Origin of the sequence: Streptosporangium fragile (assembly GCF_039534445.1) — a bacterium.
GTDB classification, from domain to species: Bacteria; Actinomycetota; Actinomycetes; order Streptosporangiales; family Streptosporangiaceae; genus Streptosporangium; species Streptosporangium fragile.
Map to the genome: position 1 here is coordinate 1 of NZ_BAAAVI010000049.1, position 57,671 is coordinate 57,671.

The 57,671-nt window shown below is 71.2% G+C and carries 47 protein-coding genes (1 of these 47 running past the window's edge); 25 read left to right on the forward strand and 22 right to left on the reverse strand.

Features of this window, described 5'->3' with window-relative positions:
- Nucleotides 1-40: 40 nt before the first annotated feature.
- A complete protein-coding gene (locus tag ABD841_RS27720; RefSeq protein ID WP_344977962.1) occupies nt 41-1,447 on the reverse strand; it encodes a flavin monoamine oxidase family protein in 1,407 nt (468 codons plus the stop codon).
- Between the two features lie 44 nt (nt 1,448-1,491).
- Between ABD841_RS27720 and ABD841_RS27725 the strand changes: the two genes are divergently transcribed.
- The gene (locus tag ABD841_RS27725) at nt 1,492-2,484 is read left to right on the forward strand and encodes a hypothetical protein (protein ID WP_344977964.1); all 993 of its coding nucleotides are present in this window, start codon (nt 1,492-1,494) and stop codon (nt 2,482-2,484) included.
- On the opposite strand, the gene ABD841_RS27730 is transcribed toward ABD841_RS27725, so the two are convergent.
- Together ABD841_RS27730 and ABD841_RS27735 are read right to left on the reverse strand one after the other, a co-directional pair.
- On the reverse strand, nt 2,454-3,422 hold the full coding sequence (locus ABD841_RS27730) for an aldose epimerase family protein (protein ID WP_344977966.1): 969 nt from the start codon (nt 3,420-3,422) through the stop codon (nt 2,454-2,456). The genes ABD841_RS27725 and ABD841_RS27730 overlap by 31 nt on opposite strands.
- Nucleotides 3,419-4,390, reverse strand: coding sequence for a LacI family DNA-binding transcriptional regulator (locus ABD841_RS27735; protein WP_344977968.1), 972 nt, complete (start codon nt 4,388-4,390; stop codon nt 3,419-3,421). The genes ABD841_RS27730 and ABD841_RS27735 overlap by 4 nt, the downstream gene beginning before the upstream one ends.
- Nucleotides 4,391-4,636: 246 nt before the next feature.
- On the opposite strand from ABD841_RS27735, the gene ABD841_RS27740 reads away from it, so the two are divergent.
- The 8 genes from ABD841_RS27740 (at nt 4,637) to ABD841_RS27775 (ending at nt 14,449) form a co-directional block, all read left to right on the forward strand.
- Nucleotides 4,637-5,551 (forward strand): carbohydrate ABC transporter permease, encoded by a 915-nt coding sequence (locus tag ABD841_RS27740; RefSeq protein ID WP_344977970.1) that lies wholly within the window; start codon nt 4,637-4,639, stop codon nt 5,549-5,551.
- Nucleotides 5,548-6,429, forward strand: coding sequence for a carbohydrate ABC transporter permease (locus tag ABD841_RS27745; protein ID WP_344977972.1), 882 nt, complete (start codon nt 5,548-5,550; stop codon nt 6,427-6,429). The genes ABD841_RS27740 and ABD841_RS27745 overlap by 4 nt, the downstream gene beginning before the upstream one ends.
- 52 nt (nt 6,430-6,481) lie before the next feature.
- Nucleotides 6,482-7,366 (forward strand): NAD-dependent epimerase/dehydratase family protein, encoded by an 885-nt coding sequence (locus tag ABD841_RS27750; RefSeq protein WP_344977974.1) that lies wholly within the window; start codon nt 6,482-6,484, stop codon nt 7,364-7,366.
- Nucleotides 7,366-8,238: a 5-dehydro-4-deoxyglucarate dehydratase gene (locus ABD841_RS27755; protein WP_344977976.1), complete on the forward strand. Its 873-nt coding sequence runs from the start codon at nt 7,366-7,368 to the stop codon at nt 8,236-8,238. The genes ABD841_RS27750 and ABD841_RS27755 overlap by 1 nt, the downstream gene beginning before the upstream one ends.
- 17 nt (nt 8,239-8,255) lie before the next feature.
- Nucleotides 8,256-9,308, forward strand: coding sequence for a mandelate racemase/muconate lactonizing enzyme family protein (locus ABD841_RS27760; RefSeq protein WP_425582051.1), 1,053 nt, complete (start codon nt 8,256-8,258; stop codon nt 9,306-9,308).
- Entirely contained in the window at nt 9,308-11,338 is a 2,031-nt protein-coding gene (locus tag ABD841_RS27765) for a DUF6807 family protein (protein ID WP_344977980.1), read from the forward strand. The genes ABD841_RS27760 and ABD841_RS27765 overlap by 1 nt, the downstream gene beginning before the upstream one ends.
- Nucleotides 11,339-11,708: 370 nt before the next feature.
- The gene (locus tag ABD841_RS27770) at nt 11,709-13,028 is read left to right on the forward strand and encodes an ABC transporter substrate-binding protein (protein ID WP_344977982.1); all 1,320 of its coding nucleotides are present in this window, start codon (nt 11,709-11,711) and stop codon (nt 13,026-13,028) included.
- Between the two features lie 125 nt (nt 13,029-13,153).
- Nucleotides 13,154-14,449 carry a pectate lyase family protein gene (locus tag ABD841_RS27775; protein WP_344977984.1) on the forward strand — a complete coding sequence of 432 codons (1,296 nt, stop codon included), beginning with the start codon at nt 13,154-13,156 and terminating at the stop codon, nt 14,447-14,449.
- A gap of 85 nt (nt 14,450-14,534) precedes the next feature.
- On the opposite strand, the gene ABD841_RS27780 is transcribed toward ABD841_RS27775, so the two are convergent.
- The 3 genes from ABD841_RS27780 to ABD841_RS27790 all read right to left on the reverse strand — a co-directional run bounded on the left by ABD841_RS27780 (nt 14,535) and on the right by ABD841_RS27790 (nt 17,212).
- Nucleotides 14,535-16,082, reverse strand: a complete 1,548-nt coding sequence (locus tag ABD841_RS27780) for an MFS transporter (RefSeq protein WP_344977986.1) — start codon at nt 16,080-16,082, stop codon at nt 14,535-14,537.
- Nucleotides 16,079-16,765, reverse strand: a complete 687-nt coding sequence (locus tag ABD841_RS27785) for a TetR/AcrR family transcriptional regulator (protein WP_344977988.1) — start codon at nt 16,763-16,765, stop codon at nt 16,079-16,081. Before ABD841_RS27785 ends, ABD841_RS27780 begins: the two co-directional genes overlap by 4 nt.
- Before the next feature lie 159 nt (nt 16,766-16,924).
- Nucleotides 16,925-17,212, reverse strand: a complete 288-nt coding sequence (locus ABD841_RS27790) for a hypothetical protein (RefSeq protein WP_344977990.1) — start codon at nt 17,210-17,212, stop codon at nt 16,925-16,927.
- A 53-nt stretch (nt 17,213-17,265) separates the two neighbouring features.
- On the opposite strand from ABD841_RS27790, the gene ABD841_RS27795 reads away from it, so the two are divergent.
- The 5 genes from ABD841_RS27795 (at nt 17,266) to ABD841_RS27815 (ending at nt 25,114) form a co-directional block, all read left to right on the forward strand.
- Nucleotides 17,266-17,487: a hypothetical protein gene (locus tag ABD841_RS27795; protein WP_425582052.1), complete on the forward strand. Its 222-nt coding sequence runs from the start codon at nt 17,266-17,268 to the stop codon at nt 17,485-17,487.
- Between the two features lie 471 nt (nt 17,488-17,958).
- A complete protein-coding gene (locus ABD841_RS27800; protein WP_344977992.1) occupies nt 17,959-18,789 on the forward strand; it encodes a hypothetical protein in 831 nt (276 codons plus the stop codon).
- Nucleotides 18,779-23,482, forward strand: coding sequence for a DNRLRE domain-containing protein (locus tag ABD841_RS27805; RefSeq protein ID WP_344978055.1), 4,704 nt, complete (start codon nt 18,779-18,781; stop codon nt 23,480-23,482). Before ABD841_RS27800 ends, ABD841_RS27805 begins: the two co-directional genes overlap by 11 nt.
- A 99-nt stretch (nt 23,483-23,581) precedes the next feature.
- Complete coding sequence (locus ABD841_RS27810) at nt 23,582-24,670, forward strand: DUF6461 domain-containing protein (RefSeq protein ID WP_344977994.1); 1,089 nt, start codon at nt 23,582-23,584, stop codon at nt 24,668-24,670.
- 291 nt (nt 24,671-24,961) lie between these two features.
- Entirely contained in the window at nt 24,962-25,114 is a 153-nt protein-coding gene (locus tag ABD841_RS27815) for a hypothetical protein (RefSeq protein WP_344977996.1), read from the forward strand.
- 547 nt (nt 25,115-25,661) lie between these two features.
- Here ABD841_RS27815 and ABD841_RS27820 read toward each other — a convergent pair.
- The 6 genes from ABD841_RS27820 to ABD841_RS27845 all read right to left on the reverse strand — a co-directional run bounded on the left by ABD841_RS27820 (nt 25,662) and on the right by ABD841_RS27845 (nt 33,829).
- Nucleotides 25,662-27,116, reverse strand: a complete 1,455-nt coding sequence (locus ABD841_RS27820; RefSeq protein WP_344977998.1) for an aldehyde dehydrogenase (NADP(+)) — start codon at nt 27,114-27,116, stop codon at nt 25,662-25,664.
- A 262-nt stretch (nt 27,117-27,378) separates the two neighbouring features.
- Nucleotides 27,379-28,974 carry an acyl-CoA synthetase gene (locus ABD841_RS27825; RefSeq protein ID WP_344978000.1) on the reverse strand — a complete coding sequence of 532 codons (1,596 nt, stop codon included), beginning with the start codon at nt 28,972-28,974 and terminating at the stop codon, nt 27,379-27,381.
- A gap of 18 nt (nt 28,975-28,992) precedes the next feature.
- Nucleotides 28,993-30,147 carry a thiolase domain-containing protein gene (locus ABD841_RS27830; RefSeq protein ID WP_344978002.1) on the reverse strand — a complete coding sequence of 385 codons (1,155 nt, stop codon included), beginning with the start codon at nt 30,145-30,147 and terminating at the stop codon, nt 28,993-28,995.
- Between the two features lie 181 nt (nt 30,148-30,328).
- On the reverse strand, nt 30,329-31,348 hold the full coding sequence (locus ABD841_RS27835) for a thiolase domain-containing protein (RefSeq protein ID WP_344978004.1): 1,020 nt from the start codon (nt 31,346-31,348) through the stop codon (nt 30,329-30,331).
- A complete protein-coding gene (locus ABD841_RS27840) occupies nt 31,349-32,251 on the reverse strand; it encodes a Zn-ribbon domain-containing OB-fold protein (RefSeq protein ID WP_344978006.1) in 903 nt (300 codons plus the stop codon). It abuts the gene before it with no gap.
- 27 nt (nt 32,252-32,278) lie between these two features.
- Complete coding sequence (locus ABD841_RS27845) at nt 32,279-33,829, reverse strand: acyl-CoA synthetase (protein ID WP_344978008.1); 1,551 nt, start codon at nt 33,827-33,829, stop codon at nt 32,279-32,281.
- Nucleotides 33,830-34,070: 241 nt separating this feature from the next.
- Between ABD841_RS27845 and ABD841_RS27850 the strand changes: the two genes are divergently transcribed.
- From ABD841_RS27850 to ABD841_RS27885, 8 genes are all read left to right on the forward strand, one after another.
- A complete protein-coding gene (locus tag ABD841_RS27850) occupies nt 34,071-34,886 on the forward strand; it encodes a crotonase/enoyl-CoA hydratase family protein (protein ID WP_344978010.1) in 816 nt (271 codons plus the stop codon).
- A gap of 395 nt (nt 34,887-35,281) precedes the next feature.
- Nucleotides 35,282-36,403 carry an FAD-dependent monooxygenase gene (locus tag ABD841_RS27855; RefSeq protein WP_344978012.1) on the forward strand — a complete coding sequence of 374 codons (1,122 nt, stop codon included), beginning with the start codon at nt 35,282-35,284 and terminating at the stop codon, nt 36,401-36,403.
- Nucleotides 36,400-37,137 carry a YoaK family protein gene (locus ABD841_RS27860; protein ID WP_344978014.1) on the forward strand — a complete coding sequence of 246 codons (738 nt, stop codon included), beginning with the start codon at nt 36,400-36,402 and terminating at the stop codon, nt 37,135-37,137. The genes ABD841_RS27855 and ABD841_RS27860 overlap by 4 nt, the downstream gene beginning before the upstream one ends.
- A complete protein-coding gene (locus ABD841_RS27865; RefSeq protein ID WP_344978016.1) occupies nt 37,124-37,924 on the forward strand; it encodes an alpha/beta fold hydrolase in 801 nt (266 codons plus the stop codon). The genes ABD841_RS27860 and ABD841_RS27865 overlap by 14 nt, the downstream gene beginning before the upstream one ends.
- A gap of 136 nt (nt 37,925-38,060) precedes the next feature.
- Complete coding sequence (locus ABD841_RS27870; RefSeq protein WP_344978018.1) at nt 38,061-39,788, forward strand: gamma-glutamyltransferase family protein; 1,728 nt, start codon at nt 38,061-38,063, stop codon at nt 39,786-39,788.
- 76 nt (nt 39,789-39,864) lie between these two features.
- Nucleotides 39,865-40,584 carry a GntR family transcriptional regulator gene (locus ABD841_RS27875; RefSeq protein WP_344978020.1) on the forward strand — a complete coding sequence of 240 codons (720 nt, stop codon included), beginning with the start codon at nt 39,865-39,867 and terminating at the stop codon, nt 40,582-40,584.
- Nucleotides 40,585-40,697: 113 nt separating this feature from the next.
- Nucleotides 40,698-41,096 (forward strand): hypothetical protein, encoded by a 399-nt coding sequence (locus ABD841_RS27880; RefSeq protein WP_344978022.1) that lies wholly within the window; start codon nt 40,698-40,700, stop codon nt 41,094-41,096.
- A gap of 10 nt (nt 41,097-41,106) precedes the next feature.
- Nucleotides 41,107-42,549, forward strand: a complete 1,443-nt coding sequence (locus tag ABD841_RS27885; protein WP_344978024.1) for an APC family permease — start codon at nt 41,107-41,109, stop codon at nt 42,547-42,549.
- A gap of 50 nt (nt 42,550-42,599) precedes the next feature.
- Here the strand turns inward: ABD841_RS27885 and ABD841_RS27890 are convergent, their stop codons facing one another.
- Complete coding sequence (locus tag ABD841_RS27890; protein WP_344978026.1) at nt 42,600-43,238, reverse strand: YitT family protein; 639 nt, start codon at nt 43,236-43,238, stop codon at nt 42,600-42,602.
- The gene (gene hisC, locus ABD841_RS27895; protein ID WP_344978028.1) at nt 43,235-44,338 is read right to left on the reverse strand and encodes a histidinol-phosphate transaminase; all 1,104 of its coding nucleotides are present in this window, start codon (nt 44,336-44,338) and stop codon (nt 43,235-43,237) included. The genes ABD841_RS27890 and hisC overlap by 4 nt, the downstream gene beginning before the upstream one ends.
- A 50-nt stretch (nt 44,339-44,388) precedes the next feature.
- Here hisC and ABD841_RS27900 point away from each other — a divergent pair, with 50 nt between their 5' ends.
- Nucleotides 44,389-44,883 (forward strand): Lrp/AsnC family transcriptional regulator, encoded by a 495-nt coding sequence (locus ABD841_RS27900; protein WP_344978030.1) that lies wholly within the window; start codon nt 44,389-44,391, stop codon nt 44,881-44,883.
- Between the two features lie 173 nt (nt 44,884-45,056).
- On the opposite strand, the gene ABD841_RS27905 is transcribed toward ABD841_RS27900, so the two are convergent.
- From ABD841_RS27905 to pgfA (ABD841_RS27925), 5 genes are all read right to left on the reverse strand, one after another.
- Complete coding sequence (locus tag ABD841_RS27905; RefSeq protein WP_344978031.1) at nt 45,057-46,172, reverse strand: NAD(P)H-dependent flavin oxidoreductase; 1,116 nt, start codon at nt 46,170-46,172, stop codon at nt 45,057-45,059.
- 95 nt (nt 46,173-46,267) lie between these two features.
- Nucleotides 46,268-46,999, reverse strand: coding sequence for a decaprenylphospho-beta-D-erythro-pentofuranosid-2-ulose 2-reductase (gene dprE2 / locus ABD841_RS27910; protein ID WP_344978033.1), 732 nt, complete (start codon nt 46,997-46,999; stop codon nt 46,268-46,270).
- A gap of 128 nt (nt 47,000-47,127) precedes the next feature.
- Nucleotides 47,128-48,453 (reverse strand): FAD-binding protein, encoded by a 1,326-nt coding sequence (dprE1, locus tag ABD841_RS27915; protein ID WP_344978035.1) that lies wholly within the window; start codon nt 48,451-48,453, stop codon nt 47,128-47,130.
- Nucleotides 48,450-49,379 (reverse strand): decaprenyl-phosphate phosphoribosyltransferase, encoded by a 930-nt coding sequence (locus ABD841_RS27920; RefSeq protein WP_344978037.1) that lies wholly within the window; start codon nt 49,377-49,379, stop codon nt 48,450-48,452. Before ABD841_RS27920 ends, dprE1 begins: the two co-directional genes overlap by 4 nt.
- Nucleotides 49,380-50,300 (reverse strand): cell envelope lipid trafficking protein PgfA, encoded by a 921-nt coding sequence (gene pgfA, locus ABD841_RS27925; RefSeq protein ID WP_344978039.1) that lies wholly within the window; start codon nt 50,298-50,300, stop codon nt 49,380-49,382. It lies immediately after the preceding gene.
- A gap of 147 nt (nt 50,301-50,447) precedes the next feature.
- On the opposite strand from pgfA (ABD841_RS27925), the gene ABD841_RS27930 reads away from it, so the two are divergent.
- Complete coding sequence (locus ABD841_RS27930) at nt 50,448-51,656, forward strand: acyltransferase family protein (RefSeq protein WP_344978041.1); 1,209 nt, start codon at nt 50,448-50,450, stop codon at nt 51,654-51,656.
- Between the two features lie 8 nt (nt 51,657-51,664).
- Here ABD841_RS27930 and ABD841_RS27935 read toward each other — a convergent pair whose 3' ends face one another.
- Nucleotides 51,665-53,620 (reverse strand): hypothetical protein, encoded by a 1,956-nt coding sequence (locus tag ABD841_RS27935; RefSeq protein ID WP_344978043.1) that lies wholly within the window; start codon nt 53,618-53,620, stop codon nt 51,665-51,667.
- Between the two features lie 110 nt (nt 53,621-53,730).
- Between ABD841_RS27935 and ABD841_RS27940 the strand changes: the two genes are divergently transcribed.
- The gene (locus ABD841_RS27940) at nt 53,731-54,474 is read left to right on the forward strand and encodes a class I SAM-dependent methyltransferase (protein ID WP_344978045.1); all 744 of its coding nucleotides are present in this window, start codon (nt 53,731-53,733) and stop codon (nt 54,472-54,474) included.
- A 27-nt stretch (nt 54,475-54,501) separates the two neighbouring features.
- Here ABD841_RS27940 and pgfA (ABD841_RS27945) read toward each other — a convergent pair whose 3' ends face one another.
- Both pgfA (ABD841_RS27945) and ABD841_RS27950 read right to left on the reverse strand, forming a co-directional pair.
- Nucleotides 54,502-55,698, reverse strand: coding sequence for a cell envelope lipid trafficking protein PgfA (gene pgfA / locus ABD841_RS27945; protein WP_344978047.1), 1,197 nt, complete (start codon nt 55,696-55,698; stop codon nt 54,502-54,504).
- On the reverse strand, nt 55,695-57,671 hold the final stretch of the coding sequence (locus tag ABD841_RS27950; protein ID WP_344978049.1) for an alpha-(1->3)-arabinofuranosyltransferase domain-containing protein. Its footprint extends 2,178 nt past the window's final position; only the last 1,977 of its 4,155 coding nucleotides appear in the window; its start codon lies off the right edge, out of view; the stop codon is at nt 55,695-55,697. Before ABD841_RS27950 ends, pgfA (ABD841_RS27945) begins: the two co-directional genes overlap by 4 nt.

Genomic DNA, 57,671 nt, shown 5'->3' on the forward strand with positions numbered 1-57,671 from the left:
AGCGCGGGCGCCGCGCCCGGCCGGGAACCGTCCCGCGCGGCTACGCGCCGCTGCCGCTGCGCTGGTCGTGACCCGCCCCGCCGTCACGGGCCCCCTCGCCGTCACGGGCCCCCTCGCCGCCGCTGCCGCAGGGGGACGCTCCGGCGGGGCCGCCCGGCAGGCCGCCGCAGCGATCGTGCCGTTTCCCGCCGCCCCGGGAACCGCCCGGCAGGGCGAGCGCCACCTCCTCGGCGGCCCTGCGCCCGCTGACCAGCGCCCCCTGGACGAGACCCCGCAGGCCGGGCGGGGCCGAGGCCTCCCCGGCGAAGAAGACGGTCCCGCCGAGCCCGGCGGCCCACGCGGCCGACGCGTCGTCGGCGCCCCGGACCGGCACGCTGTAGGCGCCGCGGGCCCAGGGGTCGCGCCCCCAGTCCAGGACGAGCACGTCGTCCACGGCTCCCAGGCGGGGACGGAGGATCCGCAGCAGATCCGCCTCCCAGCCCGGCCTGCGGGCCTGGCCGGCCGAGGGGCCCTTGACGTGGCCGGTCGCGAGACGCGAACCGGCCCGGACGGTCCACAGGCCGCCCGGCGGGTCGGTCAGGAGCAGCGACGCGGAGCGCGACGCCGGCCCGGCGGTGACCAGGACGACCACGACGGCGTCGCACGAGGCCAGCACGGCGGCGGCGGCGGTCTTGCTCCGCGGCAGGGGCGGGTCGAAGACGAGGCCGCTCCCGGTGACCGCCGACGGGGCGGCGGTGACCACGGCGGCGCGCCCGCGAACCGGCCCGGCGGGGGTCGCGACCTCCACCCCGGCCGGGCCCCAGCGCACCCGCTCGGCCGGGGAGCCCGTACGGATCGGGAGCCCCTCGGCCAGCGCGCGGACCACGCCGTCGAAGCCGGCGACGACGACGCGCTCGCCGCCCCGTCCCCGGCCGTGGTAGGTCGCGGCCAGGGCCGCCAGATCGAGCAGGGCCGGGTCCTCCCCCACCACCTGCTCCAGCCAGCACCGGGCGAGCGCGCGGGCCTGCGGGGCGAGACCCGCCAGCGCCTGCCCGACCGTGCCCGAGAGCGGGCGGGTGGCGTACAGGCCGTCCTCGACGGCCCACGGCAGGGGCCGTACCCGCGCGGCGAGGGCGGCGGGATCCCAGTGCGCGCCCCCGGAGACGACGACGAACTCGGCGCCCGTCTCCATGGGCGCGGTGGCGATTCCGGCCCGGCGAAGCAGGTCGTCGAAGACGTCGCACCCCACCGGGTGCACGACCTGGGCGCCCAACTCGACCAGGGCGGGGTGCACGGTCCGGGCACCCGGCTCGACCGGGCCGGCCCGGAACGTGCGCACCCTGCCGCCGACGGCGTCGCGGGCCTCCAGCACCACAACGCCGATCCCGCGCGCCATGAGTTCCCGGGCGCAGGCGAGCCCGGCGACGCCGGCCCCGATGACCACCACGTCGGCCGCTCCGGCCGTCATCGTGCCCCCCAACCCGACCCCCGACCTGTCCCGAGGAGACGACCGTGGCCTCCACGAACCCCACCCCGACGACGCGGCTGGCCGCCGCGTTCGGCGACCTGGCCGTGCGGCTGGGCGTCCGCGACGATTCCGCCGCCACTGCGGCCGAGCTGCTGCGGATCACCGGGGAGCCGCGCCGGCACTCCATTCTCACCGACTCCGCCGTGCCGGTTGAGGTTTCCGTGAAACTCGACGAGCGGGGCGTACCCTCCCTGCGCTGCGTCGTCGACATGGTCGAGCACCGGGCGGACGACTGGGGGCACTCCCTGGCGCACGCCCGCTCCGTCACCGGCTGCGCCACCGGGGAGCACGACGCCTGCCTGGCGGACTTGTTCCGGGCGCACCTGACCGGCGCGCCGGCCGGCCTGCCGGCCCCGCTGATGCTTGGCCTGGGCCACGGCCCCGGGGGGAGCAGGCGCGGAACGGTCTACTTCAGGACGAGCTGGCTCGGCCCGGACGAGCTCACCGCCCGGTTCCCGCTGCGGATGAAGACGCTCGGCGCGGCCGACCGCCACCACGGCTCCCGGCTCCCCGCGGGCGTGGAGGTCCTGGGCTACGACCTGGCGGGCGGCGAGCTGACGGCCTGGAAGAGCTACCGGTGGCTCCCCGTGGAGCCGGGTCGCGACCTCGCCGAGCGCGCCGGGACGCACCCGGACCTGGTGCCCGCCCGGAGGGTGCACGACCGTTTCGTCTCGGCGTCCCGGCCGCGTTCCCCCGACAGGTCGCTCTTCCTGCAGCTCACGCACGGTCCGGCCGGGACGCGGCAGAAGGTGTTCTTCTTCTCCTCGGCGTGGGGCTGGGACGACCCGGAAGGGCTCGCGGCGCTCCTGGGACTGCTGCACCGGGAGTTCGACCATGACCTCGGCCCGCTCCTGCGGCTGCGTGAGGCGACGGCGGCCCACGGGATCGGGGTCAGGCTGGGCATGATCGCGCTGGGCGGCGACCCGCGGCGCCCCTCCCTCACGTTCTACTTCTGGCCGGTCTCCGGGAACCGGTAGACGGTGGTGGAGGCGAACTCCTCGCCGGGGCGCAGCACCGTGGAGGGGAAGTGCTCCCGGTTGGGCGAGTCGGGGAAGTGCTGGGTCTCCAGGCACAGGCCGGCGTGCTTGCCGTAGGCGGTGGCGACGCCGTCCAGGAGGTTGCCGGTGTAGAACTGCACGCCCGGCTCGGTGGTGGTGACCCGCATGGTCAGGCCGCCGGCCGGGTCGGTGACCTCGATGTCGCCGCGCAGGACGTAGCAGTGGTCGTAGCCGCCGCCGAGCCGGGGGTCGGCGATCCGCTCGCGGATCTCGCGCGGTGTGGTGAAGTCGAACGGGGTGCCGGCGACCGGGGCGAGCTCGCCGGTCGGGATCCGGGTGGCGTCGACCGGCAGGTAGCGGTCGGCGTCGATGCGGACCACATGGGCGAGGACGTCCCCGCCTCCGGCGAGGTTGAAGTAGGAGTGGTTGGTGAGATTGAGCACGGTCGGCGCGTCGGTGGTCGCCCGGTAGTCGAGCCGGAGGGCGTCGCCGGTCAGCGTGTAGGTGAGCCGGACGGTGAGCGTGCCGGGGTAGCCCTCCTCACCGTCGGGGCTGACGTACTCCAGGGTCACGGCCGTGTCGGAGGCGTCGGCGACCTGCCAGACCCGCTTGTCGAACCCGGTGACGCCGCCGTGCAGGCTGTTGGGACCGTTGTTGACGGGCAGCCGGTAGGTGACGCCGTCGAGGGTGAACCGCCCGCCCGCGATGCGGTTGCCGTAGCGGCCGACGACCGCGCCGAAGTAGCGGCTGCGCGTCAGGTAGTCGTCCAGGTCCGGGTAGCCGAGGACGACGTCGACGCCGGAGACCTCCAGCGACTGCAGGATGGCCCCGTAGCTGAGGATCGCGGCGCGCATCCGCCCGTTCGCCAGTACGTGCCGCTCGACCTTCTCGCCCGACGGGGCGGTTCCGAAGTTCACTGTCGCACCTCTCCGGTGGATTCGCGGACGACCAGGCTGGTCTCCAGGGTGGCCAGGGTGGGGGTGGCGCTGTCACCGACCGACTGCAGCAGCAGGTCCACGGCCATCCGCCCGGCGGCGGCGGTGGGCATGGCCACGGTGGTCAGTTTGGGGCGGTTCAGCCGGCCGGACACGATGTCGTCGACGCCGACCACGCTGACGTCGTCGGGCACGCGTACGCCGCGCTCGTACAGCCCTTCGATGAGGCCGATGGCGACCAGGTCGTTGTAGGCGAGCACGCCGGTCGCGCCGGAGGCGATCACGTCGGCGGCGACGGCGAGACCGCCCTGCTCGGTGGGGGCGTTGGGGCCGAGGATGACCAGGTCGACGCCCTCCATCGCGGTCGCCGCGGCGCGCATCTCGCCGCTGGTCCACGAGCCGCTCGGGCCGGAGACCAGCGCGATCCTGCGGTGACCGAGCCCGGTCATGTGCTCGATCGCCAGCCGGGCGCCGTGGCCCACGTCCATCAGTATGGTCGGCATGCCCTTGACCCGGCGGTTGACCACCACGAACGGCACGTCGGCGTGGAGGCGCTCGATGGCCCGGTTGGACAGCCGCGGGCTGCACAGCAGGACCCCGTCGACCTGCTTGGTGAGGGTCTGGATCAGCTCCTCCTCGACCTGCGGGTCCTCGTCGGTATCGGCGACGAACACGTGGTAGTCGCGCGCTCTGGCGTGCGCCTGGGCCGCCTTGATCAGCGGCGGGAAGAACGGGTTGGCGATGTCGGCGACGATCAGGCCGATATTGTGGGTCCTGCCGGTGGTCAGCGCCCGCGCGGCGCGGTTCGGCCGGTAGCCGAGGTCCTCGGCGACGGCGAGCACGCGGTTGCGCGTCTCGGGGTTCACCAGGTGCGGCGCCGAGAACGTGCGGGAAACCGTCGAGACATGCACCCCCGACGCCTGCGCCACGTCTCTGATCGTCGCTGCCACTGTGCTCCTTCATCAGGTCCTGCAGAAGATTAGTGCAAGCGGTTGCAGACCTGTCAATGCCGGTCTGACGGGATTCCCACGGCGCGGTACGAGCGGTTGCGGCGCCGTGAAAACGGCGAATACCGATGAATCCGCAGACCGCGACCGGTTTACCAAATTGAGCCCTTGACGTTGCAGTGAGATGTCCGCAATGTTTCATGCAACCGGTTGCAGCCCGTGACGCCGACTCGGAAGGAGTTGCCGGCGATGGCAATCACTACGGCGGATCTGCGGATACGCCGACGTCCAGGCCGCGCCGCCAGGACCCCCTACCTGCTGATCGCCCCCGCGGTGATCGCGATGCTGGGCTTCCTCGTCTACCCGATGGCCAGCGTCCTGTACTACAGCCTGCAGCACTACAACGTCACCAAACCCTGGGACAACGGCTTCGCCGGGCTGGAGAACTTCCGCACGCTGCTGTTCGAGGACCCGCTGTTCTGGCAGAGCCTCGGCTTCAGCGTCCAGTGGGTCGGCGTGGAGGTCTCCCTCCAGCTGGTGTTCGGCCTGGCACTGGCGCTGATCGTGAACGAGACCTTCGTCGGCCGTGGCCTGGCGCGGGCGATGGTCTTCTCCCCCTGGGCGGTGTCCGGGGTGCTGACCACCGGCATCTGGGTGCTGCTCTACAACCCGACGACCGGTGTCTCGCGCTACCTCGCCGACCTGGGGCTCATGCAGTACGGCGCCGCGCCGCTGGCCAACCCCGACACGGTCTTCTGGGCGGCCGTGCTCGCCGAGCTCTGGCGCGGCGTCCCGTTCTTCGCGATCCTGCTCCTGGCCGACCTGCAGAGCATCCCCAAGGAGCTCTACGAGGCGGCCTCGGTGGACGGCGCCACGCGCCGGCGGCGCTTCATCCACATCACGCTGCCCCACCTGAAGGACGCGATCATCCTGTCCACGCTGCTGCGCTGCGTGTGGGAGTTCAACAACGTCGACCTGCTCTACACGCTGACCGGCGGCGGCCCGGCGCACGCGACGACCACGCTGCCGCTGTACGTGGCGGCCAAGGCCGCGCAGTCGCACGACTTCGGGTACGGCTCGGCGCTGACCACCGCCGCCTTCCTGATCCTGACCTTCTTCTCGATCGCCTACCTGCGGCTGAGCAAGTTCGGAGCGAACAAATGACACTCCAGACGGCCGAGAGGCCACGCCTGGCCCCGCCCGCGCAACTGCCGCGGACCGGGCGGGGGGAGAAAGGGCGGGTCAGCCGCTGGCAGATCTGGGTCCCGCTCGCGCTCTACCTGCTGTTCACGCTGATCCCCTTCTACTGGATGCTGGTGTTCGCCTTCCGGCCCCGGGGCTCCACGTCGCTGCTGCCGTGGCCGATCACGTTCGAGAACTTCGAGACGGTCTGGAACGACCTCAGTTTCGCCCTGTTCTTCCAGAACAGCCTGATGGTCGGCATCGCCTCGCTGATCATGACCACGGTGATCGCGCTGGCGGGCGGCTACGCCCTGGCCCGCTACGAGTTCCGGGGCAAGCGGCTGTTCATGATCGGGATGCTCTGCACCCAGTTCATCCCCGGCGCGATGATGCTGATCCCGCTGTTCGAGATCTTCCGCACCATCGGACTGGTCAACTCGCTGTGGAGCCTGGTGATCGCCGAGACGGTCTTCCAGCTCCCGCTCTCCCTCATCCTGATCAGCGGCTTCATCAAGAACGTCCCGGTGGAACTGGAGCAGGCCGCCTGGGTGGACGGGTGCAGCAGGCTGCGGGGCTTCTTCGCCGTGGTGCTGCCGCTGCTGCGCCCGGCACTGGTCGCGGTCGGTTCGTTCGCCTTCATCCACAGCTGGAACAACTTCCTGTTCGCGCTGATGTTCGTCAGCGAGCAGGAGAAGTTCACCGTGCCGGTCGGCCTCGCCTACACGCTGGGCGAGTTCAGCGTGGACTTCGGCGCTCTGGCAGCCGGAGGCGTCGTGGCCGCCGTGCCGGTGGTGCTGGTCTTCGCCGTCATCCAGCGCTACCTGGTCCAGGGCCTGTCGGCGGGGGCCGTGAAGGGATGACGGACCCCGGATCGAACCGGACCGAACACGGACAAGGAGTGCTGAACGAGCAATGACACGAACTCTCGTCACCGGGAGCGCCGGGCGACTGGGCCGCAGCGTGGTCACCGCGCTGGCCGACGCCGGGCACGAGGTGATCGGCGTGGACACCGCACCGGGCACCCCCGCGGAGGCCGCCGAGGTGCTTCCCGCCGACCTGACCGACCTGGGCGAGTCCTTCGAGGTGATGTCGCGGTTCCGCCCGGACGCCGTGGTGCACCTGGCCGCGATCGCCACGCCGTTCAGCCGCACCGACGCGTTCACCTACCGGGTCAACACCCAGCTGGCGTTCAACGTGTGCGAGGCGGCCACCGGGATCGGGACGGAGCGGATCGTGGTGGCCAGCAGCCCCACGGTCATCGGGTACGGCACCCCCGGCTGGGCCCCCTCCTACCTGCCCATCGACGAGGACCACCCGGTCGCTCCGTGGAACACCTACAGCCTGTCCAAGCTGGTCTGCGAGCAGGTGATGGCCATGTTCGCGCGCACCTCGAAGGCGAAGCTGGCGGCCGTGCGGCCCTGCTTCGTCGTCGCCCCCGAGGAGTGGGCGGGCGCGCCCACCCAGTCGGGGCACACGATCGCCGAGCGGCTGGACCGGCCGGAGATCGCCGGGGTGTCGCTGTTCAACTACATCGACGCCCGTGACGCCGCCGACCTGGTGCTGACCCTGCTGAGCAAACTCCCCGAGCTGCCCAACGGCGAGGTGTTCTTCGCGGGCGCGGCCGACGCCCTGGCCCGTGAACCCCTCGCCGAGCTTCTCCCCCGGATCAACCCCGCCACCGCGGGACTCGCCGCCGGACTGACCGGTTCGGCGCCCGCCTTCTCCTCGGCCAAGGCAGGACGGCTGCTCGGCTGGGAGGCGAAGCGGAGTTGGCGCACAGAGATTGGAACCGTGTGATGGACCTCAGTGGAGTGCTGTTCTTCCCGGTCACCCCGTTCCGCGCCGACGGGACGCTCGCCGGGGACGTGCTGGCCGAGCACCTGCGGCGCGGGCTGGAGCACGGGCCGGGCGGGGTCTTCGCGGCCTGCGGGACCGGCGAGTTCTCCGCGCTGTCGGAGGCCGAGCACGCCGAGGCGGTGCGGATCGCGGTCGAGACGGTGAACGGCCGGGTGCCCGTGCTCGCGGGGGCGGGCGGGCCGATCGGCGCGGCGCTGGCCCAGGCCCGCGCGGCCGGGGAGGCCGGCGCCGACGGGCTGCTGTTGATGCCGCCCTACCTGGCGGGCGGCCCGCGCGAGGGGTACGCGGCCTACGTCTCGGCCGTCGCCGAGGTGCTGCCCACGATCGTCTACCAGCGTGGTTCGGTCGTCCTGGAGCCTGACCAGGCGGTCGAGCTGGCACGCGTGCCCGGGGTGGTGGGGATCAAGGACGGGGTCGGCGACATCGACCGCATGCAGCGCACGGTGCTGGCGGTGCGCGCGGAGCAGCCGGACTTCCTGTTCTTCAACGGCCTGCCGACGGCCGAGCTGACCATGCCCGCCTACCGGGGCATCGGCGTGGAGCTGTACTCCAGCGCGGTCTTCTGCTTCGCCCCCGAGATCGCCACCGCCTACCTGAACGGCGACGAGCGGCTGATCGAGGAGTTCTACGCCCCGCTGGTCCGGCTGCGCGGCAAGGTGCCCGGCTACGCGGTCTCCCTGATCAAGGCCGGGGTGCGGCAGCGCGGCCTGGACGTCGGCGGGGTCCGCCCGCCGCTGGTGGACCCTTCCCCGGAGGACGAGGAAGAGCTCGCCCGCCTCATCAAGACCGGCCTGGCGCTGGTCGAGCGGTGAACGGGGGGCGGCCGGTGATCACCGCGCTGGAGACGACGCTGCGGACCGTGGCGCTGCCGCGGCCGTGGGGGGCCGACGTGCCCGCCAACCACGTCGTGATCGTCGAGCTGACCCTGGCCGACGGACGGACGGGAACCGGGTTCTCGTGGACCCCGCAGATCGGGGCCCGAGCCGTGCAGGCCCTGCTGGACGGCGAGATCCGCGAGGCCGTCGTCGGCATGGAGCCGCACCCGGAGGTCGTCTGGGACCGGCTCTGGCGGCACCTGCGCGAGGCGGGCGGCGGCGGGCTGACCACGATCGCGATGGCCGGGGTGGACCTGGCGCTGTGGGACCTGCGCTGCGGCGAGGCCGGGCTGGTCGACACGCTCGGCCGGCGCCGCGACAGCGTGCCGGTGTACGGCAGCGGCGTGAACCTGCACTACTCGATGGAGGAGCTCGTCGCGCAGGCGGGCCGGTGGCGGGCCGCGGGCTACCCGGCGGTCAAGGTCAAGGTGGGCCGTGACGCGCTGGAGGAGGACGTGGCACGGGTCGCCGCGGTGCGCGAGGTGATCGGCCCGGACACGCTGCTCATGGTGGACGCCAACCAGCGCTGGGACCTGCCCGGGGCGCAGCGGGCCATCGCGGCGCTGGCGGAGTTCGGGCTGCACTGGGTGGAGGAGCCGCTGCCCGCCGACGACGTGCCGGGCCACGCCCGGCTGCGCGCCGTCACCGGGGTGCCGATCGCCGTCGGGGAAAGCGTCTACTCCGGCTACGGCTTCCGGGACCTGCTGACCGCCGGGGCCTGCGACATCCTCCAGCCGAACGTGGTGCGGGTCGGCGGGATCACCCCGCTGCTCCGGATCGCCGAGCTGGCCAGGACGTTCAGTGTGCCGGTCTATCCGCACCTGTTACCGGAGATCTCCGGGCAGCTCGCCCTGACCCTGCCGTTGCCGTGCATGGCCGAGGAGGTCGAGGACGCGTCCTTCGCGGCACTCGGCCTGATCTCCGAGCCGTACCCGGTCTCGGTGAAGGCGGGCGAGCTGCGCGCCGGGGACCACCGCGGTCTGGGACTTCGATGGGAGACGGCGTGATGGAACCGGTTCGCGTGGTGCTGGCCGGGGCGCACGGGCACGGCTGGTGGCATCTGGCCAACCTGCGACGGCTCTCGGCCGCCGGGCTGGTCGAGCTGGCCGGGGTGTGCGACGTGCGGCCGGTCGACGGCCTGCCCGCCGGGGTGGAGTTCTCCGATGACGGCGACCTGGCGGGGCTGATCAAGCGGGTCCGCGCCGAGGTGACGATCCTGTGCACGCCCATCCACACCCATGCGGACCTGGCGGAGCAGGCGCTGCACGCCGGATCGCACATCCTGCTGGAGAAGCCGCCCGCCGCCACGTACGCCGACTACGAGCGGATCGCCGCCACCGTCCGGGAGACCGGGCTCGCCTGTCAGGTGGGGTTCCAGAGCCTGGGCTCGGCGGCGGTCCCGGCGATCCGGAAGATGGTCGCCGACGGGGCGATCGGCAAGGTCACCGGGATCGGGGCCGCGGGGGCGTGGGAGCGTCCCTACTCCTACTACAGCCGGGTGCCCTGGGCCGGACGGCGCGAGATCGGCGGCGTGCCCGTGGTCGACGGCGTGCTGACGAACCCGCTCGCGCACGCGACGGCCACCGCGCTGGCCGTCTCCGGCGCCGAGGTCGCGGACGTCGAGGTCGAGCTCTACCGGGCCAACGAGATCGAGGCGGACGACACCTCGTGCGCGCGGATGCGCATGGACGACGGGACGACGGTGACGGTCGCGGTCTCCCTGTGCGCGGACCGGCGGCACGAGCCGTACCTGATCGTGCACGGCGAGACCGGGCGGATCCGGCTGACCTACACCGAAGACCGGGTCGAGTTCGACGGGACCTCCGTGGTCCACCCCAGGACCGACCTGCTGGAGAACCTCGTCGCCCACCTCCGCCGGGGAACCGGCCTGCTCGTCCCGCTGGAGCGGACGGCCGGTTTCATGCGCGTGCTGGAGGCGGTGCGGCTCGCGCCCGCGCCCCGGCGCATCCCCGACCTGTTCCAGGAGATCGGCGAGGAGCACCGGGTGCTGCCCAGGATCGCCGAGGTGACGGCGACCAGCGCGGAGCGGCTGGCGCTCTTCTCCGAGCTCCGCGTCCCCTGGACCCGCGGCCTGCCCGGGGTGGCCGCGACCGGCGGCCGGGCGGAGAAGGCACCGCGGGAGCCGGACGGGCCGGAACCGCCGGAGCGGCCCGCGCTCGTGGCGCACGGGCACGAGGTCGCCGCGTACGTCGTGGCGCCCGAGGTGCCGCGGACGTCCTCGCCCCGGCCGTACCTGCACCCGGTGCGGACGCTCGGCGGGACGGTGGTGACCGAGGTCGCGCCCGCCGACCACGTGCACCACCTGGGGGTGAGCATCGCGATCTCCGACCTGGGCGGGAGCAACTTCTGGGGCGGGCGCACCTACGTCCGCGACCGGGGGCCGACCTGGCTCGGCGACCACGGGATCCAGCGCCACCGGGGGTTCTCCCGGAAGGACCGCTCGGGGTTCACCGAGTCACTGGCCTGGGAAGGGCCGGACGGCACCGAGATCGCCCGCGAGGAGCGGAGCGTGCGCGCGGTGGAGCTGGACGGATGCTGGGCGCTCGACGTCTCCTTCGTCCTGACGAACCTCACCGGCCGGCCGCTGCCGGTCAGGAGCTCGGCCACCAAGGGGCGCGCGGGAGCCGGGTACGGCGGCTTCTTCTGGCGGGCCCCGGGGTCGGCGCCGGACCGGCGGGTCTTCACCGCCGACGCGGAGGGCGAGGAGGCGGTGCACGGCTCGACGGCCCCGTGGCTGGCCATGGCGTCCGCGGAGTGGACCCTGGTCTTCGTCCAGCGGCCGGACCCGGTACCGGTACCGATGCCGGAAGCCGACGGAGCCCTGCCCGTCCCCGGCCGGGGGATCGACCCCTGGTTCGTCCGGGTCACCGAGTACCCGGGCGTGGGCCCGGCGCTCGCCTGGGAGAACCCGCTGCTCGTCGGGGACACCCTGGCGCGGCGGGTGATCACCGTCATCGTGGACGGGCCGCTGGACCGCGCCGGCGCGGCGGCGCTCGCGGCGGAGGTCCCGTGGTGACCGGGTGCCGCACGCCGGTGCTCGGCGGGCGCGTCACCGAGCCGCCGGCCGACGACGACTTCTCCGGGCCGGGGCCCGGACTCCGGCGAAACCGGAACACCGATTCGGATCCCGCCAGGTGGGCGCTCAACGGTGGGACGTTCCGGCTGGAGGGCCGCCCCGGCCCGGAGGATCCACGACCGCGCGGGAACATGCCGGCCCGGCGCCGCCTTCCGGGCGGCCCCCGGTGCCCGGGTGGGCGCGATGCCCGGGTGGGCGCGATGCCTGCACCGCTCGCCGACGGTGCGGCAGGCCACACGACATTCGGCGGATTCACGGTCACAGCGGAGTCGGGGGACACGACACAGAGAGCACAGAGAGGTAGAGAGCAATGACTGCACGCTCGAAGCGCCTGGCGGTCCTGGCCACGGCGCTGGTGCTCGGCACGGGAGCGGCCGCCTGCGGTTCGGAGGAACCGTCGGGCTCCTCCGGCGGCAAGACCACCATCACCTTCTGGGACGACAACGGCGGCCCCGCGCGGACCCCGGTGTGGCAGCACATCATCGCCGAGTTCCAGAAGGCGAACCCGACGATCGAGGTCAAGTACGTCGGCATCCCGATCGCCCAGGTGCAGCAGAAGTACGACACCGCCATCGCCGGCGGCGGTCTGCCCGACGTGGGCGGCGTCTCCACCGCGATGCTGTCGAGCCTGGTGGCGCAGAAGGCGCTGGACCCGGTGGACGACCGCATCTCCGGCGGCGCGCTGAACGGCAAGCTCAACGAGCAGGTCGTGAACACCGTCAAGGCGACCGTGCCGGACGGCAAGACCTACATGGTGCCGATGTCCACCAACATGGGGATCTTCTGGTACCGGACGGACTGGTTCAAGGAGGCCGGCCTCGAACCGCCCAAGAACTGGGACGACTTCTTCGCCGCCACCGAGAAGCTGACCGACAAGGCCAAGAACCGCTACGGCTTCACCATCCGCGGCGGCGCGGGCTCGATCGCGCAGATGCTGGAGGTCGTGTACGCCCAGTCGGGCATCACCGAGATCTTCGACGCGTCCGGCAAGGCGACGGTCAACGACCCCAAGAACGTGGCGGCGCTGGAGCGGCTCGCGGGCCTGTACAACAAGGTCACGCCCGAGGCCGACGTGAGCAACGACTACGCGAAGATGGTCGCCCAGTTCGACGGCGGCAACATCGGGATCATGCAGCACAACCTGGGCTCGTACCAGGACCACCTCAAGACGCTCGGCGCCGACAAGGTGGCGGCCATGGCCGTGCCGAAGTCCGACAGCGGCGTCCAGGCGATCCTGTCCAACCCGGTCGCGGGCATCGGAGTGTTCTCCTCCGGTGAGAAGAAGGACGCCGCGTACAAGTTCGCCGAGTTCGCCGCGTCCAAGGCGATGAACAGCTACTGGGCGGAGAAGACCGGCGTGCTCCCGGCCAACACCGAGGTCAACGACGAGCCCTGGATCAGCGAGCTGCAGCACATCTCGGAGGCGGTCCGGGTGCTCAACGACCCGGCCACCAAGGTCGTCCAGATGCCCTACCACCTGCCGGAGTTCAACGCGATCACCAAGACCGACATGGAGCCGGAGTTCCAGAAGGTCCTGCAGGGCTCCCTGACCGCCAAGGCCTTCATGGACACCTTCGCGGCCAAGCTGACCGAGGCGCAGACGTCGTACAAGCAGCGCAACGGCGGCTGAGCCGCACCGATCCGCGGGGCGGGCGCCCCCTCCCTGACCGGGGTGCGCCCGCCTTCGCCTTCCGGGAGGTTCCCGGGGCCGCGCGGAGCCTCCCTCACCCCCCTTGATCTCGTGGAGGAAACCCCATGAAACGAGCCGTCGCGCTCACCGCTCTGCTCTCCCTGGCGGCCCTGGCCGTCCCGGCCACGTCCGCCGCCGCCCTTTCCGCGCCGGCCGGGAAGGGCACCGACCTCGGCCGCCAGACCCTGCCCGCGAACGACGGCTGGGCCGCCGAGGGCTCCGGCACCACCGGCGGCGCCGCCGCGCCCGCGTCGAACGTGCACACCGTGTCCACCCGGGACCAGCTGGCCGCCGCGCTCGCCGCCCCGGCACCGAAGATCATCTACGTGCGGGGGACGGTCGCGCCGGACAAGACCTGCGCCGACTACACGGCGGCCGGCTACAGCCTGGACGCCTACCTCGCCGCCTACGACCCGGCGGTGTGGGGCAGGGACGCCGAGCCCTCGGGCCCGCTGGAGGACGCGCGGGCCGCCTCGGCGGCGAACCAGACGAAGGACATCAAGCTCAAGGTCAGCGGCAACACCACCATCGTCGGCCTGGGCAAGGACGCGACCATCCGCGGGATCAACCTGCACGTGGACAAGGTCGACAACGTCATCATCCGCAACATCACCTTCGAGGACACCGCCGACTGCTTCCCGCAGTGGGACCCGACCGACGGGTCCGAGGGCAACTGGAACTCCCTCTACGACAACATCTCGGTGACCGGCTCCACGCACGTGTGGGTGGACCACAGCACCTTCACCGACGGCGACAACCCGGACTCGGGCCAGCCGCTGTACTTCGGCAGGCCGTACCAGGTGCACGACGGGCAGCTCGACATCACCAACGGGTCCAACTACGTCACGGCCTCGTGGAACCGGTTCTCCGGCCACGACAAGACGATGCTGATCGGCTCGACCAACAACCCGACGACCGACTCGGGCAAGCTGAAGGTCACCGTGCACCACAACCACTTCGAGAACGTGCTCCAGCGGCTCCCCCGCGTGCGCTTCGGCCAGGTGCACGTCTACAACAACTACTACGAGATCCCGGACGCCTCGACGTTCGAGTACGCCCTCGGCGTGGGCGTGCAGTCGCAGATCTTCGCCGAGAACAACTTCTTCCGCCTCAGCCGGGCGGTCGACCCCGCCGACCTCCTCTACAACTGGGGCGGCACGGCCCTGACCACCCGGGGGAACGTGCTGCGCGTCGGCGGCAAGGTCACTCCGATCGACCTGGTCGCGACCTACAACGCGGCCCGCGACCCCGACTTCGGCACCGACGCGGGCTGGACCCCCACCCTGCACACCGGGATCGACCCGGCCGAGTCGGTGCGCCGGTCCGTCTCCCGGCACGCGGGCGCCGGCGAGGTCCGCTAGGGAGGTCCGGGGCGGCCGGGCGGCTCACTCGTGAGCCGCCCGGCCGGGGTGGCGGCGCGGATCGGCCCACCCCGGGCCGGGCCGCTCAGTGGTGGGACGCGGTGACGTCGAGGTCCCGGGGGACGAGCCACCAGACGGCGAGCGCGGCGGCCAACATGAGCAGGCCCCCGGCCAGCCCGGTCACCTCCAGTGACGTGGTGAAGGCCGCCTTCGCCTGCCGGGCCAGCTCCGCCCCCGCCGCCCCGGCCTGCCGGGCGACCTCCAGCGCGCCGCCCAGCGACTCGCGCACCGCGTCGGCCGCCGGGCCGGGGAGACCGCCTCCGGCGGGAGCCGGAGGCAGCGCGCCGCGGTACACGACGGCTGCGAGGCTGCCCAGCACCGCGACGCCGAGCGCGCCGCCCAGCTCGTAGGAGGTCTCCTCGATCGCGGCGGCGCTGCCCGCCTTCTGCGGCGGGGTGCCCGCCATGATGGCCACCGAGGCGATGGCCAGCGAACCCATGCCCAGGCCGAGCAGGAACAGCGACAGCGCGATCCACGGGTAGGTCGCGGGCACCGCGGGCAGCAGCCCCAAGCCCAGCCCGGACACCGCCAGGCCGCCGGCCAGCACCGGGCGGGTCCCGAACCGGGCGGCCAGCCAGGGCGCCGGCGGCGACATCAGCAGCGCGCCCAGCGCGGTCGGCAACAGCCGCATCCCGGTCTCCAGCGGGGAGTGGCCCTGGACGAGCTGCATCCACTGGGCCATCAGCAGCATCACCGCCGCCATCGCGATCGACGTGGTCACCGCGACCAGCGTGCCCGCGGTGAACGGACGGCTGCGGAACAGGCGCACCTCCAGCAGCGGGTCGGGCCGCCCGAGGCAGCGCCGCACGAACCAGGTGAGCGTGACCGCCGCGACGGCCAGGGCGATCCAGGGGCCGGGGCCGGCCGCGCCCTCCTTGCCGAACTGCTTGATCGAGTAGACCAGGGCGACCATCCCGGCGATCGAGAGCACGGTGCCGAACGCGTCCCAGCGTCCGGGGGCGGGGTTGCGCGACTCCGGGAGCAGGAGGAGACCGGCGACGATCGCCACCACCATCACCGGCACGTTGACCAGGAACGCCGCGTGCCAGCTGAAGTGCTCCAGCAGCAGCCCGCCCAGGATCGGCCCGAGCGCGGCGCCGAGCGAGGCCATGGCGGACCAGACGCCCAGCGCGGTCGCCCGCTCCCGCGCGTCGGTGAACAGGGTGCGGATCATCGAGAGCGTGGACGGCATGATCATGGCGCCGCCGACGCCGAGCAGGGCCCGCACGGCGATCACCTCGCCCGGCGATCCGGCCCACAGCACCGCCGTGGACGCCAGGCCGAAGATCGTGAAGCCGGTGAGCAGGGTCCGTTTCCGGCCCCACCGGTCGCCCAGCGCGCTCACCGTGACCAGCAGGCCGGACACCACCAGCGAGTAGACGTCCACCATCCACAGCAGCTCCACCGCGCCGGGCCGCAGGTCGGCGGAGACGGCGGGCAGGGCGACGTTGAGGATGGTCATGTCCATGACCACCAGCAGCAGGCTCGCGGACAGCACGGCGAGTCCGGCCCACCGTCGCGGATGCGGCGACGGCGGGGCGACGGCCGGCTTGGGTGCGGGGGCGAGCGTCACGCGGCACCCCCGTCACGCGTACCGCCGGCGGTGCCGTGCGCGGCGCTCCCGTCACGCATCCCGCCGGCGGTGCCGTACGCGGTGCCCTGAGCGCTGTCGCGGATGGCGCCGTCGGCGGCGTCACCGGCCGCGGCGCCGTGGAAGAAGGTCTCATGGAGCACCTGCGGCAGGTCCCGCCGGGCGACGTCACCGCGGCGCAGGCTCTCCCGCACGGCGAGCAGCAGGCCGCAGACCATGTTGCTGATCCACCGGACGGGCAGGTCGGCGCGGAGCACCCCGGCGTGCTGCGCCGCCCGGTACAGCGCGATCTCCTTGGCCTCCAGCGCGTCGCTGCGCTCCCGCAGCTCGGGTACCTTGATCATCACGACGTCGGTGAGCGCGAAGTTGTACTCCTCCGCCTCGTCGATCAGCCCGATCAGCATCTCGCGCAGTGCCGCGGCGATCCGGGACGGGTCCCGTGAGGCGGCGGCCTCTTCGACTCCGGCCATGCCCTGGGTCCGCGCCCAGCGGTCCAGCGCGCGGTGGCCGAGGGCCAGCAGCAGCTCCTCCCGGCTGGCGAAGTGGCGGTGGAGCGTGGCGCGGCTCACCCCGGTCGCCTCGGCCAGCTGCGCCATCGAGGCCGCCGGGTCCTGGTTGAGGTGGTGGATCGCCGCGGCGATGATCTGATCGCGGCTCACGGCCATCAGACAACTCCGTATCTCTTGAGACATATCTGTCTCAAACAATACTTATTTGTGTCAAGTGGCCGCGAGCCGGAGAGAACTCTCCGCCGGGGCGCGGCAGATTGGTGGTCAGATACCAAGTGCTCGCCTCCGGCAGCGTTGCCGGATCGGTGGTGGCGATCACCAGGCGGTAGGGCTCGTCGGGGCTCCATGGTCCAAGGAGGCATCGGCCGCCCACCAGGTCTCGTGGCGGCCGTCGCAGAAACGGCGCTCCACGCGCGTCCAACCGGCAGGGTCGTCCGGACCGCACCAGGCCAGGACGCGGGCGGCGTCGACCGGGGTGGGATTGACATAGGCGAGCGCCCATGAGCCCGCGCGCCGGTTGAGCGCCAGCACATAGGCCAGCCCGAACCGACGCAGTTCGGCCCGGTAGTCGTCGTTATCGCCGTAGGCGCAGTCGGCCACCACGGCGGTAAAGGAGACTCCCGCCCGCTCCCGCCTGGTCCCCGGACGGACACCGGATCAAATCCGAGCTTGACTACGCCCGCGGGCCAGAGAAGACCTGGATCTACGGAGCCTTGCGGTCGTGCGACGGCCACGAGGTCATCATGACCGCCTCCTGTCGCAACAGCACCCACTACCAGCGGTTCCTGCGGTTGATCGAGAAGGCCAGCCCGACAAGCGAAATCGTGATCGTCGCGGACAACCTCTCCTCACACAACAGCAAGTCCACCCGTGAGTGACTGGAAGAGCACCCGCGAATCTCTCATGCGTTCATCCCAGTCGGCGCGTGCTGGCTCAACTTGCAAGAGGGCTGGTGGCGGATCTTCCGCAAGACCGCTCTGGCCGGGCAGTCCTTCGCCGACCCCGATGAGATCGCCGAAGTCACCAGGCTGGCCGCCGCTCAGCTCAATCGCCGAACCCGACCCTAAATCTGGGGCAGACCACATGCACCGACCCGCCTCTTACGCCACCGGTTTGTGTACTGCCTTTAATTAACGCAGCAGTGGAGGATGTCCTGACAGCCGAACAGACTCTGAACTCCTCACCGAGTAAATCCTTTTCATCACAGAAAAAGATCTTTACGCGACTTGCGGCTCATGTGATGATCACTCTGGTTTCAAACACTGCTTCGAAAGGCTGGAGTGAACAAATCATTATCGGCGTTCGGCTTACCCGGCCGGACGCGTCACCGCGTTGCCCTGATCGTCGCGGTGGCGCTGCCCATCTCGCTGATGGCCGCGCCCGCGACCGCCCAGGACCCCACGCCATCGCCGGCCACCGCCGGCGAACCGGCCACCGTCAGCGATCCGGCACAGGTCGCGCTGGCACAGGCCAAGAAGAACAACAAGCGCGTCGAGATCGAGGCGCTGCGCTCGGAAACCGCTACCTACTACGCCAACCCCGACGGCAAGACCCTACGCGCGGAGGTGTCGACCACTCCCGTCCGTGTGCAGAAAGACGGCATCTGGCAGCCGGTCGATCCGACTCTGGTCGAGAAGGACGGCGTCATCCAGCCCAAAGCCGTTACAGGGGACATCACCCTGTCCGCTGGTGGTAACACGGATCTGGTCAAGGTCACCGGCGACCGAGGGCCGGCCTCCGTCGCCGCCCCCGCCACTCTGCCGAAACCGCAGCTCAAGGGCAACACCGCCACCTACCCCGACGCTTATGGACCCGGCACCGATCTCGTCATCACCGTGACCCCGAGCGGGTTCCGGCAGGAGATCGTGATCCGCCAGCGCCCGGTCAAGGATCTCGCCTTCCGCATCCCCGTCCGCCTGCCCAAGGGCCTGACGTTCAGCACCGGCAAGAAGCCGACCCTGCTGGATGGCAGGGACAAGCAGATCGGCGAACTGTCCGCCGCGCCGATGGTCGACGCCACGGCCGCGAACAGCCCCGACACCGGGAAAATCGGCCAGGCCGCCGTCCGAGTGGACGGGGATACCGTGGTGCTCAGCGTTCCTGGCGGACCCGGCCATCACCTACCCGGTCACGGTCGAGACGGCCTCGGAGACCTGGGTCGGCACCGGAATCGACGGTGACACCCACGTCAGCCAGGTTCGCCCGGACGGAGAGCTCAACAGCACCCTCACTTGGATGCACGCCGGACGATCCCACAGCGGCACCCAGACCCACCGCGCCTACCTGCGCTTCAACATCCACGGCACCCCACTGGAAGGCGGCACCGTCGAGAACGCCGACCTGCGGATCTTCAACTACAACTCCCATGACTGCAGCGACACCGACAGTCCTGGCATCGAGCTGCGCCAGATCACCAGCGACTGGACCATGCAGTCGCTGACCTGGAGTAACCAACCCTCCACCACGATCAACGGCCACGTCGGCAACCGGGGCGCCTACGATGTTGACTGCCCCGAGGGCGAGGGGGAGCTCTACTACTCCATCGAGCAGATCGTCCAGGGGTGGATGAACGGTATCCCCGACCTGGGTGTCCGCCTCAGCTCCCCGATCGAGAGCGAGGCCCAGAACTGGCGTACCTACCGCACCTACGAGTACGGCGGTTACGACACCTACCCCTTCACTCCCCGTGGCCCGGTCCTGTTCATCGAGTACACGCCCGTACCGCGTGAGATCAAGGGAATCTTCATGCCCTATCAGGACACCGATCCGACAGGGGCGGAGATCGACGCCAACACGTCGATGTCAACGGGCGTGCAGACAGGGCCCGAGGTGACGGGTGAGGAAGCGACCGCCATGCGCGCGAACTCCCCGGGCTATTTCATGGAGGACACGACCTACGGGACCTGGATTCCCGATGACGCGACGACCGAGCAGGAATGGCTGGAAGCGATAGGTGCGGTCTATCCGAACGAGGGACCGTATCCGACGCCCACACCTACATCCGACCCGGATACCACACCACCAGCGGTGATCTCCACCGTCCCGGGCAGCGGTGCGGTAGACGTGCCCACGAGTACGTCGATCAGCGCCACTTTCGATGAGGTGGTCACCGGCGCCGAAATGGCGGTGAAGCTCCCCGGAGGTGTAACCGTCGTCGGCACGGCGGAGATGGACGCCACCGGCAGGGCCTTGATCTTCGTCCCTCGGCAGCCGTTGACCGCAGACACCGTGCACGCGGTCGAGGTGACCGGGGCCAAGGATGCCGCGGGTAACACGATGGCTCCGTACTCCTGGTCATTCATCACCGAAACGGGACCGCAAGGGCACTGGAGGTTCAACGAAGGATCCGGCGCCACGGCCGCAGACTCCTCAGGGCACGGACACGACGCGAGCCTGGGCGAGTCCACTACGTGGACCGCCGGCCGGAATGGAAGCGCCGTGACGAACCTGCCGACCGCGGTGAGCAAGACGTCCGCCTCGGCGGCACGAGAGATGTCGGCACGCATGCGTCTCCTCGCCTCTCAGGAGGCCGTGAAGCAGGGCAAGCCGGTGGAGGTCCGCTATGACACCACCGAGGTGAGCATCACTCATGCCATGCCGGATGGCTCGTTCAAGACGGAGATCGCGGTCGGCCCCATCAGGACGAAACAGGACGGCGTGTGGGTGCCGGTGGACACGTCCCTGGTGGACCGGGACGGCGTGCTGAAACCGAAGGCGATCAGCTCCGGCACCCTCGCGGAGATCTCTAAGGGTGGGACGGCACCATATGTCAGAACGGTCCAAGGCGGCGGCCAGGTCTCCGCGCTTTCGTGGCCGACTGCGTTGCCCGCGCCGGTGGTCGAGAAGAATGTCGCGACATATAGGGACGCGGCCGGCCCAGGCGCCGACCTTGTGATCACTGTTCTGCCGACCGGCATCCGGCAAGAGGTGGTCATGCGCAAGCGTCCGACCAAGCCGCTGGAGTTGCGGATCAGCCTAGCGAGCAGCGACCTGACTCTGTCCGAAGGCAAGAACGGAAGCCTGCTGCTGAAAGGCAGAGACCGAAAGGTGGTCGCCTCGGCGCCGCCGCCGATCATGCGGGACGACAGCGCGAAGGGGGTGCATGCCAAACGCACCGAGGTCAGCGCCGAGGTGGTCAACAAGGACGGCAAGGCCGAGATGGTGCTCAAGCCAGACCACGCGTTCCTGACCGCACCGGACACCACCTATCCGGTACGACTGGATGCGACGGTCACGCTGCCGATCAACACGGACGTCGCGGTAGGCACCGAGGACACCGCCAGCTCGCCCGCCTATCCGTCCGGCGATAACCTGCTGGCCGGCACCATGACGGGGGGCTACAAGTACCGAACGGTCCTGAAGTTCGACGCCGCAGGCCTGGTCGGCAGCACGGTGACCGACGCCAAGCTGGCGATGAACACCCTTGACGCCCCCTCCTGCGGCACCGCAGTCGGGGCGGGCATCCAGGTGCGCCGCCTGACCGGCACGTGGGATCCGGACAACCTGTACTGGGCCAACCTGCCGGCCTCCACCACGGAGGACGCCCAGACCAGCACCAAGGGCGTCAACCAGGAGTGCGACACCTGGCCAGACGCCATGGAGTGGAACGTCACCGGTATTACCCAGGACTGGGCCGCCGGCGCCGCCAACCACGGCTTGGTGCTGCAGGCGCCGTCGGAAACGAACGTCGACAACTACCGGGTGTTCACCTCCTCGGAGGACACCGAATTCAACAGAGTGCCGATGCTGACCGTCATCACCAACGGCCCGGCTTCCGCACCCACCGTCAACGCGCCGACGGCCACGCCGGCACAGGTCATCGACGGCACGACCATCATCGGCTCGCTTACTCCGCAGCTGGCCGTGACCGTTGCCGACGCCGTGGGCGGCAACCTGACCGGCGAGTTCGAAGTCGAGCACGACCCCGCGGCCACCGGGCAGGGCACCGGGCACATCTGGGCGGGCAGTTCTCCGGCCGTCGCCTCGGGTGGCCGGGCCACAGTCACCGTCCCTGCCGGGGAGCTCACCGACGGTTGGAAGGTGCGCTGGCGGGTCCGCGCGGTCAATGCCGCCGCGTCCACCGCATCTGCGTGGTCGGCGTGGCAGGCGGCGACCGTCGGGGTGGGGGGCACGAGTGTCGCGCCACTGGCGCAAAGCGCCGGACCCGTGCTGCGCACGGACCAGAGTTTCACCGTCGCCGCCTGGCTGCGCTGGAACGACAAGAACGGTGCCTATCGTGTTCTCGAACAGCGAGGAGCCAATGGCGCGTCGTTCAGCATCGGCAATGACCCCGACCACGGCCTGGTCTTCAGGTTGACGCAGGCGGACGAGAACGGGGCAGCGGTCGAGGGTGCGCTCTCCGGTGTGAAGCCGCCGGCCAACGAATGGTTCCACCTCGCAGGCGTCTATGATGCCGCAGCGAACAAGGTGACGCTCTATCTCAACGGCGACGAGATAAAAACCGCCCAAGTCGGCTTCCCCACTTGGAATGCGGGTGGTCCGCTGTACCTGGGCGCCGCCATGGTAGGCGACCTCGACGAGGTCCTCGCCTACCAGAAGGCCCTTTCGGCCGCGCAGATCGGCGCCATATACGCGGCCATCGGCAACCAGGCCGTGACCCGCTCCGCCGGTGCGGAGGGGAAAACCGCGACGGTGAACGCGGCGGCCGTCCGGAAGAAGTTCCCCTACGGGCACATATCCACTGATCTGTGCCGGCAGATTCCGCCCAACAGGCCAAGCGCCGTCGCCAACAGCGGTCCCTTCTCGCTCTGCTATTCCTATCTGGTCGGCGAGCGAGACATCAAGGGAATCCCGGGTGCCCAATGGGAGGCCGGAAGGTGGACGGCCCAATTGGTCATCGCCGTCCACTCGTACGTCGGGCACATGCACAACAAGTCGAACGCGACCAGGGCCCGGGCCAGCGATGTGCCCATCGGACGGTCCCTCGGCAGTCGCCAGATCAGAATGCAGATCAAGATGGGTCCCGTGAAGGCCACGGGATCCATGCTGGATGACTGGAACGACCGATGGATGCGCGTCTTCGCCGGATCGACGGGGTGCACCAGTGACGCCCCGGACGGCCTCTTTGACGAGGTGGGCGACTGGGCGGATGGAACCATCCGGGAGATCATTCTCGACAGGTCGGCGGATGACAACTCTCCCGATCCGCACAAGATCAGCTCGTGCTCGATCAATCCGAATGTCAGGTACACCACGCACGCCATGTGGGTCAAGGATGACCTGGGTAAGCGTCACACGTTCAGGTGCGACAGCTCGACGGAAATCAAGTCGTACACGGGAGGATGCGTCCTGACGACCCTCCGGCCGGTCCTCATCTTCGACGAGAACTACTCCAACGGAGTGTTCCACTCGCAACACGTCTGGACCGCGCTCTACAATTCACAGACAACCTATCCCAAAATAGGGAGCGGGCCACCGAAGAAAATACCAGGCGGTTTCCTGCCTCATCAGCCCTCGTGTGCTCTCACGTGCCTGAGGCGGTCCACGAGCGAGGCGGTGGAAAAGGCCAATCGTGATGTCGCGATCCCCGAATGCAGGAAGATCCGCGACTATCGCAGTCCGGACAGCTGCGACGAGTATCCCTTCGCCACGACCCACGAGGGGGCGGGCGGCAGAAACACGGGGTACAACTATTCGGTGGCCATCATTCCCAACACCGACAACTGCTCACAAGGCGGCGCGATGCGGGTGTGGTACGAGCGCAACCGCATTCTTGACTTCGACTCTTACTGGGTGGACGTCATCCGGCAGGGGCGAAACTCTCCGGAGAGTGGAGCACCGGGCATGGTCGCATACCACCCGACTCCCGACAATATGAACCTTGCCACCTGCACGATCGACGGCGTATCGTAGCGGCCGGTTGAATGGTACGGGACAGGCCTGCCCGTCCCGTACCATTCGTCATTTAGCTGCTACGGCCACGGTGAAGCGAGAAGAGTGTCCAGCTTTCCATTGTACAAGGAAACGATCCGCTCGGTATTCGAGAATCCGGCCTGTCTCACCTGGGTGCACAGCGAGAATATCCGTGACGTCGTTCAGGCGTTCGGTGGGCAACCGGAGCAACTCGCCGAAGGCGGCTTCGACGACCTGTACGAGTCCTATGAGCTGGATAACGACGAGGCCATTGTTCTCATAACCCAGTCGCCCGGCTGGTTCCTGGCCGTTGAATTCACCAAGTACATGGGCGCCCGCCGTGACGTACTCCGGCGTCTGTCAGCCGGAGGTGAGGCCCTGACCCTGGCGTGGACCATCGAACTTGACGCCACCTTCGCATACGCGGCCGACGGGAAGCTGGAGAGCGTCTTCGACCCGGTTCGGCAGGGCACCACGGCCGCCGAGCCAGAGTACCTGGCCTGGGCACAGGCCTACGGTGTTACGGCGGAGCAGTGGCGGGACGACTGGCTGGCCGCGTCGTTCGCCCTCGCCGAACAGATCTCCGGCCTGCGCGTCGACCAGACGTGGAAAGAGCGAACACACCTGGTGCTCAGCATCGAACGGCAGGAAGCCGGCGAGCCGGCCGCGAGACCCCCGTTAGCGTTGAAAGAGGAAATGTGGGAGCTGGTCATGCGCCATCCACGCGTCGCGGCCATCGCAGCGAACCCCTCGGAGGACGATTTCACGGAAATGTCGCTGATCGCGTCCGAGATGGTCGTGCGTGCCGCCGGACTGGAGGGTCCTGACATCGACGAAGCCCTGAACGCCATCGGGGCTGGCCGTCACGGGGAATCCGTACGAGCGCTGAACGACCGCCTTTTGACGCTGTCCGACGGCTTCCGGCGACGGGCCGCCGAGGTCATGGACGAGAACGCGAATGCCGGGCTGCCTGATCCGGACACCGATTGGGGCCGGTTCCTGATGAAGCATCACGCGCTGAAAACGCTGGCCGCCCCGCTGGCGATGGATCCGTATCCGGGTTGCAAGGCGGCGATCAGGCAAGCGCGGGAAGTCGTCGTCGGCCAGCGGAGGCAGAACGATAACTATCGTTTACTGAAGGCGATGGAGAACATCGCCTTCTACATGTTCAACGGCCATAATCCATGAACACCCGGTAGTACTTCGTCAGGTCGGTTTGATCGTGTGGTCGTCGGTGCATGCCGACGCCTGTGAATCTTGAGGAGGCGGAGCATCTCCGGGGGACCTCAGTGGGTTCGTCGCGGAGGTGTTCGCCTCGCTGGCGCGCAAGGGCCGACGGCGATGGAGGATCTGCTCCCTGCGCGCGCTGATGCCAGATAGGCGGCGTAAGCCGACCCAGTCGATGGCCGATCAGCTGCCGGATGGCAACAGCGGGTCCTGCAGCGGTTCGCCAGCCAGTCGCCCTGGAAAGATGCGTCCGTGCTGCGGGCGATCACCGCCACGAAGACCGAGGCGATCGGCCCGGAGGCGTGGGTGATCGTGTCCGCCGACGCCGGATACGGCCAGTCGGCCGCCTTCCGGCACGCCTTGCGCATCCGGGACCTGGAATACATCCCCCCGGTACGGGGGTGAGACCGCTCACACGGATGAGGCCGAACCGATCACCTCGGCGTGCTCCAGGTGAGCCCTACCGGGAAGATCACCCGCGCTTTGGCGGCCGCGGACGCCAGGGGCAGCACAGCTTGGGACGGTGCGCTCCCGCGGAAACCCTGCCGGTCGAGAGACCCGCGGGACAGGAGGAGTCGGCCGGCTACTGGCTCACCAGCCTGCCGGCCGACACTCCGATCCACCGCTCGGTACGGCTCGCCAAGATTCGCTGACGGACCGAGCACGACTACCACGAGATGAAGCACGGCCTGGGTCCGGACCACGGCGAAGGCCGCACCTGGCGCGGCCGGGCACCACCACGTCACCCTCGTCACCGCCGCCCATGCCTTCCTCCCCTGGCACCGCCTGGCCCCCAAAGGCCCTCTCGTCGGTCTGATCCTCTATCAAGTCCTCAGGGGCATGTAGGACTTGCCGAGGTGCTGGACCGGCACATGCCCTACCTGCCACCGCCGACTACCCGCCCGGACAGCGGCACAACAACACCCGCTCGGCTCAACCCAACGAAGCACTCCTAGGAGAGGACCCCGTCGACCCGGCGGGGGATGCCCAGCGGGTTGTCGTCGCGGAGCGCGGGCGGGAGGAGCTCGGCCGGCCAGCCCTGATAGGTCGTGGGAACCAGCCACCTGCGGATCGCGGCGGCGCCGACCGAGGTGTGGGCGGCGGCGGTGCTGGCGGGCCAGGGGCCGCCGTGGTGCATGGCCCAGCGGACCGCGACACCGGTCGGCCAGCCGTTCCAGATCAGCCGGCCCGCCTTGCGCAGCAGCACCTCGGCGAGCGCGCCCGCCTCGCCGGGGTCGGTCGCGTGGATCGTCGCGGTCAGCGACCCGTCGAGCCGGTCGAGGACGGCGGGCAGCTCCGCCGGGTCGCCGTAGACCACCACGATGGCCGCCGGGCCGAAGCACTCCTCGGCTATCTCGGGCAGGCCCGCGGCGAACGCCGGCAGGTCGGTGACGAACACCTGCGGCGTCACCGCGAACGCCCCCTCGCCCGGCTGCCCCTCGGCCAGGGAGGTGAGCTTGCCGAGCCTGGTCAGGCCGCGCAGGTAGCCGCCGTGCATGCGCTCGGTCAGCATCGGCCCGCCGGTGGTCGCGGCGACCGCCTCGGTGAGGGAGGTCAGCAGCTCGACGTCGTCGGGGACGAACACCAGGCCGGGGTTGGTGCAGAACTGGCCGACCCCGAGGGTGAGCGAGGCGGCGAACCCCTGGGCGAGGCCGTCGCGGGCTGCCGAGGGCAGTACCACGACGGGGTTGACGCTGCCCAGCTCGCCGTAGAACGGGATGGGGTCGGGACGCTCGTTGATGAGCTCCTGGATGGCCTTGCCTCCGGGGATGGAACCGGTGAACCCGACGGCCGACACGGACGGGTGCCGGGCCAGTCGCTTGCCGGCGTCGAGCCCCCGGACCAGGCCGAGAAGCGCCGGGTCGGGCAGGGCACCCCGGATGACCTCCCACGACAGCTCCGAGGTGCGCGGGTGGCCGTCGTGGGCCTTGACCACCACCGGGCACCCGGCGGCCAGCGCGGAGGCGGTGTCGCCGCCCGCGACCGAGAAGGCGAAGGGGAAGTTGCTCGCCGCGAAGACGCCGACCACGCCGGGCAGCGGGTGGTTCATCCGTCGCAGGTCGGGGACGGGCGGCTGGTCCGTCGCGTGGTCGATGACGGCCTCCAGGTAGCCGCCGTCACGCAGCACCTGGGCGAAGAGGCGGAACTGCCCGGCGGCCCGGGCCACCTCACCGCGCAGCCGGGTCTCGCCCAGGGCCGTCTCGGCGTCGGCCGCCTGCCAGAGCTCCTCGACGTTCGCCTCCAGCGCCGCCGCGACCGCGTCGAGCACCGCGGCCCGATCGGCGGACCGCCAGGCCGGGCCCGCCGCCCGAGCCGCCTCGACGATCGCGTCGACCTCGTCGTCCGAGGTCAGGGGGAACGGGTCTCCGAAGGACTCGCCGGTTCGGGGGTTGAATGAGTGGATCAACGAAAGAGCCTTTCATCACCGTCTACGGCCACGCCGACGCGTGCGGAACCACCCCCATACGGTACGACTTTCCGCGACGATGGCTGGATTCAACCCGAAATGCGAGACACCTCCCTCACCCGTTCCGGCGATCGCCGGGCGCCATGAAGACGGGCGCCATGAAGACGGCTCGGACGGCGATCCGCCGGGACAGGGGCTCCGGCCACGGCTCCCGGCCGGGACGTCAACGGACCACCGCCGCTGAAGATCAGGAGGAACCCCGTCAGGCCCCGGCCGTCCGGGCGGCCTCGGCGACCTCGCGGGCCCAGCGGTAGTCGGCCTTGCCCGCCGGGGAGCGGACCATCTCGTCGACGAAGGCGAAGGTCCGGGGCACCTTGTAGCCGGAGATGCTCCTGCGGCAGTGCGCGTCGAGCTCCTCGGCCGACGGCGTCGCGCCGGGGCGGAGCTGGATCACGGCGGCGACCCGGTTGCCCCACCGCTCGTCCGGGATACCGGTCACGACCGCGTCGAAGACCGCCGGGTGGCCCTTGAGGACCGCCTCGACCTCCTCGGGGAAGACCTTCTCCCCGCCGGTGTTGATGCACACCGAGCCCCGGCCGAAGATCGCGATGGTCCCGTCCTCCTCGACCTTGGCGATGTCGCCGGTGAGCAGCCAGCGGACGCCGTCCTTGTCGGTCACGAAGGTGCGGGCGGTCTTCTCCCCGTCCTTGTAGTAGCCGGAGGCGATGCGACCGGTCTTGGCGACCGTGCCCAGTTCGCCCGAGCCGGGCTTGACCGGTTCCAGGACCTCGTTGAGCACGGCCAGGTTCGCGGTGGGATTGGCCTGGTACCGCAGGCCCGACTCGGGGGACGAGCCCGGGACCGCCGAGGCGGTGTAGCCCGACTCGGTGGAGCCGAAGCTGTCGAGGATCATCCGGCCGGGCAGCAGTTCCTGCAGGCGGTCGCGGACGGAGCCGGTGAGGATCGCACCGGTGGAGCTGAGCACGAGCAGCGACGACAGGTCATAGGCGCCGGTGGCGATCTCATCGGCCAGCGGGCGGGCCATCGCGTCCCCGGTGATGTTGATCGTCAGGACCCGCTCCCGGTCGACCGTCCGCAGCACCTCGGCCGCGTCGAACGTGCGGACGTACGCCATCGTGCCGCCCAGCCACCAGGTGATGAAGGACGCCATCTGGGCGGCGCCGTGCATCAGCGGGGCGGCGGCCAGCATGGTCATCTCTCCGGAGGCGACGGCCGCCTCGATCACCTCGTGCGGGGTGGCGCGCGGCTCGCCGTAGGGGTTGCCGCCACCGAAGGCGAAGAACAGGTCCTCGGTCCGCCACATCACGCCCTTGGGCATGCCCGTCGTGCCACCGGTGTAGATGATGTACAGGTCGTCACCCGACCGCGGGGGGAACCCGCGCGTCTCCGGCTGCCCGGCCAGCGCCTCCTCGTACGGCACGGCGCCCCCGACCCGGGACGGGCCGCCCACCGCGATCAGGTGTCCCAGCTCGGGGGCCCGCGGGGCGACCGCCGCCACCCGGTCGTCGAACTCCACGTCGAACAGCAGAGCCACGATGTCGGAGTCCCGGTACAGGTAGAGCAGCTCCGCCTCGACGTAGCGGTAGTTCACGTTGACCGGCACGGCCCGGATCTTGAGGGCGGCCAGCAGCCCGGCGACGTACTCGATGCCGTTGTACAGGTGCAGGCCCACGTGCTGCCCGGCCCGCACGCCGCGGCCTTCGAGGTGGTGGGCGAGCCGGTTGGCGTGCGCGTCCAGTTCGGCGTAGGTCATGCGGCGGTCGCCGCAGACGACGGCGACGCGCTCCCCGATGGCGTCCGCGAGGCCCTCGAACAGATCTGCGTGGTTGAACTCCATCGAACCCCTCCGGGGGAATCAGGGTTTTTCGCTGCCGACCATCCACATCGCGAAGAACTGCGCGCCGCCTCCGTAGGCGTGCCCCAGGGCCCGCCGGGCCCCGTCCACCTGGTGCTCGCCGGCCATCCCCCTGACCTGGAGCGCCGCCTCGGCGAACCGGATCAGCCCGGAGGCGCCGATGGGGTTGCTCGACAGCACGCCGCCCGAGGGGTTCCACGGGATGTCGCCGTCCAGGGCGGTCGCCCCCGACTCGGTGAGCTTCCAGCCTTCCCCCTCCGCGGCGAAGCCCAGGTTCTCCAGCCACATCGGCTCGTACCAGGAGAAGGGCACGTAAACCTCGGCCACGTCGATCTCCCGCCGCGGGTCGGTGACGCCGGCCTGCCGGTAGACGTCCGCCACGCAGTCCTTGCCGGCCTGCGGGTTCACCGTGTCGCGGCCGGCGCGGAAGATCGGCTCGGAGCGCATCGCCGCACCGAGGACCCAGGCGGGGGCACTGCCGGTGGTCTTGTGCTCGGCGGCCAGGACCATCGCGCAGGCGCCGTCCGAGGACGGGCAGGTGTCCAGGTAGCGGATCGGCTCCCAGAGCATCGGGGTCGACTCGACCATCTCCAGGGTGATGCCGGGGATCTTCAGGTGGGCGTACGGGTTCCGCAGGGCGTTGCGCCGGTCCTTGACCGCGACCAGGTGGCCGACGTGCCCGGGGGCGCCGGAGCGGCGGATGTACTCACGGATGTGCGGGGCGAAGTAGCCGCCCGCGCCGACCACGAGGGAGGCGCTGAACGGCAGGTGCGTGGAGAGCGCCCAGGTCGCGTTGGACTCGGACTGCTTCTCGAAGGCCACCACCAGCACCCGGTCGTGCACGCCGCCCTGGATCAGCGAGGCGCCGACCAGCGCCGTGGACCCGCCGACCGAGCCCGCGGTGTGCACCCGCATCATCGGCTTGCCCGCGGCGCCCAGCGCGTCCGCCAGGTAGGCCTCGGGCATCATCACGCCCTCGAACAGGTCGGGCGCCTTGCCGATGACGACCGCGTCGATGTCCTTCCAGGTCAGGTCCGCGTCCTGGAGCGCGCGCAGCGCCGCCTCGCGGACCAGCCCGGCGATGGAGACGTCGTGCCGCTTGGTCGTGTAGCGGGTCTGGCCGACGCCGATGACCGCGCAGGGATTGCCGCTCATGGCCGCTCACCACTCCTCGTTCGCCCCGCGGGCCGCTCACTCCGCCGCGCGGCCCGCTCCGCCCGCCGCACCGGGGTCGTTCCCGCTCCCGGCCGCTCACCGTTCCCCGCTCGCCCCGCGGGCCGCTCACTCCGCCGCGCGGCCCGCCCGCTCGCCGCGCCGGGGTCGCTGCTGTTCACGATCAGGCCTCCATCACGGTGACGAGGTTGTGCTGGAGGCAGGGGCCGCTCGCGGCGTGCGCGACGGTGCGGCCCGCGGTGCCGTCCAGGATGCGCTGGGCGGCCTCGCCGATCCTGATGAGGCCGGTGGCCATGACCGGGTTCGCGGCGAGGGGGCCGCCGCTCGGGTTGACGGCCGTGCCCTCCGGCAGTTCCAGCGCCTCGCGCAGGATGATCTCCTCGTGGCTGAACTGGGCGTGCAGCTCGGCCACGTCGACGTGACCCTTGCCGACCCCCGCCGCTCGTGCGGCATCGGCGGCGGAGGTCGACCGGGCAAGGTTTCTCATGCCCAGGTAATGCGGTTCTATGCGGTGGGCGATGCCCCGGATCCACGCCGGGTTCTCGCACAGCTCCCGGGCCAGGTCCCCGGCGGCCAGCACCACCGCGGCGGCGCCGTCGGTGATCGGCGCGATGTCGTACGGCCGCAACGGGTCGACCTCGGGCTCCTCCCCCTCCGGGTCCGGCAGGTCGAGGGCGTGGGGGTTGGCCCGGCCGTCGCGGCGGCTGCGTCGTACGATCTCGTCCAGCGCCGCGCGGTCCGCGCCCACCGCGCGGGCCTGGAGCGCGGCGAAGGAGACCTGGTCGAGCCCGAGGGGGGCCAGGTAGTACGGGTCGAGCTGGAGCGTCATGATCTCCCGCAGGTCGCCCTGGGAGGACTTGCCGAACCCGTACACCAGGGCCGAGTCGACGTCGCCGTGCTGGAGCCTGACCCACGCCTCGTACAGCGCCCAGGCGGCGTCCATCTCGACGTGGCTCTCCGAGATCGGCGGCCACGCGCCGAGCGCGTCGAGCGCGGACACGAAGGAGAACGGCGCGCCCGCCAGGTAGTCGCACGACCCCGAGCAGGTGAAGCCGAACCTGCGCAGCCCCGTCTTCGCCCTGACCTCGTCCAGCGCGGGCAGGATCAGCTCGGGCTCGCTCGGCCCCTCGTCCACGGCGCTGTGCCGGGTCTGCGCGAACGCGACGACCGCTATGTCCCGCATCTACAGCTCCGCATCCGGCTCGCCGGTTGGGGCGAACCACTTGATGTTCGACATCGACGGCGTCCGTTCCTCCGCGGGGACCCACACGGCCCGCACCCGCATGCCCTGCCGCACCTCGTGCGCCGGGACCCCGCCGACCAGAGCGATCATGGGGGTGTCCGAGCCGTCGAGCAGGATGTACGCCGAGACGAACGGCACCTCGGGGGCGCGGGGGTCGGGCAGGTTGTTGATGGCGAAGGTCGTGATCGTGCCGGTGTCGGGGAGCCCGACCTCCTCGGTGATCGCCACGCCGCACTCGGGGCAGGAGAGCCGGTAGGGCACGTAGACCTTGCCGCAGGAGCCGCACCGGCAGCCGACGAAGACGCCGGCGGCGATCCCCTCCAGGAAGCGGGCCAGCGCCAGGCCCGGCTTGACCCGGTACTCGGTGCGGACCTCCGAGACGATCCTGGCGACCTCCGGGACGAAGCTCTCGATGTCGGTGATGTGCCCGGTGCGCCCGGCCCGCCAGCGCGGGCGGACCCGCAGTCCGGGCCGCATCGCCTTGACGTCTCCGGCGTCGACCACGTGCACGAGCGAGGTGTCGGCGCCGTCCAGCCGGATCAGCGCCCAGGCGAACGGCCGGTCCAGCGGGTGGCCCTTGCGGGGGGCGCGCACCCAGGCCCAGCTCTCGACGGTCCCGGCGGGGCCGACCTCGACGAACTCCCCGGTGACGGCGTCGCCGGTCTCCGGGTCGTACTCCAGCGGCGGCACCAGCGTCCGCCCGGCGGCGGTGCGGACCCCGACGAGGCGCCCGTCCCGCAGCTCGGTGAGGAAGCGCCCGATCACCGGGCCCGTGGTGCGCGTGTACCCGCCGGGGAACTCCAGCACGTGCTCGGCCTGCGTGTGCCGCACGTCCGGCGTCATCGGCGCCTCCCGGATCCCGCGGTTCGACTAGATCGCACGGTCGTGTCCCTCCCAGTACGGGTCGCGCAGCTTGCGTTTGAGGAGCTTGCCGTTGGGCTCGCGCGGCATCTCCGCGATGAAGTCGATGGACCTGGGCCACTTCATCTTCGCCAGGCGGCCCCTGAGCGAGTCGAGGATCTCCGCGGCCAGCTCGGGCGAGGGGACGACGCCCGGGGCCGGCTCGATCACGGCCTTGATCTGCTCGCCCCACTCGTCGTCGGGGATGCCGAACACCGCCACGTCACCGACCTTGGGGTGGACCATCAGCTCGTTCTCGATCTCGGCCGGGTAGATGTTGGCCCCACCGGAGATGATCATGTCGGCCTTGCGGTCGCAGAGGAAGAGGAAGCCCTCCTCGTTCAGGTAGCCGACGTCGCCGACGGTGAAGTGGTCCCGCAGGCGGGCGGCCTCGGTCTTGGCCCTGTCGCCCTTGTACTCGAAGGCGACGCCCAGCATCTTCATGTAGATCGTCCCGGGGGTGCCGACCGGGACGGGCTCCAGGTTCTCGTCGACGATGAGCAGCTCGCTGATCGGCCAGGCGGTGCCGACGGTGCCGGGGTACTTCTTCCAGCCCTCCGGGGTGGCGATGGTGCCGCCGCCCTCGGTCGCCGCGTAGTACTCGTAGATGCAGTCGCCCCACCACTCGAACATCGCCCACTTGACGGGGACCGGGCAGGGGGCGGCGGCGTGGATCATCCACCGCAGCGAGGACAGGTCGTACTTCGCCTTCACCTCGTCGGGCAGCGCGAGCAGGCGCTTGAAGTGGGTGGGGACCATGTGGGAGTTGGTGACGCGATGCTTCTCGCAGAGCCGGAGCGTCTCCTCGGCGTCCCACTTGTCCATGTAGACGAGTGTGTGGCCCATGTGCAGGGCGGTCCCGCCGAACTGGGTGACCGCGGTGTGGTAGTTCGGGGAGGTGACCAGGTGGACGTTCTCCTTGCCCGGGGTGATGCCGAACAGGGTGAGCAGGAACGTCATCAGCTCGGCGGCGTCGTCCGGGTCGAGGCCGCTCAGTGGGCGCCGCACGCCCTTGGGCTTGCCGGTGGTGCCGGAGGTGTAGTGCATGGTGGCGCCGGCGGTGCGGTCCTCGGGGGTGGTGGCGGGCCGGCCCTCGGTCAGCTCCGCGACGGGCCGGGCCCCCGCCACGTCCCCGAACGCGAAGACGCGGTCGGGGGCGATGCCCGACTCCGCGGCGCCGCGCAGTCCCTCCTCCGCGTGGCGTTCGTGGACGAAGAACGCCCGGGCCTCGCTGTCGGCGACGATGTAGCCGATCTCTGGGCCGGTGAGATGCCAGTTGATCGGCGTGTAGTACCACCCGGCCTGGAGGGCGGCCAGGTAGAGGACCAGGCCGTCCGCGCCGTTGGGTACGAGCCCGCAGATGCCGTCGCCGTTCCGCAGGCCGAGCTCTCGCAGGCCGTGGACGAGGCGGTTGGCCCGGGCGAGCAGGTCCCCGGCGCGGTGTTCGGTGCCGTCCGGGTCCACGGCGGCGATCCAGTCGGGGTCCGCCTGCGCCAGTCTCCAGAAACCGAGCGTGCCCATCGGAAATCCTCTCTGCTCGAAAGGCCCCCGGATCGCCGGAGTGAATCACGTTCTCGATTTCGCGACAAGATCTGGCGGCACGGGAGGGATGGAACAAGAATCTGTTCTTGTACGCATGGGCAGACTAACCCCGGGAGGCATACCGAGCAAGCGCTTGATTCAAATCATGGCCGCGGGATGCGGCGGCCCCCTCCGCCACCTAGGATCGCCTAACAAGCGCTTGCTAAAAAGGAGGTCGTCCGTGGAGCTTCTGCCGATCAGCACCCCGCACTGCCGGATCGAGCGCGGCGGGCACGTCGTCGTCGTCACCATGGACCGCCCGGAGGCGAGGAACGCGCTCTCCTCGGACATGCTGGTCGGCCTGGCCGACGCGTGGTCGTACGTCTCGGCGGAACCCGAGGTCCGCGTGGCCGTGCTCACCGGCGCGCACGGGACGTTCTGCGCGGGCGCCGACCTGAAGGCCATGGGCTCCCCATCCGAGGACCCCCGGGTCAGGGAACGGGCGGCGGCGATCCCCGACTACCACTGGAAGGGCCTGCTCCGCGACTCCGGCGCGCTGCCGACGAAACCGATCGTGTGCGCGGTCGAGGGGTACGCCGTCGCGGGAGGCACCGAGCTGCTCGTCGGCACCGACCTGCGCGTGGTCGCGGAGTCGGCGACCCTCGGCCTGTTCGAGGCGCGTCGCGCGCTGTTCCCGATGGGCGGTTCCGCGATCCGGCTCCCGCGCCAGATCCCGTACGCCTTCGCCATGGACATCCTGCTGACCGGCCGCGCCGTCACCGCCGCGGAGGCGCTGAGCATGGGCCTGGTCAACCGGGTCGTCCCGGACGGCCGGGCCCTGCCGGTCGCCCTGGAGATCGCCGGGCAGATCGCCGAGTGCGGGCCGCTCGCCGTCCGGGCCATCCTCCGCGCCTACCGCGAGACCCTCGGCCTGCCCGAGGAGGAGGCGCTGAAGGTCTCCGACGCCATCGGCTGGCCGGTGATCGGCTCCGAGGACGCCAAGGAGGGCTCACGCGCCTTCCGGGAGAAGCGCCCGGCGGTCTACCGGGGCGCGTAGCCCCGCCCCCGGCGGCGTCCGGACACCCCGGACGGCCACCCGGCGGCGCTCCGGGTGGCCCGGGTCACCGGCACTCCGGCGCGGATGCCGCGCGCCCGGCAGACCGCGGGCAGCGCGTTCCTGCCGCCGGCCACGCAGGCGTGACGCTCCCGCCGCGCCACCGGACCACCGCGCCGGACACGGCCGGCACGGTGACCGCGGGCTCGTCGCGGCCGGCGACACCAGGCGTCCTGATCCGCCGATGCGGGCTTCATGAAGCTTATTGCATGCAATCCTTGCCGTTAACCTCACCTGCAGCCTGGTATCCACCTCGTTTGGAAACAAGATGGACATGATTGCATGCTATTAATGGTCCATCCTGGACAACGGTCCGGTGTTGCAGGAGGGGAACCGGCATGACAGTTCTTGTCTCGGGCGCGAGCATCGCAGGCCTGAGTGTCGCCCACCAGCTCGCGGCGAGGGGCCACGAGGTGACCGTCGTGGAGCGTGCGCCCGCTCTGCGCAGGGCGGGCTCTCCCATCGACGTCCGTGGCGAAGCACTGCGTGTGGCTGCCGAGATGGGCATTCTGCGGCGTGTCCACGAGGAGCGCGTCGTCAACAGCGGGCGCACGCTGTTCACGACCTTCGTCGACGCGACCGGTTCACCCGTGGCGGCGCTGCCCAACGCGGAGGCGAGCGACTCCGACGGGGACATCGAGATCGCACGGGACCGCCTCGTGGACATCCTTCACGAAGCGATCGGTGACCGGGCGGAGTTCGTGTACGGCGACTCGGTGACTTCGGTGCGGCAGAGCCGTGACGGCGTGGAGGTCGCGTTCGCGAGCGGAGCCGGGCGCAGGTTCGATCTCGTCATCGGTGCGGACGGGATCCATTCCACGGTTCGCCGCGCGGTGTTCGGCCCCGAGCACGAGTTCCGGCGGCACCTCGGCGTGTACTTCTCGATCGTGGACCTGCCCACCGGTTCGGGCGTCTACGGCGAGAGCCTCACGTACAACTCCCCGGGCAAGATGGCGGGGATCTCGGACTTCGGCACCCGCACACTGGGATTCCTCGCGTTCCGGAGCCCTGAGGTGGCCTACGACCACCACAGCCTGGACGAGCAGAAGCGGCTCATTCAGGACGCTTTCGCGGCGGAGAACGGCTGGCGTGTCGGGGAGTTGCTCGACGCCGTGCGGGAGGCGTCCGATCTGTATTTCGACTCGGTGAGCCAGGTGCACATGCCGTCCTGGTCATCCGATCGGGTCGTCCTCGTCGGAGACGCGGCACACGCGGCCGCGCTCTTCTCGGGCCGAGGTACGTCCCTCGCGATGCTCGGCGCGTCACTGCTCGGGGAGGAACTCGGAGCGGCGAACCGGCCTGCCGACCATGCCGCGGCGTTCACCGCGTACGAGCGTCGCCTCCGCCCGCACGTCGAGCGGGCGCAGGCCGGTGTCCCCGAGGCGAGAGACCTGCTGGTGCCGTCGACCGCCGCCGAACTCGCCGCCCGCAACTCGCGGTTCCCCCTGCTCGCCGCGTGAGCTCCCACGTCGCGACGTCTCCCGCGAAGCACGCCCGGACCGGTTTGATGCTCGCGTTGACGTTCTCCACCGGTGTCATCGACGCGGTCGGATACCTCGGGCTCGACCGTGTCTTCACCGGGAACATGACCGGCAACATCGTGATCCTCGGCATGGGACTCGCGGGTACCGACGACCTCCCCGTCACCGGTCCGGTCATCGCACTGGCCGGTTTCCTCGCGGGCGCCGTGCTCGCCGGCCGAGTCGCACGTGGCGCCCATCCGGGCTGGAGCGCGCGCACGACCTGGCTCCTGCTCGGCGTCGCGGTGCTTCTGGCGGCGAGTGCGGTGCCGGGCCTGGTCAGCCCGGCGGTGACCGGAGCGTGGCGGGACCCGGTGACCGCGACGCTCGGTGTGGCGATGGGTGTGCAGGCGGGCGCCGCCCGTACCGCCGCCGTCAAGGACGTGACCACCGTTGTCGTGACATCGACGCTGGTCGGGCTGGCTTTCGACGCCCGGTTGGCCTCCGGCGCGACGCAGCCGTGGCTCAGGCGGCTGCTCGCCGTCGCCCTCATCGGTGCGGGAGCGCTGGCGGGTGCGCAGCTGCTGAGAATTCACTTCAGTCTCGGATCGGCGCTCGCCGCGCTCGTCACCGTAGCGGTCGCGCTGACCGGAGAACGCCTGCGGCGGGCGGAGCACCGTGTTCGCGTCCCCATCGCACACCTTCCCAAGGACAGGGCCAATGAAATCTTCTGAGATCACGCTCTCGAACGGGCTCCGCCCAATGATCATCGACACCGTGACCGGGACGCCCCTGCTGCTCCTGCACGGCGCCGAGAGCGGGGCCGGTCAGTACGACGACCTCATCCAGGCGCTTCCCGCCTCGATCCGATCGATCTCGTTCGACCAACGGGACACCGCGGACACCGGCGACGGCTCCGGGGGTGCCGGGCAACCCTATGACCTGGGCGACATCGCGGACGACGCCGCAGCGGTCCTGGACGCGCTGTCCCTCGCGCGAGCGCACGTACTGGGAACATCGTTCGGCGGCGCCGTGGCGCAGCACCTGGCCCTGCGGCACCCCGAGCGCGTCCGGTCGCTCATTCTGGTGGCGACCACCGCTTCGTCGGCGCCTGTGCGGGCGTACCTCGCTCGGAGCGACTCGATGACCGCGGACGAGCGGCGGCAGTGGACGCTCGACGGTGCCGTCAGCCCTGCCGGTCAGCGCGACGCCGCCCTCGTCGAGCGCGTACGCGCCGGCCTCGTCGAACGGGCACCCGACCAGCGCGCCCGACGCCTCGGCGCCCTCGCGACACACGACACCACCGCGGAGGTGGGCCGGATAGCGGCTCCGACCCTTGTCATCCACGGTGACGACGATCCGGTCATGCCCCTCTCCTCGGGAGAGTTCCTCGCGACGACGATTCCGGGGGCCGACCTGGCGATCATCGAGGGCGGACGCCACGCGTTGGCTTTCGAGTACCGCTCACGGGTCGCCGAACTGGTCCGGACGTTCGTCGAAAAGCACGACGACGGCAGCTGAAGCCCGCTGCCGCTCGCCTGCCGAGTGCAATCGTGGCCGTCGAATCATGGAGGTGCAGGTTCACAACATGTCACAGGCAATCTTCGGGCCCGCCGACCGTTTCACCACACGACCGACACTGCGGGGACGACGGGGCATGACGGCCTCGACGCACTGGCTCGCCACCGGTGCGGCGCAGAGCGTCCTCGAACGCGGGGGGAATGCGTTCGACGCGGCTGTGGCAGGCTGCTTCGTCCTGCACGTCGCCGAGCCCCACCTGAACGGGCCGGGAGGCGACCTGGTCGGGCTCGCGGCCGTCGCAGGCCGGCGCCCGCGCGTCCTCGCCGGCCAGGGTCCGGCGCCGGCCTCGGCGTCCATCGCCCACATGCGTGCCCTCGGACTGACCTCGGTTCCCGGCGCGGGAGGCCTGGCCGCGGCCGTCCCCGGCGCCGTGCCCGCGTTGCTCGTGCTCCTGCGCGACCACGGCACGTGGGATTTCACCGACATCGTCGAGTACGCGATCGACTACGCGTACAACGGGGTTCCCGTGGACGCCCGCTGGGCGGACATTCTCACCACGGTCGAGCCACTGTTCCGGGAGCACTGGCCGTCGTCCTACGCACTGTGGATGCCCGAGGGCCGGGCACCTCGGGCCGGTGACATCGTGACGAACCCGCAGTGGGGCCGGACGCTCGAACGGCTCGCCGACGCATCACGCGAAGGCGCGAACCGCCGGGAGCGGCTCGCACGCGTACTGGCGGAATGGCGCGAGGGGTTCGTCGCACGAGAGCTGGTGCAGTTCCTGTCGGCCCCGCATCGGCACGCCGACGGCGGCGACTACGCGGCCGTTCTCACGGAAGCGGACCTCCGCTCGTACGACGCGACGTGGGAACAGCCCGCGATGTACTCCTTCCGCGGCGTCGACGTCGTCAAGTCGGCCGCGTGGGGGTCGGGACCGGTCCTGCTGCAGGCCCTCGCGATCCTGTCCCACTTCCCCGACGAGGAGTTGGACCCTTCCACGGCGCTCGGCGCGCACCTGATCACCGAAGCGTTCAAACTCGCCTTCGCCGACCGCGAGGCGTACTACGGTGACTCGCGGGGGGACGTCCCGCTCGCCACGCTCCTCAGCGAGGAGTACGCCCGGGAACGCGCGGCGCTGATCGGCAACACGGCCAGCGACGAGTGGCGCCCCGGCGTCATCCCCGGCTATACCGCCTTCCTTCCGGCACTGCACACGGCGGCCGGGGCGGAAGGGGCGGGCACCGGCGAGCCGACCGTGCGCGCGTCAGGGGAGACGCGCGGCGACACCTGCCACATCGACGTCGTCGACGACGAGGGGAACATCGCCGGCATCACCCCGTCCGGTGGCTGGCTGCAGTCCTCCCCGGCCGTGCCCGGGCTCGGCTTCTGCGCCGGCACCCGATTGCAGATGACATGGCTGGACGAGAGTGCACCGGCGGCGCTCCGTCCCGGAAAGCGGCCTCGCACCACCTTGTCGCCGACCATGCTCGTGCGCGACGGCGAGGTGGTGGAGGCGCTCGGAACTCCTGGTGGCGATCAGCAGGACCAGTGGCAGCTGCCCTACATCCTGCGTCGCGTCATCGGGCGCTACACCCCGCAGCAGGCCATCGACGCCCCGGCCTTCCACACCACCCACGTGCCGAGCTCGTTCTGGCCGCGTGCCTGGGAGCCGCGGGGCCTGGTGGTGGAGGACCGCCTGGGTCCGGAAGCGATCGACGAGCTGCGGGGGCGCGGCCACGCCGTCACCGTCGGCGGGCCGTGGTCACTCGGGCGCCTGTCGGCGGTGGGCCGCGATCCTTCGACCGGTGAACTGACGGCGGCCGCGAATCCGCGCGGCGGACTTGGCTACGCCGCCGGCCGCTGACAAGCCACGGCGACAATGCCGCCGCAAGATAGAATGCAATCCGCGGGAAAGGTGTAACCGACTCGAAGGGACCTCCATGACGAACGCCCTGCCGGCCACCGCTTCGCAGTCCGTGCGTGCCGAGCGGGCGTTCACCGTCGACGCGCTGGCGGAGTCGCTGGGGCGGCGAATCAGCGACGGCGAGTTCGAGGTGGGCACGTGGATTCGCCAGGCCAAGCTCGCCGAAGAGTACGGGGTCAGCCGGACACCTGTCGCGCTGGCCCTCAGCCGGCTTGAGGCGGTCGGCGTCGTCGAGCGGATCGCCAACCGCGGGTTCCGTGTGCGCCTGCCCACCACGCGCGACGTCATGGAGGTGGTCGAGGTGCGCGCGCTCCTCGAAGGCCATGCCGCCTTCCTCGCCGCCGAGCGGATCTCGGCGGCCCAGCTTGAGCGCCTGCGGGCAGCCGTCAAGCAGTTCCGGGAGGTCGTGAGCGGGTTACAGGAGGGACGCCCTGAGGGTTGGGCGCGTTCGCGATGGCATGAGGCGAACGCCCTGTTCCATGCCACCATCTTCGAGGCGGCCGGCAACCGGCAGCTCAAGACCTCCTCCGATCTGCTCCACAACCGGCTCCCCCGTAACGCCACCTGGTCTGCCATGCGCGCGGACATCCGCCTGCTGTCGCAGAACGCGAACCAGCACGAGGGCATCGCGCTCGCCATCGACCTCCGGGAAGGCGACCGGGCACGCCGGCTTGCCATCGCCCATGTCGAGACCGCACGGGACATCATGTGCGCTCACCTCGAAGAGCTCGCGTGACGTCGATTTAACGACCGCGCATCATCTCCGCAACCAATCCTCAGGGGTATCGCTTCACCATTGATTGCATGCAATCATCAAAGGATTCAATGCAATCGGGAGAGGAGCCCTCGATGACCGACGAGTCTGCGATTCCGTCGGCACCTGGCGACAGGCTGCTGTTCGAGAACGACCGCGTGCGTGTGTGGGCGATGACCCTGGCGGGAAACGGTGGCATGTTCGACTACCACCAGCACTTCCACGACCACGTCGTGATCTGGCCGGACGCCGGTCACGCGCAGGCGCAGCAACTCGGAGACCCCGACTGGGGGCTGACCCAGGAGGCCGAGCCCGGGTTCGTCCTCTACAAGACGGTCGGGACCACCGCCCCGATACCCCCGCACCGCATCCGCAACGCGGGGCCGAACACCGTCACGCACTACATCGTCGAGTTGCTGGAGCCGTCCCCCTCCGAAGGCGAGAAGCCCTGGGAGTGGAACGAGCACGGCCGCATCCTCGGCCTGAGTGAGTGAAGAAGCCGTCGTGACCGCAGAACCCACCATCGCCGCTCCCGCGAGCGCCGTCACCCTCCGGCCGAACAGCATCGGGGTCGTCGGCATGGTCTTCATGATCGTGGCCGCGACCGCGCCCTTGACCGCACTCGCCACGAACATCGCCGTCAGCATCGGCTTCGGCGTCGGCGTCGGCACCGTCGGGCTGTTCATCGCCGTCGCCGTCGTCCTCGCGGTCTTCGCCGTCGGCTATCTCCTGCTCGCCCGCCACGTCCGAAGCGCGGGCGGCCAGGCCGCCTTCGTCAGCTTCGGACTCGGCAAGCCCGCGGGCACGGCGATCGCATTCGTCGCCACGGTCGCCTACAACGCGGCGGCGGCGGGCATGTCGGCCGCGACCGGCTTCTACGCGTCCATCGCCCTTGAGCAGTACCTCGCTCTACAGGTCCCGTGGTACGCCTTCACCGCCGTCACGCTCACCCTGCTCGCGATTCTCGGCATGCGCGGCATCCAGACCGCCGAGAAGGTCACGATCGTGTCCTCCCTTCTCCAGTTCCTCTTCGTCGCGGTCCTCGCGGTCGCCGTCTTCGCGCAACGTCCCGAGGGATGGAACCTCACGCCGCTCCTGCCCTCCGAGGCGTTCAGCGGGAACCTCGCGCTGAGCCTGGTGTTCATCCTGCTGAGCTTCGGAGGGTTCGAGACCTCCACGATCTACTCCGAAGAGGCACGGGGCGGACACCGGAGCATCACCGGCGCGACCTACATCTCCCTCGGCCTGCTCACCACCGTGTTCGTCGTCTCGACCTGGACCCTCATCGCCGCCCATCCGGACGTCGTCGCCACCACGGCCACCGACCCGGGCTCGATCGTGACCGCCACCGCGAGCGAGTACATCGGGCCATGGGCCGGGGGCGTGATCACCCTCCTCATCATGGTCAGCTTCTTCGGCGCCGCCATCGCGTTCCACAACATGGCCGCCAGGTACCAGTTCGCGCTGGCACGGGCGCACCTTCTCCCCGGCGCGCTCACCCGCACGCACGGCGCGCACTCCTCCCCCTACGTCTCCTCCCTCGTGCAGGTGGCGTTCTCGGCCCTGCTCCTGCTGCCGTTCGTCGTGGCCCAGGTGGACGTGTTCTCCACGCTCTTCCCCGCGATCTCCGGCATCACGGCGCTGTCGCTCGTGGCGATGATGGTCGCCGCGTCCGTCAGCGTCGTCGCGGCCCGGGGCAAGGGCAAGATCCGCGGCGGATGGTTCGCCGCGCGCATCGCGCCGTCCGCATCGGCGCTCGTGCTCACCGCCGTCGGACTGCTGATCGTGCTCAACTACAGCGCGGTGACCGGCGGCGACTCCCCCGTATTCGCGGTGATGCCGCTGATCCCCGCGGTCGCCGCGGTGTACGGGGCGATCAGGCAGTATCGGCGACCGGGCGGCCCCGGCGTCGAGGGATACCTCGAATCCGCTCTCGAAGAGTCCTGAGCCTGGCGCGGAACGGCCGTGGGTGGACAACCACCCACGGCCGTTCCGCGTCACGACGCGCCCGCCGGCGCCGCGGGAACGGCGTACCGTCCGGGACGGTGGTTGAGCGCGAGAACGGAGTTCAGCACAACGGCCCCGCCCGCGGACGCGAGCACCGTGACCGGCGAGGTCACGAACATGGAGCCGAGGATGACGGACACGTCGAAGACCAGGAGCACCCAGCCGGCTCTCACCCCGAACCGGTCTTGCATCATGAGCGCGATGACATTGAACCCGCCGAGGCTGCCACCGTGACGGAACAGCACCAGGATGCCGGTGCCCGCGAGCAGATTGCCCGCCAGCAGGGCGAAGACGGGGTTGGGCTCAGCCGTGCCGAGCAACTGCTGGCCGAATGACGAGATCACCGATACGGACACGATCCCGGCCGCGGACAGCGCCGTGAACCTGATGCCGCGGAAGGCCAGCGCGAGCACGAAGAAGGGCAGGTTCACGACCGCGAAGGCGACCCCGAACGGCGCCAGACCCGTGTAGCCGACGAGCAGCGCCAGCCCGGCCGTCCCGCCGGTGACCAGTCCCGCCTGCGAGAGGACGTACACCCCCGTCGCGGCCAGGACCGTGCCGGTGGTGAATGCGAGGACGTCTTCGACGGCCGAGTGCCGCGGGTGGGGCGGCCGTGTCTTCGAGGTCATCGTTCCCGCATCTCTGTGAGCGCCGCCAGCGCGTGGTCGTTCATCTCGGGCGTGCCGATCGTGAGGCGCACGCCATCTCCGGGGAAGACCCGCGCGATGACGCCACGATCCCGGAGCGCCTCGCCCACCGCCTCGGCCGTCTCCGGGACCGCGAGCCAGACGAAGTTCGCGTGAGACTCCGGAACGGGCCAACCATGTCCGCGCAGTGCGAGAGAGACGCGCTCGCGCTCCCGCACGATGGCATCCACCCGGGCGTCCAGCTCACTCCGCGCGTCCAGGGAGGCGCACGCGGCAGCCTGCGCGAGCGCGGTGACGCCGAACGGAAGGAACACTCTGCGCAGCGCGTCCGCGATCCGGCTTGAGCTGACGGCGTATCCGATGCGCAGACCCGCCAGGCCGTACGCCTTGCTGAACGTCCGCACGACGCACACATTGTCATGCCTCGTCAGGAGTCGCAGCGCGTCGACCCCGCTGCCGGGGCCGACGAACTCGAGGTAGGCCTCGTCGATCACGACGAGCACGTGGCCGGGCACGGCCGCGACGAACTCCGCGACTTCCGACCGGGACGGAATCGTTCCGGTCGGGTTGTTCGGAAGACAGAGCAGGACCGCCTTGGTGGAGGTATCGATCGCGGCGCGCATCCCGGCGAGGTCGAGTTCACCGCGAGCGCCGAGTGGCACCGCGACACCCGTCGCACCACTTGCCCCGATCAGGATGGGGTACGCCTCGAACGAACGCCACGGATACACGACGCTGTCGCCCTCCTGAGCGAACGCGGCGAAAACCTGCTGGAGAATGCCGGCACTTCCCGTGCCGACGACAACGCGGTCCGGGGCCACGCCGAGTCGTTCCGCGAGGACTCCCCGCAGCGCACCGGAGTGCATCTCCGGGTACCGGTTCAGCCGAGCGCTACCCGCGATGACGGCCTGCCGCACGGAGGGGAGCGGCTCGAAGGGCGACTCGTTCGACGCGAGATAGACCATCTCCGCCGACGGCGCGGCGGTGGCGGTGGCGTACCTCGGGAGAGCGGCTACCCGTTCCAGGATCCGCGGCGAAGAATTGAATGCAATCATGCGATGAGGTTGCTTCGCGAGCAGCACGTGCGCAACCGGGCCCGGCTCCGCTTGGCCGATTGCAACGATCCCGAAGGATGACTATGCAAAATGCCCACACCTACCGTCTCGACCCGCTGGACGCGCGGATCCTCCTCGCACTCGACACCGACCCCGAGTTGAGCGTGCTCGGACTCTCCCGGAAGCTCGGCGTCTCGCGCAACACCATCGGTGCCCGGATGCAGAAGATGGCCGCCGGGCAGGCACTGGCGGCTCCGACCACCCGCGTCCTCCCGGACGCTCTCGGGCATCCACTGCTGGCGTTCGTGGCCATGGCGCTCCGGCAGCCGGCGCGTACGCGCGCATACGACGCGCTCAAGGCGATCCCGAACGTCTTGGAGATCCACGCCACCTCGGGCGACTTCGATCTGCTGCTCAGAGTCGTCGCACAGGACACCGACGACCTCTACCGGGTGACGAACCTCCTCCTCGACATAGAAGGCGTCGAGCGGACCAGCACGATGATCTCCATGCACTGTGAGGCGCCATACCGGATGCGCCCCCTCATCGAACAACTCCTGCGGGCCGGGTGACGGCCCCACGGCAGCGGCACCTCGGCCGCGTCGTGTTCGGGGAAGTGGCGAGGTCCGCGCCATGGCCCGCGGCCACCGCACGATCTCCGAGTGTCCACGCGACACTCGATGATCACGCGGTGGCCGTCCTCATGCGACCCCGACGAGCAAGATCGGAAAGCGGCACCGGAGTACTAGGCTTCCGTGATGCGGTTCAGGCGTTCCATGGCCGCGACGTACTGCTCGGCCATCTGGAAGACGACGTCCTTGGCCGGCCTGACCTGGTTCATGGCGCCGATGATCTGACCGGCCGGGAAGGTCGCCAGCTCCGTCGCGTCCGAGCGGCCGATCCGCCGGAGCGCCTCGGAGATCAGCATGAACTGCAGGGGCATCGGCAGCGTGCCCGGGGACTCCGGCGACTCCCAGGCGTCGGTCCACTCGTTCTTGAGCAGCCGCGCGGGTTTGCCGGTCCACGAGCGCGAGCGGACGGTGTCGCGCGAGGTGGCCTGGAGGATCCGCTCCTTGGCCGCGGCGGGCGTGTCGGCCTCCTCGACGGTGAGCCAGATCGAGCCGGTCCACACCCCCTCGGCGCCGAGCGCGAGGCCGGCCGCCATCTGGCGGCCGTCGCCGATGCCGCCCGCGGCGAGGACGGGCACGTCGACGGCGTCCACGACCTGCGGGATCAGCACCATCGTGGAGATCTCACCGGTGTGGCCGCCGGCCTCGGTGCCCTGGGCGACGACGATGTCCACGCCCACCTCGACCTGCTTGGTCGCGTGCCGGGGGGTGGAGGCGAGCGCGGCGACCTTCACACCCTTGGCGTGGGCCAGCTCGACGACGTCGGCGGGGGGCGGGCCGAGCGCGTTGGCGAGCAGCGCGATCGGGTGCTTCAGGGCGACCTCGACCTGGGGGCGGGCGGTGGCGTCGGTCCAGCCGAGGAGCACCTTCCCGGCGTCGGCGTCGCCGGAGAGCGGCGGCACACCGTGCTCGGCCAGCAGGCCGTCGACGAACGCGCGATGCCCTTCGGGGATCATCCCCTGGAGCCGCCGGACGAGGTCCTCCGGGGAGTCGACGCCCAGGTCGGCCCCGGCGTAGGAGGCGGGCATGACCACGTCGACGCCGTACGGCCGCCCGTCGACGTGGTCGTCGATCCATTTGAGCTCCGTCTCGAGCTCCTCGGGGCTGAAGTAGAGCGCGCCGAGCACGCCCATCCCGCCGGCGCGGCTGACCGCGGCGACGACGTCCCGGCAGTGGCTGAAGGCGAAGATCGGAAACTCGATACCGAGCATGTCGGTGACACGTGTCCGCATGCGCCCACGGTACGATCCCGAATCGGCGAACTGCAACACGTTCTAGTCTAGAATATTCGCTCTGTACCGGCCGGTAACAATAAGCAGAACGTGTTTCACCGCGGCATTCTGCGCCACACCGCGCGGGGCAGGACGCGCATCACCGCGAACAGGGCGCGGAGCCGCCCGGGAACCCACACGATCTCCGCTCCGGACCTGAGCCCGGCGGCCACCGCGGCGGCGACCTCACCCGGGGTGGTGGCCATCGGGGCGGGCGTCATGCCCCGCGTCATCCGCCCGATGACGAAGCCCGGCCGCACCACCATCACCCGGGCCCCGGTGCCGTGCAGCGCGTCGCCGAGGCCCTGCGCGAAGCCGTCCAGGCCCGCCTTGGCCGAGCCGTAGACGAAGTTGGCCCTGCGCACCCGCACGCCCGCCACCGAGGAGAGCACGACCAGCGTGCCGTGCCCCTGCTCGCGCAACCTGCGGGCGGCGGCCAGGCCCACGGAGACGTGCCCGCCGTAGTTGACGGCGACCGCCTCGGCGGCGGCCACCGGGTCGGCGTCGTAGACGGCCTGGCTGCCCAGCACGCCGAAGGCCGGGACGATCACGTCGAGATCGCCGACCAGTTCGGCCGCGGCCTCGATCACCCCGGCGTGCGTCTCGGGCCGGGCCGCGTCGAACTCCAGCACGTGCACCTCGGCCCCGCCCAGCGCGGGAGCCTCGCCCCCGCCGCGCATCGCGAGCACGACCCGGCGGGGTCGCAGGCGCTCCACGATCGCCAGGCCGATCTCGCTGCGCCCGCCGAGCAGCAGCACGGTGTCCACCTCGCCGAGCGCGTTCCTCACCGTACGGGCCTCCCTGCCGACGCGTCGCTCACCGTACGGGCCTCCCCGCCGGCGCGTTCCTCACCGTACGGGCCTCCCCGCCCTCTCGCATCCCGCGGCCCTCACAGCCCTCCGACGTCTCGCGGCCCTCACAGCCCGAGCCTCCTCGCCAGGTCCGAGCGGAACACCCCGTCCGGGTCCGCCTCGTCGCGGATCTTGCGCCACTCCGGGAGCCGGGGGTACATCGCGGCGGCCGAGGCGGCCGACATGCGCGAGTCCTTGGCGAGGTAGACCCGGCCGCCGGCGGCGGCGACCCAGTCGTCGAACGCGCTCAGCAGCCGGGCCAGGCCGGGCCGGCCCGCCGGGATGTCCAGGGCGAGGGTCCAGCCGGGGAGCGGGAACGAGAGCATCCCCGGCGTGCCCGGCCCGAAGCGCTTGAGGACCGTCAGGAAGGACACCACGCCCTCCGCCGAGAGCCGGGAGACGATCCGGCGGAGCGTCCCCTCCTCGCCGAACGGCACCGCGAACTGGTACTGCACCAGGCCACGCGAGCCGTACATCCGGTTCCAGCCGTCCACCCCGTCCAGCGGGTGGAAGAACGGCGCGATGTCCTGGATGAGACCGCTCCTGGTGCGCGCCCTGCGGTACCAGGCCTCGTTGAAGGCCCGGACGGTCAGCGGGTTGAGCAGGCCGTCCGGCGCCCAGGGCGGGGCCGCCAGGCGGGCCCGGGGCGCGTAGGCGAGCGGGTCGGCGCCGCGCAGCAGCTCGTCGGGGACGGCGTGGTCGCCGCGGGTGAGCACGCTGCGGCCCATCCGGCCGCCGCGGGCCAGCAGGTCGATCCACGCGACCGTGTAGCGGTACCGGTCGTCGGTGGCCGCCATCGTCTCCAGGGTGTGGTCCAGGTCGCGGGTGCGCTCGACGTCCACCCGCATCCGCGAGGTCGCGACCGGCACGCACCCGAACACCGCCCCGGTGATCACCCCGGTCAGCCCCATGCCGCCCACGGTCGCCCAGAACAGCGGGTCCCCGGGCCGGAGCGCGCGGCTCACCCCGTCCGCGGTCACCAGGGTCAGCGACCGCACGTGCGCGCCGAAGGACCCGTCCACGTGGTGGTTCTTGCCGTGCACGTCGGCGGCGATCGCCCCGCCCACGGTGACGTGCCGCGTGCCGGGCGAGACCGGGAGAAACCAGCCGCGCGGCACCAGGCCGGCCAGCAGCTCGTGCAGGCTGACCCCGGCCGCGGCGGTGACCGTCCCGGCCGCCTCGTCGAGGGTCCAGCCGGTCAGGCCGGTGCAGTCGAGGACGAGGCCGCCGGCGTTCTGCGCGGCGTCGCCGTACGCCCGGCCGAGGCCCCGGGCGGCGACCCCCCGGGCGCCGGCCCCGCGGACCAGCTCGGCCACCTGCCCGGCCGAGCGCGGGCGGGCCAGGCGTGCGGGTGTGGGCGCGGTGCGGCCCCAGCCGGTCAGGAAGGTCATGACAGGTAGATCCCGATGAGCACGAGGGTGAGGAGCAGGGCGACGGACAGCAGCATGGGCCGGTCGCGCAGGACGAGCTCCTCGGGCTCCTCCCCCACTCCCCGGTCCACCAGGAGATTGTGCCGCAGCACGATGAGCACGAACGGCACGATGCTGAGCCCGTAGAACAGCCCGGGATGCTCGTCCAGCGCCCACAGGCAGTACGTCACGATCATCGCACCGGACGACATCGCCCGCACGTTGGCCAGGTAGCCGGGCGTGTAGGCGGCCAGAATGGCCCGGGTGCCGTTGTCGCCCCCGCCCCGCGCCCGCAGCTCGGCCTCGCGCTTGCCTGCGACGAGCTGCAGCGAGCCCAGCGAGATGACGATCAGGAACCACGCGGTCACGGGCACCCCCACCGCGACCGCCCCGGCCAGGGCGCGGAGCACGTGGCAGCCCGCGACCGCCACCAGGTCCACCACCACCTGGTGCTTCAACCAGAACGTGTAGGCGAAGGTGAGCACGAGATATCCGGCCACGACGGCGGGCAGCCGCCAGTCCCCGGTCAGCCAGGCGACCGCCGGGGCGGCCGCCACCAGGACGACGCCGGCCGTCCGGGCGAGGGCGACGGAGACCAGCCCGGCCGCGACCGGGCGGTACCGCTTGCGCGGGTGCCGCCGGTCGGCCTCGACGTCGGCGACGTCGTTGAGCAGGTAGGCGCCGCCGGCTGCCAGGCAGAACGCGGCGAAGGCGATCAGCGCGCCGAGCAGGCCCGCGGCGGAGCCGAGCACGCCCGCGGCGGCGGGGGCGGCGAAGACCAGGGCGTTCTTCAGCCACTGGCGGGGACGGCAGGCCCGCAGCAGCCCGGCGGCCACCGTGCCCGCGCCCACGCGTACGGCCGCCGGCGGATCCGCCGGCGGCCGTACGGTCGCGGTCTCGTCCGCCATTCAGGCCCGGACGCGCCCGGCCGAGCGGGCCACGAGGAAGCCGGCGACCAGCAGCGCCACGCCCAGGACGAGCAGCACGAGCGGGATCGTGGACTTGATGAGCGTGATCTGGCTCTTGGCCTGGACGGCGTCCTCCACCAGGGCGTTGACGGTCTCGGGGGTCATCTTGGCGGTGGCCACGAACGCCTTGGAGCGCTCGACGCCGTCCTGGGTCTTGAGGACCTCGTTGCGCTGCTGCTCCTGCTTGACCGGGGAGCCGGAGACGGGCTCGATCCAGACGGTGTTGACGCCCTCGTAGACCCGGTCGACCTGGACGTCACCGGTCTCGTCCATGCCGAGCACCGAGGCGGGCGCGGCGACGGTCTCGGTCCTGGTCGGCGGCACGGTCTGCTCGAACTTGTAGACCGGCAGGCCGTTGACGACGTCCTCGCCGACGAACCTGGCGTCGTAGGCGGCCCCGGTGACGGAGTTGAACCACTTGTAGGTCTTCTTCTCCACGTCGAAGGGGAACTTGTAGATCTGCCCCTCCATCTTCACCGGCTTCTTGTCGATGTTCGCCGCGCAGCAGTCGACGCCGACGCCGGTGTACTTGTCGAAGGCGCTGCGGCGCTCGGTGAGGGAGACCAGCGGGCTCTCGTTGGTGACGTCGTTGACCGCGGTGACCTCGTCCCAGACGACCCGGTCGCCGGACGCCTGCGAGACGTCGCCGCGGGTGGTGACCGTGATGGCGAGGTCACCGGTCAGCACCTTCAGCTTCCCCCGGTTGAAGTACTGGGCGTCGTCCGCCTGGAGCTTGAGGATGTTGTACTGGTTGGCCGGCGCGGCGATCAGCTTGGGCGCCACCTGGAAGCGTACGAGCGGAGCGAGAACGACGAGGAAGGCTCCGACGGCTAAGAGAACGACTCCGACGACACGCCGCATTGATCCTCCTGGGGGAGCTCCCGCTGAAGGCAGGTTCTCATGGGGGGTGAAATGTACTTAAATCACGTTCTACTCGCCAGTATGTTAGTGAGGCCGATCACCCACGTCACCAGGGAATGCGGAAAAGTGACCGAAACAGGTTCTACCTTGGCCCCCCGCTCCGTTCCCGCCCCCGCGAGGGGTGAGGACGGGCCCGGCGGCCATCTGGACACCCTGGACGGCGTGCGCGCGATCGCCTCCTTCGCGGTCCTCGCCTTCCACGTGGCGACCGAGACCGCGGCCGCCCTCCGGGAGGGCTTCGCCGGCGCGCTGCTGGCCCGCGGTGACGTGGCCGTGCCGATCTTCTTCGCCCTGTCGGGCCTGCTGCTCTACCGCCCCTACGCGGTCGCCCTGCTGCGCGGCGACCCCCCGGTACGCGTCCGCGCCTACCTGTGGCGACGGGCGCTGCGCATCCTACCCGCGTACTGGCTGGTGGTGGTCACCGCCATGTTCCTGTGGTCGCGCGACCACGTGTCGGAGGCGTGGACCTGGATCGAGTTGCTGGCCCTCGGCCAGAACTACGACGTCACCCCCTGGTGGTTCGGCCTGGGGCCCAAGGGGTTGGCGCAGATGTGGAGCCTGTCGGTGGAGGCGGCCTTCTACGTGCTGCTGCCGCTGATCGCCGCCGCGCTGGCCGCCTTCGCCCGGCGCGGCGGGGACGACGTGCGCCGCCGCGCCCGCCGGCTGCTGATCGGCCTCGGCGCGCTGGGCGCGGTCTCACCGGCCTGGACGCTGCTGACCTACTACCCCGAGTACCGGCCCTACCTGAACACCTGGCCGCCCCGGTCGGCGATCTTCTTCGCCGCCGGGATGGCGATGGCCGTGGTGGTCGCCTGGATCCACGCCGACCCCGACGAGGACTCCCCGGCCCGCCGCTTCCGCCGCGCGGTCGAGGGCTCGCCGGGCTCCTGGCTGCTGGCCGGCGCGATGGCGTACGCGGTGGCCGCCTCCCCGGTCACCGGTACCCGCTTCCTCGGCATCGACGGCGTCTGGTCGGGCCTCTTCGAGATCGTCCTGTACACGGTCGTGGCGGTGTGCCTGCTGGTCCCGGCCACCCTGCCGCCTCCCGGCGACTCCCCCCTCAGGCGCGTGCTCGGCAACCGCGTCATGGGCTTTCTGGGCCGCGTCTCCTACGGGGTCTTCCTCTGGCAGTTCGTGGCGATCCACCTGTGGTACGAGTTCACCGAGCAGCAGCCCTTCACCGGCGGTTTCCTGCTCAACCTGGTCCCGATCACCGCGATCACCCTGGGCCTGGCCACCCTGACTTACCGGTACGTCGAGGTGCCCGCCGCCCGCCTGAACCGCCTGGTGCGCTGACCCGCGGGCTAGCCGGGCTGCTCGCCCTCGGCGACCGGGACGCCCAGCGCCACGCCGGTCACGCAGACCCCCGCCGCGGGGTCGTCCAGGGTGATCCGCATGCCCCTGCCGACGGCGTGCACCGGGAAGTGGATCAGCCCCCGGTCCGTCGCGCGCAGGGCGAGCACGATGCGCTCCCCGCCGACCTCGACGGTCACCGAGGCCGGCCGCTCCGCCGTGTAGGCGACCGCGCCCGCGGTGGCGGCCCCGCCGAACGAGACGGCGTCGGGGAAGTGCATCATGCCGTCGCGCGTGGGCATGCAGCGCTCACCCTCCCCTCGCGCGCCGAAGAAGCCGAAAACGCTCATCCGGGCCAGCCGGCCGTTCCGGTCGAAGACACGTGCGTCGTGGGAGGGCTCCGGGAAGGCCATCCGGATCCGTACGACGGGGCGGGCGAGCGGGGCGAGCAACCGGTGGCTGAGACGCCGGTTCCCGTTCAGCGGCAGCACGATGTCGTCCGGCAGCGGGGTCGGGTAGATGACGACGTCGTCGGGGGCGGCGGCGAGCTGCCGCGCGACCGTGCCGAGGTAGGCCCGGACCCGGTCGCCGCTGAGGGTACGCCGGTAGGCGTCGACGGAGACCACCGAGACCGCCAGATAGGCCCCGACGACGATCACGGCGATCACGGCGATCACGGGCGCCGGGACGCGCCACCCGGCGGAGAACGGCGGCCTGCGGTAGGCGCCCTCCTCCCCGAGAACCGGTAGCAGCGCCAGGCCCAGCCCGACCGCCAGCACCACCACGGCGTCGGCGACGTACCGGGTCTCCGCGCCCACCAGCGACGTGTAGTCGCCCCGGGCGATCACCGTCGGGACGGCGTCGGCGAACAGCAGGTAGCCGGCCAGCGTGATCCACGCCCGCGGCGCCCGGCGCCGGCGGACAACGGTGATCACCACAACGGCCGCCAGCACCGCCCAGGCGACGGCGACGAAGGAGCCGGACGGCCCCGCCAGGCCCCCGGTCGGGGTGACGGGCGACCACGTGACCGGGCCGCCGACCGCCCCGCTCGGGAACGTGTGGCCCAGCATGAGCTCCACCAGATCCGCGGCCACGTCCGGTCTGGGCACCGACGCGCCCTCGCCGGGGGCGGTGTCCGCGCGCAGGAGGTAGACGATCGTGTAGGCGGCGACCACCATCACGTGCACCGACCACAGCCGCCAGTTCCGCCGCACCTCGCGCAGCATGGCGCGGACCCAGCCGACCTCCCGGTCGCCGAGGAAGGCCGTGGTCAGCGCGAAGAGCAGGAAGACCGCGAAGACGCCCTTGGTGCTGAAGGCCATGCCGAACACGGTCCAGCCCAGCGCGCGCCGGGCGTACCGGACGCCCTCTCCCCGGGCGAAGCGGACCTGGCAGGTCAGCGCGAGCACCAGGGCGAGCTGGAGCGGGACGGCGTTGATCGCCGCCGCCCACCAGCCGAACGCCGGGACGGTCAGCGGCGAGAACAGGAACACCGCCAGCGGCGCCAGGATCGCCGGACGGGTGCCGAACAGCAGCCGCAGCAGCCGGAACATCAGCACCGAGAGCAGCGCCTGGGCGGCGAAGGTGACACTCGCCACCAGCAGCCAGTCGTAGGGCGCGATGCGCGAGAGCACCCAGGTCAGTGCGATCGCGCCGGGCATGAAGTGACCCTTGTGCACCCGCGTCACGAAGTCGAGCGTGAGCCCGTTCTCATAGGCGTTGCCGACGAACAGCAGGTCGTCCTCGACGAAGTAGGCGTCACGCAGGATCAGCACCCGCAGCCCGAGCGACGCCACGATGAGCAGGGCCGCCCCGAGGGTCACCGGGGCGCGCGGGACCGCCCCGAGCCTCACCGCCCCGAGCCTCACCGTGGCACGCAGGGCCGCGAACCGGTCGGATGGCCCGATCCGCGCCGCCCGTCCCGGCGACTCCCGCCGCTCCGGCGCCCCCGCCTCCGTCTCCCTCACCGGCACCCCCTCCCCTGACGACCACCCACCGTACGGATCCCGGAAGAAAGCGAGCAATGCGGTGTTATGCTCCGGCGCACCCGTCGTGTCCCCTCCGGTGAGGAGCAGCGTTGGAGACCCCGCAGGCACCGTTCCGGGCGACCCTGGGCAGGTCGGTACGACTGCTCGGCGCCTTCCGCAAGGAGCAGACCGACCCCGACTTCTTCTACGGCCTGCTGGCCCGCGACACCGTCGCCCAGCTCGCCTCCTACACGGAACTGGACGGCGCGCTGGTCGCCGACGTGGGCGGCGGCCCCGGCTACTTCACCGACGTGCTGCGCGCGGTCGGCGCCCGGCCGGTGTGCGTGGACTGCGACGCCGGGGAGATGATGGCCCGCCGGGGCGCGGCCCCGGACGGCGCGGTGCTGGGCAGCGCGCTGGACCTGCCGCTGGCGACCGGCTCGGTCGACGTCTGCTTCTCCTCCAACGTGCTGGAGCACGTACCCGACCCGTGGCGGATGGGCGAGGAGATGGTCCGGGTGACCCGGCCCGGTGGTGTGATCTACCTGTCGTTCACGAACTGGCTCTCGCCGTGGGGCGGCCACGAGACCTCCCCCTGGCACTACCTCGGCGGCCACCGGGCCGCGGCCCGGTACGCCCGGGTGCACGGCAAGCCGCCGAAGAACGTCTACGGCAGAAGCCTGTACCCGGTCTCGATCGGCGCGGCGCTGCGCTGGGCGCGACGGCGGAACGACACCACGGTGCTGGACGCCCTGCCCCGCTACCACCCGCGCTGGGCCACGCCGGTGATCCACGTCCCGGGCCTGCGCGAGATCGTGAGCTGGAACCTGCTGCTCGTCCTGCGCAAGCGCTGATCCTCCCCGCCCGGTGCGCTCCACCGTTCAGGTCCCCTCCCGCGCCACCCGCTCCGGGAGGGTCCCGGAGCCGGGATCGGGGCCGAGGTCGGGACCGGGGCCACGATCGGGATCGGGATCGGGATCGGGGTCACGGTCGGGATCGCGGTCGCGGTCGGAGTCGGAATCGCGGTCGCGGTCGCGGTCGCGGTCGGGGTCGGGGTCGGGGTCAGGACCAGAACCAGTACCGGAACCGGGACCGGTCCGATCGGCACCGGCGCCGGGCTCGGCGGCGGGCCGGTCCCCGGAGGCGGAGCCGGCTCGGCGCAGGCGCCCGAGTGGGCTCGCGGCCGCGACCAGGAGCAGCAGCCCGGCCGCCAGGAAGAGACCGGGCAGCACGTCGCGGACGACGAGGACCCACCGGGTGAACGCCCGGGCGTCGGCGACCTTCCCGGCCACCTCCCGGAGCGGCGTCACCAGGTCGGCCCGGAGGCTCACCAGGCGTCCCCGGCCGTCGAGGGTGCGCAGCTCCTGGCTGTGGCGCTCCTCGGCGCGCACCGTCAGGCCGCTCTCCGGCTCCACCCAGAGGGTCCGGCTCACTTGGGCGTATCGGGAGACGGGGACGGCGCGCGCCCCGGGCAGACCCAGGAGCGTGCCCGGGATCGTCACGGGCGTGTCCTCGATCTTGACGGGACCGGCCCGGTAGGCGTAGCGGTAGGTCCGCAGGCCCTGGACCTCGTCCTCCCGCTCGAACAGCAGGGGAACCGGCCGCCGCAGCACCGTGTCGTACATCGGGTAGGCCCGCGGCTGGGCGCGGGGCGGCAGGCGGAAGGCCAGGCCGGTCTGCGGGGCGCCGGAGTCGTCGTCGACGTACCCCGCGCAGCAGTCGACCGCCATGGCGGTGCGGCGGTCGAAGGCCGTGCGGCGCTCGTGGTAGTCGACGCGTTCGCCGGAGGCGGTGGTGAGCGAGGTGAACTCCGTCCACACCGCGACGTTCCCGTTCCCGGCGGCGACGTCGCCGCTCAGCGTCGTGGTCGACACCAGCCGGACCTGGTCGCGGGAGACGAGGGTGCCGGTGTCGAAGAAGGTCGCCGCCGGGGATTCCAGCCGGTACGTCCTGTCCTGCTCCAGGGGCAGCGTCAGAACGCCCTCGTAGACGAAGAAACGCAGCAGGGCGGCGAAGGTGAGCAGGAACGCGCCGGTGCCGGCGAGCACGGCGACCCGGGAGATCCGCGGCCGGCTCACCGCCCCACCGCCAGCGGCTCCGCGGCCCGCAGGGCGCGGAGCGGGGGCGGCGGCGGGGCCGGGGAACGCTCCGGGACGGTGGCGAGCAGCCAGGCGAGGGCGAGCAGGCACAGCACCTGGGGCACGATTCCGGACAGCGCCCCGGCGAGGTACCCGGTCGCGTCGGCCCCTCCGTACAGGGTTCCGGCGGCCTGCGCCAGGCCGGCCAGGGCGAGGGGCACGGCGGGGGCCCACGGCACGGCGAGCACTCCGGCCACCGCGGGGAGCAGGCCGGAACGGGCGTGCCGGGCCTCGGCGACGCCGGCCAGCCGGCCGAGCAGCAGCACCGCCCCGGCGAGGATCGCGGCACCGGCGAACCCGCCGGCCCACACCCCGAGCAGCGGGACGAGCGGCCAGATCCAGGACCTGCGGAGCCGGGCGGGACCGGTCCCGGGCACCGGGACCGGCCGGACGCGGACGAACGCCAGCGCGATCACCAGCAGTACCAGCACCCCGCCGCCGGCCAGGGCCGCGCGGTAAAGGGTGTCGGGCTCGTAGCGCAGGGTCACCACGCCCTGCCCCGGGGGCAGTTCCCACGCCTGCCGCCAGCCGTCCAGCCGGACCGGGGTCAGCCGGGTGCCGCCGAGATAGGCCTGCCAGCCGGTGTTGTGGTTCTCGTTGACGACGAGGTACGACGGCCCGGAGGCGGACACGCGCACCCGGCGCTCCTCGGGGCCCCACGTCTCGGCGGTGACGGGCGCGGCGGTGACCGCGGCGCCGGACGCGCGGGCGGCGGTCCGCACGACGACCGACTCGACGCGGAAGGCGTCACTCGGCGCGACGGTGAAACGCGCCCGGCCGATGCTCAGCTCGACCGGGTCGCAGGCGCGGTAGCCGACGGGGCGGCCGTTGACCACGTCGTCCAGCGTGCCCGAGACGATCTCGGTGCGCACCCTGTTGCCGTCCACGGTGAACGTGGGGCCGTACCCGCAGGGCAGCCGGAGCGGGGACGACGCGAGCGAGCCGAGCGGCTCGACCCCCGGGATGGTGATCTCCGAGACCTCGATCGCGCGGGATGTGGGGGCGGTGAACGTGAGCTCCAGCCGGTCGGTGCGGATCGGGGCGAAGTCGACCTGCCCGCCGGCCCCGACCCAGCTCCGCACCGTTCTGCCGCCACCGGTCACGCTCACCTGGACCGGCGGCTCGCCCAGGAACGTGTCGGGGAACAGCACCATGATCCGGGAGATCTTGATCTTCTTGCCGAGCCGGACGGTGAGGGTGGGCCTGCGGTCGAACGGCCCGGCGTACCACACGGTTCCCAGATCGCCGTCCATGGCGGCCCGGCCGAGCACGGCCGGGTGGTCGGTCACCGTGGAGGAGGCGGTGACCTGGGGGAAGACTCCGGGAACGGTGGTGAGCAGCCGCGCCGAGACGGGGTCGGTGAGTACGGCGCGGCCGGTGACGACGCGCTCGCCGTCCTCACGCACCACGAAGGTCCGGTCGAAGCCGGAGCCGTCCTCGCCGACGATCTCCAGGGAGGGCCTGCAGGTCCACGTGAAGGACCCGCGCATGCAGGCGGGCGCGGAGCCCTGCCGGGTGAGCAGCACCGTGCCGGGGTCGCGCTCGCCGGCGGCGGGCACGTCGAGGGTCCGCATCGCCCGCACGCCGGGCACGGCGATCTCGCTGATCCCCACGCGGCTGCCGACCCGTGACCTGGGCTCGGTGGCGAGCTTGGTGACCCGGACACGCAGCCAGGTCGTCCTGCCCTCGGGCGGGCGCAGGTACTGCGGGTCGGCGGTGTCGGCGACCGGGACCCGGCGGGTGCCGGCCTCGGTCTCCAGGGCGACCTCCGCCACCGGCGGCCCGAGCGCGGTCCGCTCGAACGCCACGGTGACGGCGGGCATGTCGAGGGCCGCGACGAAGCGGATCTCCAGCCATTCCCCGACCGCGCCCCGCCACCCGTCCGAGCGCCAGGCGGTGCGCGGGTCGCCGTC

What these genes read in the sequence shown, in the direction of transcription:
- ABD841_RS27855 (WP_344978012.1), top strand. Translation starts at nt 35,282, where the DNA reads ATGACAGTTCTTGTCTCGGGCGCGAGCATCGCAGGCCTGAGTGTCGCC.
- ABD841_RS27840 (WP_344978006.1), bottom strand. Translation starts at nt 32,251, where the DNA reads ATGACGCCGGACGTGCGGCACACGCAGGCCGAGCACGTGCTGGAGTTC.
- ABD841_RS27770 (WP_344977982.1), top strand. Translation starts at nt 11,709, where the DNA reads ATGACTGCACGCTCGAAGCGCCTGGCGGTCCTGGCCACGGCGCTGGTG.
- ABD841_RS27900 (WP_344978030.1), top strand. Translation starts at nt 44,389, where the DNA reads ATGACTATGCAAAATGCCCACACCTACCGTCTCGACCCGCTGGACGCG.
- ABD841_RS27775 (WP_344977984.1), top strand. Translation starts at nt 13,154, where the DNA reads ATGAAACGAGCCGTCGCGCTCACCGCTCTGCTCTCCCTGGCGGCCCTG.
- ABD841_RS27905 (WP_344978031.1), bottom strand. Translation starts at nt 46,172, where the DNA reads ATGCGGACACGTGTCACCGACATGCTCGGTATCGAGTTTCCGATCTTC.
- pgfA (WP_344978039.1), bottom strand. Translation starts at nt 50,300, where the DNA reads ATGCGGCGTGTCGTCGGAGTCGTTCTCTTAGCCGTCGGAGCCTTCCTC.
- ABD841_RS27740 (WP_344977970.1), top strand. Translation starts at nt 4,637, where the DNA reads ATGGCAATCACTACGGCGGATCTGCGGATACGCCGACGTCCAGGCCGC.
- ABD841_RS27825 (WP_344978000.1), bottom strand. Translation starts at nt 28,974, where the DNA reads ATGGAGTTCAACCACGCAGATCTGTTCGAGGGCCTCGCGGACGCCATC.
- ABD841_RS27745 (WP_344977972.1), top strand. Translation starts at nt 5,548, where the DNA reads ATGACACTCCAGACGGCCGAGAGGCCACGCCTGGCCCCGCCCGCGCAA.
- ABD841_RS27880 (WP_344978022.1), top strand. Translation starts at nt 40,698, where the DNA reads ATGACCGACGAGTCTGCGATTCCGTCGGCACCTGGCGACAGGCTGCTG.
- ABD841_RS27785 (WP_344977988.1), bottom strand. Translation starts at nt 16,765, where the DNA reads ATGGCCGTGAGCCGCGATCAGATCATCGCCGCGGCGATCCACCACCTC.
- ABD841_RS27830 (WP_344978002.1), bottom strand. Translation starts at nt 30,147, where the DNA reads ATGAGCGGCAATCCCTGCGCGGTCATCGGCGTCGGCCAGACCCGCTAC.
- ABD841_RS27750 (WP_344977974.1), top strand. Translation starts at nt 6,482, where the DNA reads ATGACACGAACTCTCGTCACCGGGAGCGCCGGGCGACTGGGCCGCAGC.
- dprE1 (WP_344978035.1), bottom strand. Translation starts at nt 48,453, where the DNA reads ATGACCTTCCTGACCGGCTGGGGCCGCACCGCGCCCACACCCGCACGC.
- ABD841_RS27755 (WP_344977976.1), top strand. Translation starts at nt 7,366, where the DNA reads ATGGACCTCAGTGGAGTGCTGTTCTTCCCGGTCACCCCGTTCCGCGCC.
- ABD841_RS27765 (WP_344977980.1), top strand. Translation starts at nt 9,308, where the DNA reads ATGGAACCGGTTCGCGTGGTGCTGGCCGGGGCGCACGGGCACGGCTGG.
- ABD841_RS27865 (WP_344978016.1), top strand. Translation starts at nt 37,124, where the DNA reads ATGAAATCTTCTGAGATCACGCTCTCGAACGGGCTCCGCCCAATGATC.
- ABD841_RS27920 (WP_344978037.1), bottom strand. Translation starts at nt 49,379, where the DNA reads ATGGCGGACGAGACCGCGACCGTACGGCCGCCGGCGGATCCGCCGGCG.
- ABD841_RS27720 (WP_344977962.1), bottom strand. Translation starts at nt 1,447, where the DNA reads ATGACGGCCGGAGCGGCCGACGTGGTGGTCATCGGGGCCGGCGTCGCC.
- ABD841_RS27835 (WP_344978004.1), bottom strand. Translation starts at nt 31,348, where the DNA reads ATGCGGGACATAGCGGTCGTCGCGTTCGCGCAGACCCGGCACAGCGCC.
- ABD841_RS27890 (WP_344978026.1), bottom strand. Translation starts at nt 43,238, where the DNA reads ATGACCTCGAAGACACGGCCGCCCCACCCGCGGCACTCGGCCGTCGAA.
- ABD841_RS27875 (WP_344978020.1), top strand. Translation starts at nt 39,865, where the DNA reads ATGACGAACGCCCTGCCGGCCACCGCTTCGCAGTCCGTGCGTGCCGAG.
- ABD841_RS27845 (WP_344978008.1), bottom strand. Translation starts at nt 33,829, where the DNA reads ATGGGCACGCTCGGTTTCTGGAGACTGGCGCAGGCGGACCCCGACTGG.
- ABD841_RS27870 (WP_344978018.1), top strand. Translation starts at nt 38,061, where the DNA reads ATGACGGCCTCGACGCACTGGCTCGCCACCGGTGCGGCGCAGAGCGTC.